This window comes from Millisia brevis NBRC 105863 (genome assembly GCF_001552615.1).
Taxonomy (GTDB): domain Bacteria; phylum Actinomycetota; class Actinomycetes; order Mycobacteriales; family Mycobacteriaceae; genus Millisia; species Millisia brevis.
In genome coordinates, this window is the sequence record NZ_BCRN01000012.1 from 1 (window position 1) to 57,671 (window position 57,671).

48 protein-coding genes (1 of these 48 running past the window's edge) are annotated in these 57,671 nt (G+C 69.5%); 17 read left to right on the top strand and 31 right to left on the bottom strand.

Annotated elements, in window-relative coordinates; all coding sequences use genetic code 11:
• From MB1_RS25685 to mftA, 5 genes are all read right to left on the bottom strand, one after another.
• Window positions 1-1,094 (bottom strand): helix-turn-helix domain-containing protein (locus MB1_RS25685; RefSeq protein ID WP_157084109.1); only part of this gene is annotated, 1,094 nt, incomplete at its 3' end.
• Window positions 1,095-1,238: 144 nt separating this feature from the next.
• On the bottom strand, window positions 1,239-2,405 hold the full coding sequence (mftD, locus tag MB1_RS16390; RefSeq protein WP_066909606.1) for a pre-mycofactocin synthase MftD: 1,167 nt from the start codon (window positions 2,403-2,405) through the stop codon (window positions 1,239-1,241).
• Between the two features lie 24 nt (window positions 2,406-2,429).
• Entirely contained in the window at window positions 2,430-3,683 is a 1,254-nt protein-coding gene (gene mftC / locus MB1_RS16395; protein WP_066909609.1) for a mycofactocin radical SAM maturase, read from the bottom strand.
• Window positions 3,680-4,033 carry a mycofactocin biosynthesis chaperone MftB gene (mftB, locus tag MB1_RS16400; protein ID WP_066909612.1) on the bottom strand — a complete coding sequence of 118 codons (354 nt, stop codon included), beginning with the start codon at window positions 4,031-4,033 and terminating at the stop codon, window positions 3,680-3,682. The genes mftC and mftB overlap by 4 nt, the downstream gene beginning before the upstream one ends.
• A 7-nt stretch (window positions 4,034-4,040) precedes the next feature.
• Window positions 4,041-4,133: a mycofactocin precursor MftA gene (mftA, locus tag MB1_RS25690; RefSeq protein WP_157084110.1), complete on the bottom strand. Its 93-nt coding sequence runs from the start codon at window positions 4,131-4,133 to the stop codon at window positions 4,041-4,043.
• A gap of 106 nt (window positions 4,134-4,239) precedes the next feature.
• On the opposite strand from mftA, the gene mftR reads away from it, so the two are divergent.
• The 3 genes from mftR to MB1_RS16415 all read left to right on the top strand — a co-directional run bounded on the left by mftR (window position 4,240) and on the right by MB1_RS16415 (window position 6,133).
• Window positions 4,240-4,845 carry a mycofactocin system transcriptional regulator MftR gene (gene mftR, locus MB1_RS16405; RefSeq protein ID WP_245650226.1) on the top strand — a complete coding sequence of 202 codons (606 nt, stop codon included), beginning with the start codon at window positions 4,240-4,242 and terminating at the stop codon, window positions 4,843-4,845.
• On the top strand, window positions 4,842-5,666 hold the full coding sequence (gene mftM / locus MB1_RS16410; RefSeq protein ID WP_066909618.1) for a mycofactocin oligosaccharide methyltransferase MftM: 825 nt from the start codon (window positions 4,842-4,844) through the stop codon (window positions 5,664-5,666). Before mftR ends, mftM begins: the two co-directional genes overlap by 4 nt.
• Window positions 5,667-5,896: 230 nt before the next feature.
• A complete protein-coding gene (locus MB1_RS16415) occupies window positions 5,897-6,133 on the top strand; it encodes a hypothetical protein (RefSeq protein ID WP_066909621.1) in 237 nt (78 codons plus the stop codon).
• A gap of 72 nt (window positions 6,134-6,205) precedes the next feature.
• Here the strand turns inward: MB1_RS16415 and MB1_RS16420 are convergent, their stop codons facing one another.
• The 4 genes from MB1_RS16420 to MB1_RS16435 form a co-directional block, all read right to left on the bottom strand.
• Window positions 6,206-7,834 carry a GMC oxidoreductase gene (locus MB1_RS16420; protein ID WP_066909624.1) on the bottom strand — a complete coding sequence of 543 codons (1,629 nt, stop codon included), beginning with the start codon at window positions 7,832-7,834 and terminating at the stop codon, window positions 6,206-6,208.
• Complete coding sequence (locus tag MB1_RS16425; protein ID WP_245650227.1) at window positions 7,827-10,013, bottom strand: S9 family peptidase; 2,187 nt, start codon at window positions 10,011-10,013, stop codon at window positions 7,827-7,829. The genes MB1_RS16420 and MB1_RS16425 overlap by 8 nt, the downstream gene beginning before the upstream one ends.
• Window positions 9,998-10,885, bottom strand: coding sequence for a phosphoribosylaminoimidazolesuccinocarboxamide synthase (locus MB1_RS16430; RefSeq protein ID WP_066909627.1), 888 nt, complete (start codon window positions 10,883-10,885; stop codon window positions 9,998-10,000). The genes MB1_RS16425 and MB1_RS16430 overlap by 16 nt, the downstream gene beginning before the upstream one ends.
• A 72-nt stretch (window positions 10,886-10,957) precedes the next feature.
• The gene (locus tag MB1_RS16435; RefSeq protein WP_066909630.1) at window positions 10,958-12,142 is read right to left on the bottom strand and encodes an oxygenase MpaB family protein; all 1,185 of its coding nucleotides are present in this window, start codon (window positions 12,140-12,142) and stop codon (window positions 10,958-10,960) included.
• A 258-nt stretch (window positions 12,143-12,400) separates the two neighbouring features.
• Here MB1_RS16435 and MB1_RS16440 point away from each other — a divergent pair, with 258 nt between their 5' ends.
• Both MB1_RS16440 and MB1_RS16445 read left to right on the top strand, forming a co-directional pair.
• On the top strand, window positions 12,401-13,087 hold the full coding sequence (locus MB1_RS16440) for a TetR/AcrR family transcriptional regulator (protein ID WP_066909633.1): 687 nt from the start codon (window positions 12,401-12,403) through the stop codon (window positions 13,085-13,087).
• Between the two features lie 78 nt (window positions 13,088-13,165).
• Entirely contained in the window at window positions 13,166-14,335 is a 1,170-nt protein-coding gene (locus tag MB1_RS16445; RefSeq protein ID WP_084351982.1) for an isochorismate synthase, read from the top strand.
• A gap of 7 nt (window positions 14,336-14,342) precedes the next feature.
• On the opposite strand, the gene MB1_RS16450 is transcribed toward MB1_RS16445, so the two are convergent.
• The 3 genes from MB1_RS16450 to MB1_RS16460 all read right to left on the bottom strand — a co-directional run bounded on the left by MB1_RS16450 (window position 14,343) and on the right by MB1_RS16460 (window position 17,634).
• Window positions 14,343-15,218 (bottom strand): hypothetical protein, encoded by an 876-nt coding sequence (locus MB1_RS16450; RefSeq protein ID WP_157084111.1) that lies wholly within the window; start codon window positions 15,216-15,218, stop codon window positions 14,343-14,345.
• A 249-nt stretch (window positions 15,219-15,467) separates the two neighbouring features.
• On the bottom strand, window positions 15,468-16,889 hold the full coding sequence (gene purB, locus MB1_RS16455) for an adenylosuccinate lyase (RefSeq protein WP_066909639.1): 1,422 nt from the start codon (window positions 16,887-16,889) through the stop codon (window positions 15,468-15,470).
• A gap of 40 nt (window positions 16,890-16,929) precedes the next feature.
• Window positions 16,930-17,634, bottom strand: coding sequence for a TetR/AcrR family transcriptional regulator (locus MB1_RS16460; RefSeq protein WP_084351984.1), 705 nt, complete (start codon window positions 17,632-17,634; stop codon window positions 16,930-16,932).
• Between the two features lie 202 nt (window positions 17,635-17,836).
• Between MB1_RS16460 and MB1_RS26090 the strand changes: the two genes are divergently transcribed.
• On the top strand, window positions 17,837-18,103 hold the full coding sequence (locus tag MB1_RS26090; RefSeq protein WP_066909642.1) for an ANTAR domain-containing protein: 267 nt from the start codon (window positions 17,837-17,839) through the stop codon (window positions 18,101-18,103).
• Between the two features lie 30 nt (window positions 18,104-18,133).
• Here the strand turns inward: MB1_RS26090 and purD are convergent, their stop codons facing one another.
• Together purD and MB1_RS16475 are read right to left on the bottom strand one after the other, a co-directional pair.
• Entirely contained in the window at window positions 18,134-19,402 is a 1,269-nt protein-coding gene (gene purD / locus MB1_RS16470) for a phosphoribosylamine--glycine ligase (protein WP_066909645.1), read from the bottom strand.
• Between the two features lie 103 nt (window positions 19,403-19,505).
• The gene (locus MB1_RS16475; protein ID WP_084351988.1) at window positions 19,506-23,279 is read right to left on the bottom strand and encodes an nSTAND1 domain-containing NTPase; all 3,774 of its coding nucleotides are present in this window, start codon (window positions 23,277-23,279) and stop codon (window positions 19,506-19,508) included.
• Window positions 23,280-23,443: 164 nt separating this feature from the next.
• Between MB1_RS16475 and MB1_RS16480 the strand changes: the two genes are divergently transcribed.
• Window positions 23,444-24,865 (top strand): phenylacetate--CoA ligase family protein, encoded by a 1,422-nt coding sequence (locus tag MB1_RS16480; protein ID WP_066909955.1) that lies wholly within the window; start codon window positions 23,444-23,446, stop codon window positions 24,863-24,865.
• Window positions 24,862-25,980, top strand: coding sequence for a ThiF family adenylyltransferase (locus MB1_RS16485; protein WP_066909651.1), 1,119 nt, complete (start codon window positions 24,862-24,864; stop codon window positions 25,978-25,980). The genes MB1_RS16480 and MB1_RS16485 overlap by 4 nt, the downstream gene beginning before the upstream one ends.
• Before the next feature lie 162 nt (window positions 25,981-26,142).
• Here the strand turns inward: MB1_RS16485 and MB1_RS16490 are convergent, their stop codons facing one another.
• The 3 genes from MB1_RS16490 to MB1_RS16500 all read right to left on the bottom strand — a co-directional run bounded on the left by MB1_RS16490 (window position 26,143) and on the right by MB1_RS16500 (window position 30,609).
• On the bottom strand, window positions 26,143-26,769 hold the full coding sequence (locus MB1_RS16490) for a TetR/AcrR family transcriptional regulator (RefSeq protein ID WP_169801681.1): 627 nt from the start codon (window positions 26,767-26,769) through the stop codon (window positions 26,143-26,145).
• A 332-nt stretch (window positions 26,770-27,101) separates the two neighbouring features.
• Window positions 27,102-29,135 carry an ArnT family glycosyltransferase gene (locus MB1_RS16495; RefSeq protein WP_066909657.1) on the bottom strand — a complete coding sequence of 678 codons (2,034 nt, stop codon included), beginning with the start codon at window positions 29,133-29,135 and terminating at the stop codon, window positions 27,102-27,104.
• Between the two features lie 4 nt (window positions 29,136-29,139).
• Entirely contained in the window at window positions 29,140-30,609 is a 1,470-nt protein-coding gene (locus tag MB1_RS16500) for a bifunctional glycosyltransferase family 2/GtrA family protein (RefSeq protein ID WP_084351992.1), read from the bottom strand.
• Between the two features lie 110 nt (window positions 30,610-30,719).
• On the opposite strand from MB1_RS16500, the gene MB1_RS16505 reads away from it, so the two are divergent.
• The gene (locus MB1_RS16505) at window positions 30,720-31,145 is read left to right on the top strand and encodes an HIT family protein (RefSeq protein ID WP_066909660.1); all 426 of its coding nucleotides are present in this window, start codon (window positions 30,720-30,722) and stop codon (window positions 31,143-31,145) included.
• Window positions 31,146-31,233: 88 nt separating this feature from the next.
• Here the strand turns inward: MB1_RS16505 and MB1_RS16510 are convergent, their stop codons facing one another.
• A complete protein-coding gene (locus tag MB1_RS16510) occupies window positions 31,234-32,709 on the bottom strand; it encodes a sensor histidine kinase (RefSeq protein WP_066909958.1) in 1,476 nt (491 codons plus the stop codon).
• A 56-nt stretch (window positions 32,710-32,765) separates the two neighbouring features.
• Window positions 32,766-33,467, bottom strand: coding sequence for a response regulator transcription factor (locus MB1_RS16515; RefSeq protein ID WP_169801688.1), 702 nt, complete (start codon window positions 33,465-33,467; stop codon window positions 32,766-32,768).
• A 191-nt stretch (window positions 33,468-33,658) separates the two neighbouring features.
• Between MB1_RS16515 and MB1_RS16520 the strand changes: the two genes are divergently transcribed.
• Both MB1_RS16520 and MB1_RS16525 read left to right on the top strand, forming a co-directional pair.
• Window positions 33,659-34,699: a patatin-like phospholipase family protein gene (locus MB1_RS16520; RefSeq protein WP_066909663.1), complete on the top strand. Its 1,041-nt coding sequence runs from the start codon at window positions 33,659-33,661 to the stop codon at window positions 34,697-34,699.
• A 73-nt stretch (window positions 34,700-34,772) separates the two neighbouring features.
• The gene (locus MB1_RS16525; protein WP_245650228.1) at window positions 34,773-35,636 is read left to right on the top strand and encodes an ABC transporter; all 864 of its coding nucleotides are present in this window, start codon (window positions 34,773-34,775) and stop codon (window positions 35,634-35,636) included.
• A 71-nt stretch (window positions 35,637-35,707) separates the two neighbouring features.
• Here MB1_RS16525 and eutC read toward each other — a convergent pair whose 3' ends face one another.
• The 12 genes from eutC to MB1_RS16585 all read right to left on the bottom strand — a co-directional run bounded on the left by eutC (window position 35,708) and on the right by MB1_RS16585 (window position 51,507).
• Complete coding sequence (gene eutC / locus MB1_RS16530) at window positions 35,708-36,520, bottom strand: ethanolamine ammonia-lyase subunit EutC (protein WP_066909666.1); 813 nt, start codon at window positions 36,518-36,520, stop codon at window positions 35,708-35,710.
• The gene (locus MB1_RS16535) at window positions 36,517-37,923 is read right to left on the bottom strand and encodes an ethanolamine ammonia-lyase subunit EutB (protein ID WP_066909669.1); all 1,407 of its coding nucleotides are present in this window, start codon (window positions 37,921-37,923) and stop codon (window positions 36,517-36,519) included. Before MB1_RS16535 ends, eutC begins: the two co-directional genes overlap by 4 nt.
• 243 nt (window positions 37,924-38,166) lie before the next feature.
• Entirely contained in the window at window positions 38,167-39,273 is a 1,107-nt protein-coding gene (locus MB1_RS16540; protein ID WP_066909672.1) for a HAMP domain-containing protein, read from the bottom strand.
• The gene (locus tag MB1_RS16545; protein WP_066909675.1) at window positions 39,273-42,128 is read right to left on the bottom strand and encodes an FAD-binding and (Fe-S)-binding domain-containing protein; all 2,856 of its coding nucleotides are present in this window, start codon (window positions 42,126-42,128) and stop codon (window positions 39,273-39,275) included. The genes MB1_RS16540 and MB1_RS16545 overlap by 1 nt, the downstream gene beginning before the upstream one ends.
• The gene (locus tag MB1_RS16550; RefSeq protein WP_066909678.1) at window positions 42,125-42,820 is read right to left on the bottom strand and encodes a hypothetical protein; all 696 of its coding nucleotides are present in this window, start codon (window positions 42,818-42,820) and stop codon (window positions 42,125-42,127) included. Before MB1_RS16550 ends, MB1_RS16545 begins: the two co-directional genes overlap by 4 nt.
• An 82-nt stretch (window positions 42,821-42,902) precedes the next feature.
• The gene (locus MB1_RS16555) at window positions 42,903-43,460 is read right to left on the bottom strand and encodes a DUF1697 domain-containing protein (RefSeq protein WP_066909681.1); all 558 of its coding nucleotides are present in this window, start codon (window positions 43,458-43,460) and stop codon (window positions 42,903-42,905) included.
• 56 nt (window positions 43,461-43,516) lie between these two features.
• Window positions 43,517-44,545 carry a glycoside hydrolase family 26 protein gene (locus tag MB1_RS16560; RefSeq protein WP_157084114.1) on the bottom strand — a complete coding sequence of 343 codons (1,029 nt, stop codon included), beginning with the start codon at window positions 44,543-44,545 and terminating at the stop codon, window positions 43,517-43,519.
• Window positions 44,542-45,771 carry a glycoside hydrolase family 26 protein gene (locus tag MB1_RS16565; protein WP_066909685.1) on the bottom strand — a complete coding sequence of 410 codons (1,230 nt, stop codon included), beginning with the start codon at window positions 45,769-45,771 and terminating at the stop codon, window positions 44,542-44,544. The genes MB1_RS16560 and MB1_RS16565 overlap by 4 nt, the downstream gene beginning before the upstream one ends.
• A complete protein-coding gene (locus MB1_RS16570) occupies window positions 45,768-46,256 on the bottom strand; it encodes a hypothetical protein (RefSeq protein ID WP_066909688.1) in 489 nt (162 codons plus the stop codon). Before MB1_RS16570 ends, MB1_RS16565 begins: the two co-directional genes overlap by 4 nt.
• A gap of 5 nt (window positions 46,257-46,261) precedes the next feature.
• Window positions 46,262-47,689, bottom strand: a complete 1,428-nt coding sequence (locus MB1_RS16575) for a glycosyltransferase family 2 protein (RefSeq protein WP_066909691.1) — start codon at window positions 47,687-47,689, stop codon at window positions 46,262-46,264.
• Between the two features lie 468 nt (window positions 47,690-48,157).
• Window positions 48,158-49,996 carry a Na+/H+ antiporter NhaA gene (nhaA, locus tag MB1_RS16580; RefSeq protein WP_066909694.1) on the bottom strand — a complete coding sequence of 613 codons (1,839 nt, stop codon included), beginning with the start codon at window positions 49,994-49,996 and terminating at the stop codon, window positions 48,158-48,160.
• A 221-nt stretch (window positions 49,997-50,217) separates the two neighbouring features.
• Window positions 50,218-51,507 carry a competence/damage-inducible protein A gene (locus MB1_RS16585; RefSeq protein WP_066909964.1) on the bottom strand — a complete coding sequence of 430 codons (1,290 nt, stop codon included), beginning with the start codon at window positions 51,505-51,507 and terminating at the stop codon, window positions 50,218-50,220.
• A 171-nt stretch (window positions 51,508-51,678) separates the two neighbouring features.
• Here MB1_RS16585 and MB1_RS16590 point away from each other — a divergent pair, with 171 nt between their 5' ends.
• From MB1_RS16590 to MB1_RS16615, 6 genes are all read left to right on the top strand, one after another.
• On the top strand, window positions 51,679-52,383 hold the full coding sequence (locus MB1_RS16590) for a DsbA family oxidoreductase (protein WP_066909697.1): 705 nt from the start codon (window positions 51,679-51,681) through the stop codon (window positions 52,381-52,383).
• Between the two features lie 331 nt (window positions 52,384-52,714).
• A complete protein-coding gene (locus tag MB1_RS16595) occupies window positions 52,715-53,617 on the top strand; it encodes a dihydrodipicolinate synthase family protein (protein WP_066909700.1) in 903 nt (300 codons plus the stop codon).
• Window positions 53,618-53,728: 111 nt separating this feature from the next.
• A complete protein-coding gene (locus MB1_RS16600; RefSeq protein ID WP_066909703.1) occupies window positions 53,729-55,213 on the top strand; it encodes an aldehyde dehydrogenase (NADP(+)) in 1,485 nt (494 codons plus the stop codon).
• Between the two features lie 67 nt (window positions 55,214-55,280).
• Entirely contained in the window at window positions 55,281-56,282 is a 1,002-nt protein-coding gene (locus MB1_RS16605; RefSeq protein ID WP_066909706.1) for a proline racemase family protein, read from the top strand.
• Window positions 56,279-57,454 carry an NAD(P)/FAD-dependent oxidoreductase gene (locus tag MB1_RS16610; RefSeq protein ID WP_066909709.1) on the top strand — a complete coding sequence of 392 codons (1,176 nt, stop codon included), beginning with the start codon at window positions 56,279-56,281 and terminating at the stop codon, window positions 57,452-57,454. The genes MB1_RS16605 and MB1_RS16610 overlap by 4 nt, the downstream gene beginning before the upstream one ends.
• A protein-coding gene (locus tag MB1_RS16615) for a (2Fe-2S)-binding protein (RefSeq protein ID WP_066909711.1) crosses the window boundary here: on the top strand, window positions 57,444-57,671 show its 5' portion. The gene runs 87 nt beyond the window's last position; 228 of the gene's 315 nt are visible here — the first part of the coding sequence; its start codon is at window positions 57,444-57,446; its stop codon lies beyond the right edge, outside the window. The genes MB1_RS16610 and MB1_RS16615 overlap by 11 nt, the downstream gene beginning before the upstream one ends.

Below are 57,671 nucleotides of genomic sequence, written 5' to 3' on the forward strand. Positions count from 1 at the left end.
ACCGGCTCGCCGACGGACGGCCGCCCGCCGTCGTCGGCACCGGCACCGGCACCGGCCGAACCGCTGCCACCCGCTGCCCACCGGCCGATATCGCGCCGACTCGCCCCGCGTCCCGGCCACCCGCGGCGGCCGATCACCGAGGGGACGTGATACCAGTCGAAGGGCCGACCATCGGCGGCATCGAACGCCGCCCACCGTCGCATGCGATCGGCCAAGTCGGCGAGTTCGTCCACCTGGCGCGGGTCGATCGCCGACGCGGCGACCTCGAGCAGGGCCGGCCACCGCTGCGGCTCGACCGTCGCCAGACCGAAGCGCGGGTTTCCGTGCAGCCAGCGGGTATCCGAGCGCTCGGCGACCGTGTCCAGCACTACCGTCGCGCGGCGATCGGACGGGACGAGCGCGTGCAGCCGCCGCAGGTGGATCACCAGATCATCGGCCTCATCCGGCGGGCCCGGGCGCACCTGCCGATCCGGCCCGGTCGGCAGAGCCACCCCCGCCGACAGGACCACCCGCAGATCCTCGCGGATCTCCGACCGCGCCCGCCGCTGCGGGGCCGAGTCCGGCGTGGCCGGTGCGGTCGCCGGCGTCTGGAAACCCAGGCCACGAAATCCCGGCGACAGGTGAACCCACACCAACAACTGCGGTCCGCTCAGAGCGATCGGCGGCCGATCACCGGGCTCGCCGAAGGCCCGACGCCGGATGCGGCTGACCGCGGTCTGACTCAGCCCGAGCTCGCGCGCCACCGCGCGCGTCGACCAGCCGCCCGGCGGCGGGGGATGCAACGGAGCCGCCAGAACCGCGCGCACCTCCTCGCTCCCGACGGTGGTGGGGCGACCACTGCGCTGCCGATCGAGGAGACCCTCGACATCGGACTCCTCGAACCGCCGACACCACTTGACGACCGTGTTGTAGGCGACACCCAACTCGTCGGCCACCGCGATCGGCCCGGAAACCGAGCAACCCAGGACAATTCGCGCACGCAGCGCCGTCGACTGCCGAGAACTCGGCGCCGCGGCCAACCGCTCCAATCGCGCTCGCTGCCCGGGCGTGAGGGCAACGCGTGGGCCGCCCGCAGACCGCTCACCCGTGGGCATGACCCGATGGTAGAGCCGATCGACCCCGGGCGCCCGCGAGCCGAGCCCGACCCGCCTCCACCGCCGCAACCACCGAACCCTCGACACGAGAAACGCCCGCCCCACGGCCGAGAGGGCCGTGAAGCGGGCGCGTCCGCTGCGTCGTCAGATATCCCGGCGGAAGCCCTCCGGGATGATCAGGTCGTCCGGGGACAGCTCCTTGATCGACGAATGACCGAGGCCGAGCAGCGCCGAGTCGAGACCCATGCGCAGGATGTCGAGGACATTCTCGACACCGGCCTGGCCGTTGGCGGCGAGGCCCCAGAGGTACGCCCGACCGATCATGACGGCCTTGGCGCCGAGCGCGAGGGCCTTGGCCACGTCGCTACCGCGGCGGATGCCGCCGTCCATGACGATCTCGATGTCGTTGCCGACCGCTTCGGCGACCGCGGGCAGCATCCGGATCACGCCCGGGGTGCCGTCGAGGTTGTTGCCACCGTGGTTGGACACCGAGATCGCGGTGACCCCGGCGTCGACCGCACGCTTGGCGTCGTCGACCCGCGAGACGCCCTTGATCATGAAGGGGCCGTCCCACTGCGAGCGCAGCCAGGCGATGTCGTCCCAGCTGGGCGGCGGCGTCTGCTGCCACAGGCCGTAGGCCTGGAAGAAGGTCGGAGCCGGCTGGCCGGGCGGGTTGATGTTCGGCGCGGTCAGATCGGGAATCTTGCCGGCCTTGGCGAACTCGATCAGCCACTTCGGCCGCAGGATGCCCTCCGGCGCGAAGGTGGCCATCGCCTTGAGGTCCATCTTCTCCGGAATCGACGGGCTGCCCCAGTCGCGACCGTAGGAGAACGACCAGTCCAGGGTGATGATGACGCCCACCGCACCGGCGGCCTTCGCCCGATTCATCCGGGCGACCATCTCTTCCTTGGTGCCCAGCCAGTACACCTGGAAGAACGTCTGCGGGTTCACCGCGGCGACGTCCTCCACGGCGCGGCTGGCGAACGAGCTCAGTCCCATCGCGGTGCCGCGAGCGGCAGCGGCCCGAGCAACCGCCACCTCTCCCTCGGGGTTGACCGCCTGTACGCCGGTCGGCGAGATGAACACCGGGAACGAAATGTCCTGTCCCATCACATGGGTGGACAGATCGCGGGAAACCGCGTGACCGGCGACCGCCGGTCGCAGGCCGAGTTCGGCGAACGCGGCGAGGTTGTCATCGAGGGTGCTGCCCCGCTCGGATCCGGCCAGCAATGCCGAGTACACCGACTTGGGAAGACGTTTCTTCGCCAATCGTTGAGCCTCGGCTACCGTTTCGATCCACTTCTGCGCCATCGTTTCGCGAGCCCTTTCGTAGCTTTAGACCGGTCTCATCCCGGAGACCGGGTTCTCATCACAGATCTTGGTGGGGGGTTTGATCGACAAGGTCAGGGGAATCGGTCCGGAACGGTTGCGCTCCTTGCGTTTCCCTGTCCGCGAGTGGTCCTGGCTGGCCGCCGGAATCTCCCGGTCACCCGCCAACAACGCCTCGCCGTAGCCCTGCACGCATTCCGGGTCGGGCCCGTCGAGCGGCAGTCCGGTGAAGAACTTCGCCGCCATGCAGCCACCGCGGCAGGAGTCGAAATGCGAGCACTTGGCGCAGGCTCCACCGGTCTGCGGCGACCGCAGATCGAGGAACAGCTCCGAGTGCTGCCATACCTGCTGGAATCCTCCGTCGCGCACGACACTTCCGGCGAGGAACTTGTCGTGGATGGCGAAGGGGCAGGCGTATACGTCGCCGAGCGGGTCGATCAGGCAGACCACCCGACCGGCGCCGCAGAGGTTGAGGCCGGGCAGAGCCTCACCGTAGGCGGACAGATGGAAGAACGAGTCGCCGGTCAGCACGCCTTCGCCGTGCGCGACCAGCCAGTTGTACAGCTCGCGCTGCTGTTCCTTGGTGGGGTGCAGGTCATCCCACACATCGGCGCCACGTCCCGAGGGGCGCAGGCGGGTGATGCGCAGGGTCGCCTTGTACTCGTCGGCGAGCGCCTTGAACTGGTCGAGCTGCGGGATGTTGTGCCGCGTCATCACCACGGAGATCTTCGCGTCCCGGAATCCGGCATCGCGCAGATTGCGCAGGGCGCGGACGGCCATGTCGAACGAACCCTTGCCGCGGACGGCGTCGTTGACCTCGGCGGTGGCACCGTCGATCGAGATCTGCACATCGACGTAGTCACTGGCGGCGAGGCGCGCGGCGACCTTCTCGTTGATCCGAACACCGTTGGTGGAGAACTTGACCCCCACGTGGTGCTCGGTCGCGTAGTCGACCAGCTCCCAGAAGTCCGGGCGGATGGTGGGCTCGCCACCGCCGATGTTGACGTAGAAGACCTGCATGCGCTCGAGCTCGTCGATGATCGACTTGCACTGCTCGGTGCTCAGCTCGCGGGGGTCCCGCTTTCCGGAGGCCGAGAGGCAGTGCGAGCAGGCGAGGTTGCAGGCGTACGTCAATTCCCAGGTCAGGCAGATGGGGGCGTCGAGCCCCAGCTCGAACTGGTCGATCAGGGTGGCCGGTCCCGTACCCCGCACGGGGGCGGGGGCGGTGAGGGCTACGGGTGCACCGAGCGTCGCGGTCATTCCGGGCTCCTAACGATCATGCGCGAGTCCGCGAGGGTGCGCAGAGCGCGCGCATAGGTTCCCATCGACTCCGGGGCGACATCGGCGGCGATCATCGCCGAGCGGGCGGAGGGATGGTCGGGCAACGATCGAAGGATCGTGAGAATCGTGCGGTTCTTGAGAAACGAAAGTTTGCGCGTACCGAAGTGGTAGAGCAACGCACCGAAGGGCTCCGGCCGAATTTCCACCTGCGGGTGGATCGTCCACGCGGCATCGAGGTCGAGGGCTGACCTCGCCGTGGCCGCGGCGGGATCTTCCGCCGCGGCCGTGGCGACCTCACCCGGTACGGCTGCGCCGTCCGGTGTGGTCATGGCGGTGTCAGTAGACGCCGCACATACCGTCGATCGAGACCTCCTCGACCAACGACTCCTCCACCAGATCGACCTGCTCCGGATCGACGTGCTCACTCATGTCGGATTCCTTTCGACGGACCACCCGGTGATGAACACCGAGGAAGGCCACCATGGTGGCTTCGCTCACACTATATTGGCATCGAGTGCAGAAAGAAGGTTTTCCGGTGACGAAGTCCTCGAGACAGTCCGGTCGGGTAGGTAGGCGACCCTCCAGTTCTCGTGACACGATCGCCGCCGTCGCGATCGAACTGTTCGCCGAACGCGGTTTCGATGCCGTCAGCATCGACGATATCGCCGACGCGGCCGGTATCGCCCGTCGAACCTTCTTTCGCTACTTCTCGTCCAAGAACGCGGTGCCGTGGGGCGACTTCGACGATCGGTTGATCGATTTCCGTAACGCGCTGGCGCGCGCCCCGATCTCCGTCCCGACCGGAGAGGCGATCGTCGCGGGCATCGTCGAGTTCAACCGGCTGCCGGCCGACGAGGTCGACATCCATCGCCGCCGTATGGACCTGATCCTGAACACGCCCGCGCTGCAGGCACACTCGGCGCTGATGTATCGGGGCTGGCGCTATGAGGTCGCCAGTTTCGTCGCGTACCGTGGCGACACGAGCCCCACCGGCTTCCACGCCCGCCGCGCGGGCTGGGCCGCGCTCGCCGCCAGCATGACCGCCTACGAGCAGTGGCTCGAGGAGCCGGACAGCGACCTGTCCGAGTTGCTCGAACTGGCCGGCCGGATGGGGATGACCGGACTGGAGGTCTACGTATGACCGCGATCGAACCCTTCGACTCGCTCGCCCGCTGCGCGCCCGGCCGGTGGAGCCACGCCGGTGTCACCGTCGAGCGCGACGGCGGACCGCTGCGCTTCGCGCGCACACCCGACGGAGGGTTGCTGGTGCGCCACGGCCTGCAACCGAAGGAACTCGGCGAGCGTCTGGTCGCCGACATCACCGCGCGGGTGGGGTCCATCGGCGGCCGCCAGGACGAGTTCGAATCGGTGATGGTGGGGCTGGTCCTGTCGACCGTGCCCGACCCGCTCGACGCGTGGGCGACCTACTATCGCAACTCGATGGCCGACCTGCTCTCCGGGACAGCCGATTTCGCCCCAATCCATCAGCGCGCGCAGGAGTTGGTCACCGGTTCGGTGCTCGACATGGGGTCCTGCTTCGGCTTCTTCCCGATCCGCCTGGCGATGGCCGGCGTCCCGGTCACCGCGACCGACATCCATCTCGGCACCACCCGCATGATCGACGCGGTGGTCCCCCGCCTCGGTGTCGACCTGCCGACGATCACCTGCACCGCCGCCGACGTCCCGCTGCCGGACCGCTCGGTCGATACCGTGACCGCTCTGCACCTGCTCGAGCACGTCGACCCGCAGATCGGCCGAGCGGTGGTCGCCGAGGCGATCCGCCTGGCCCGTCGCCGGGTGGTGATCGCCGTTCCCTTCGAGAACGAGGCGACCGCCTGCCACGGCCACGTCCGCATCTTCGACCTCGGCGCCCTCGACGCCCTGGGCCGCGACACCGGGCTGCCATTCCGCACATCGGAGTATCACGGCGGATGGCTGATCCTCGAGACCGCCGACCACTGAGGGCCCGCGCCGCGCCACGAAGGCGAGTGGACGATCCACTCGAATCGGATATTCGACGCAATTTGCCGAGATTTGTAACGTTCCCGCATCGGCCAACGGTGTCTCCGTTGTGAGTGCGGCGTTCGCGCTCACTGACCTTCGGTGCCGCGGCACGGGGGACGAAGCGGGTCCAACTCGTCCCTCGTCGGGTGGCCACGGCTCCGGCAAACGACACACGGAGGGAAACTCACATGGCACAGGCACATACATCGCGGTCGCGTCGCGCCAAGCTCGGAATCGCCGCCGGCGCGGTCACCCTGGCACTCGCCCCGGCGCTCCTCGCGCCCGGAATCGCATCCGCTCAGGACACCGTGGACACCGGTTCGGTGGAGGACGTTCTGGGCCCGCTGCTGGAGAACATCAGCCTGGCGGACGTGCTGGAACTGCTCGCCACCGGCTCCTCGGGCACCGGAGAGACCCCGCAGTAGTCGATCGAATACCCCTCGCATCGCCCATCCGAGCCGCCGCATGGCTCGGATGGGCGATGTCGCGTTCGGCGTTCAGCGACCTGCCGAGATGATCGCGTCCATCGACCGTTCGGCCAGGGCGGTGATCGTCAGCGAGGGGTTGTAGGTCGCGGTGGTACCGGGCACCAGCGCCCCGTCGAGGACGTACAGCCCGTCGTAGCCGATCACCCGGCCGACGTCGTCGGTGGCCCGTCCGAGCACGGCGCCGCCCAGCGGATGCGCGGTGAACGACGAGGAGACGTCGCGCGAGAGCGGCTCGAAGCCGACGCCGACGCCATTGCTCGCGGCGATCCGGTCGTTGACCGCACGCAAAGCGGCGTCGACGTTGTCACGCCCGGCGTTCGGAAACTCCAGCCCGACAGAATTGTCCGCGGAGTTGTGCACGAACCGTCCACGCGTGGAATCCAGTACCAGACCCAGTGAGCCGATGACGGTGGCGTCGAACGGAATTCCGGGAATGAACCAATTCTCCAGAGACAGCGGCAGGCCGGAGTCGTCGAAGATCCGCGACCGACACGGAGCCGCCTGCCCCTCACCCTGTCCGGCGCCGCTGAACGAGCGGACCACCGCGGCGTCGCCATTGCTCCCCCAGCCCTCGCCGATGTGCTCGTTGAGGTTCGGCAGCGTGCCGGTGGCGCGGGCCCGGACCAGCAGTTCGGAGGTGCCCACGGAGCCGGCGGCCAGGAACAGTCGATCGCAGGTGAGCGTGCGGGTGGAGATGCGCTCACCGTTCGGCGCGACCCGGGCGGTTTCGATCACGTAGCGCGAGCCGTCGCGGCCGATGGAGAGCACTTCGTGGCCGGGGTAGATGCCGACCGAGCCGGTCTCCTCGGCGAGCCGCAGGTAACTGGTCGTCAGGTCGGGCTTCGCGCCGGTGGAGGTGCCGAGGTTCGATTCGCCGGCGACCGCGGCGCGGCGCGCACGCCCCCCGAGCTCGTCGCGAACAATATCCCAATCCCACAGGCCTGCCGTCAGTTCCGGGGTGTACCCGGCGGCGCGCACCTGGTCGTCCCAGACCCGGCTGTGGTGGAAGGGCGCGGTGTTGTAGACATCGTCCGGCATGGTCGACGGGCGCAGGATCCCGCGCGCCCGCGGGTAGTAGATGCGGTGCATCTGGTCGTAGTCGACCGCGCCGCCGAAGGCGGCATCGAACATGCGGCGATCCGGCTCGATCATCACGCCGGTGAAGACCACCGATCCACCGCCGACCGCCGAGGCCCGCCAGACGTCGATCGAGTCGTACTCGACCGCGTCGAGCACCCCACCGAAGGAGTCGGTGAACGCCGGCATCCCGGTGATATTGGTGAACCGGGTGCGCCGCCAGTAGGCGCGTCCGTCCGGGATCACCTCGGACGAGAAGATCTCCCGGTGCCGATCGAGTGGCCAGCGCGAGCCGCGTTCGAGGACCGTCGTGGCCACCCCGGCCTGCCCCAGCCGCAGCGCGGCGACCGCACCACCGAAACCGGAGCCGATGACCACCGCCGTCGTGTGGTCCGGCGCGTCCGGGCGATCGGTATACAGCTCCGGAACCAGCGAGCTGTACTTCGCGTCGTCGCCCGGCTGTGCCCGGGCGGCTGCGCTGCCGAGGTAACCGCCCGCGACGGCCAGCCCGGAGGCCGCCGCCGCGAGGGACAGGAACCTGCGTCTATTGAGATCAACCACGTGTATCCGCGCTCCGATTCGGTACCTGAACGCCCGCCGCACGCGAGGCGCCGTCGACGCGCTCGGTGCTGCCCAACCGATCGAGGACCCAGGCGTACTCGAAGGCCACCTCGTGCCACTTGTCGTACCGGCCGCTGACGCCACCGTGGCCGGCGGCCATCTCGGTCTTCAGCAGGATGTCCGCGGAGTCCGGGATCGTCGCGCGCAGCCGCGCCACCCACTTCGCCGGTTCGACGTAGAGCACCCGGGTGTCGTTGATGCCGGTGATGGCCAGGATCGCCGGATACCGCTTCGCCTCGACGTTCTCGTAGGGCGAGTACGACTTCATGTACGCGTAGACCTGCGGGTCGGCCAGCGGGTTGCCCCACTCGTCCCATTCGATGACCGTCAGCGGCAACGACGGATCGAGGATGCTGGTCAGTGGGTCGACGAAGGGGACATCGGCCAGGATGCCGGAGAACAGCTCCGGAGCCAGGTTGGCCACCGCACCCATCAGCAGGCCGCCGGCGCTGCCACCGCTCGCGACCAGCCGGTCCGGGGTCGCACGCCCGGTATCGACCAGATGCTGTGCGGCCGCGACGAAGTCGGTGAAGGTGTTCTTCTTGTACAGCAGCTTGCCCTGCTCGTACCAGCGGCGACCCATCTCGCCGCCGCCGCGTACGTGGGCGATCACGAAGACGACGCCGCGGTCGAGCAGCGACAGCCGCGAGACCGAGAAGCCAGGATCCATGCTCGCCTCGTAGGAGCCGTATCCGTAGAGGAAGGTCGGCGCCGGGCGGTCGGTCGGGGTGTCCCGACGGGCGATGATCGACAGCGGAATCCGCTCGCCGTCGGGAGCGGTCGCCCAGTCGCGGCTCTCGACGTAGTCGGCGGCGTCGTAACCGCCGAGGATCTCCGCCTCCTTGAGCAGCCGGCGCTCACCGGTGGCCAGGTCGAGGTTGTAGATGCGGCTCGGCGTGACGAATCCGGAGGTGCCGAAACGCAGGACCGGGGCGTCCCACTCCCCGTTGGCGCCGAGGCCGGTGGAGGTCAGGCCCTCGCTCGCGACCTCGACGAACTCGCCGAGACCGTCGGCGGTGATCGGCGCGATCGATATGCGCGGCAACGCTTCGCGGCGGTAGGACAGCACCGCGTGCCCGGCGAATGCGTCGACGTCCTCGAGCCGGATATCGGGGCTCGGCGGGATCAGCGTGGTCAGCTCGCCCGAGCCGTCGACCGGTAGCTGCGCGAGGGTGAAGTTCTCGGCGTCGGGCCCGTCGTTGTGCATGACCAGGAAGACGCTGCGGTCGCCGAAACGGGCGTGCTCGACGCTGTACTCGACGCCGTGCCGGCGCGGCAGCACGGTGCGGAACTCGCCGGTGGGGTTCGCCGAGTCGAGGACCAGCATCTCCGAGGTGATCTTCGAGCCGACCCAGATCACCAGGTATTCGCGGCTGCGGGTCGATCCGACCGCCGTCCAGTAGCTCTCGTCCGGCTCGTGGTGGACCAGCACGTCCTGCTCGCGCGGGGTGCCGAGCCGGTGGCGCCAGATCGAGTCGGGCCGCCAGGCGTCGTCGACCGTCGAGTAGAAAACGTGCTCGTTGTCGCTCGCCCAGGTGGCGCCGGAACCGATATCGGCCAATTCGTCGGACAGCCGTTCGCCGGTACGCAGGTCGACGAACCGCATCGTGTACCGCTCGTTGCCCAGGACGTCGGTGGAGAAGGCGAGCAGGTTGCCGTCGTCGCTGACCGACAGCGCTCCGATGGTGAAGAAGTCGTGGCCCGCCGCTTCGGCGTTGGCGTCCAACAGGATCTGCTCCCCCGGGATCGAGACCTCGGGTTCGACGATCGGCGGATTCCAGTCGGTGGGATCGGCGACGGGGCACCGGCAGTGCACGCCGTAGCTGCTGCCCTCGACCATGCGGGTGTAGTACCACCAGTCGCCGTCGCGACTGGGCACCGTCATATCGGTTTCCTTGGTGCGGGCCTTGATCTCGTTGAAGATGCTGCCGCGCAACGTCTCCAGGTGGTCGGTCCGCTCCTTGGTGTAGGCGTTCTCGGCCTCGAGGTAGGCGACGACCTTCGGATCGTCCTTGTCGCGCAACCACTCGTACGGGTCGATGACCGTATCGCCGTGGTGGGTGCGCTCGGTGGGCACCGTGTCGGCGATCGGCGGCTGGGTGCTCACGGCTTCGGCCACGCGTCGAAGTCCTTTCCGGAGATTCGCTCGTAGGCGTCGATATAACGGTCGCGTGTCGCGGCGACCACGTCGTCGGGCAGCGGGGGCGGCGGGGTATCGCCGGCGCGATCCCACCCGGACTCGGGCCCGGTCAACCAATTGCGGACGAACTGCTTGTCGAAGCTCGGCTGGACCCGACCGGGCGCATAGCCGTCGATCGCCCAGTACCGGGAGGAGTCCGGGGTGAGCACCTCGTCGGCCAGAACCAGCGCGCCGGTCTCGTCGATGCCGAACTCGAACTTGGTATCGGCCAGGATCACCCCGCGCGTCGCGGCATGCTCGGCGCCGGCGGAGTAGACCGCCAGCGTCGCCGCCCGCAGATCGTCGGCGAGCGGTTGGCCGACGGCCGCGATCACGGCGTCGAAGTCCATCGCCTCGTCGTGGTCGCCGAGTTCGGCCTTGGTGGTCGGGGTGAAGATCGGCTCCGGCAGGCGGGAGGCCTCCTCGAGACCCGCGGGCAGCGCGATGCCGCAGACCGCGCCGGAGCGCTGGTAGTCCGTCAGACCCGAACCGGTGAGGTAGCCGCGCGCGATGCATTCGACGGGCAGCATCTTCAAGGTGCGTACCACCATCGCCCGGCCGAGTACCTCCTGCGGGATGCGCGGATCGAGCTCGTCCCCGGCGAGGTGATTCGGCACGTCGAGCAGGCCGAACCAGAACAGGCTCATCGCGGTGAGGATGCGCCCCTTGTCGGGGATCTCCGACGACAGAATGTGGTCGTAGGCGGAGATCCGATCGCTGGTGACGATCAGGAGATGATCGTCGTCGACCGCGTACAGGTCGCGCACTTTGCCGGCCGCGATTCGCCGATAGCTCGACAGTGGTGGACGCACCCGAACACCCTATCGGTTACCCGTCCGCGCACGACCGTCCGCTCCGCCGGGCGCGGCGACGCGCCGACCGGCTCATTCCGGTAGGTCGGCGACGGCCCGGTCCTGCGCGCCGAAGAACCGGGCGCGGGTCTGCTCGCGGCTGCGCCGCCCGAATCGCTCCAGCCGTCGCCGTCCCGCCGGGGTCATCGGCAGCAGCCAGTAGCGCACGATGTTCTGTCCCAGCACGATCGGGTACGCCCAGGGGATCGTGACCGGCAGCCGCAGGTCCTCGAGTCCCGGCTTGCCGATCAGCACCCGCAACATGCTCAGGGTGCGCGCCCGACCGTAGCGGCGGCGCAGCGCGACCAGGTTCGGGTAGTCGAGGCTCTCCTCGACGTCGATCACCGCGCGGGCGAGCTTCGGTCCGGCCGCGGAGACGTCGGCGGAGGCGAGCAGGATCGAGTAGTTGAGCTGATGCTGATCGTGTTCGTTGTCGCAGAGCCAGTCCTCGTCGATGCCCATCAACCAGCCGATGTACTTCCACAGATGCATCACCGCACGGGACTGCTCGCCGGTGACGCGAACGCCCAGACTGCGGACCCCGATCAGCACGGCGCCGCTGAAGAGTCCGAGCGTGCCGGCCTGGTCGGTCCGATTGATCGGCAGGCCGAGTGCGGAGCTGTCCCAGCGGCCGTTGGTCTCGAAGGCGTGATTGACCAGCGCGTGCATCAGCCGGACGTGCACGGTGGTGCGGTAACCCTCGGCGCCGGGACGCATCGCGTCCTGTTCGGTCACCACACAGGTCCAGTGCTGCGTCTCGGCGAGCCGTCGGCGGGTCCGATCGCCGGTGAGTCCGCCGGTCTCGACCAGCAGATCGGCCGGTCCCGCGTAGCGATAGCCGCCGATCAGGGCGAGTTGGGTCAGGATGTCGCGGCCGTTGTGACCGAAGGCCAGGAAGGTCCGCGCCCCCTCGTTGCACAGGTCGAAATCGACCCAGTCGGGGACGGTCTCGACCCGCTCGAAGAAAGCGCGCACCGCGGGCGGCGGGTTGTCGAGCGATGCGAGCCCCTCGGCGATCGCCTGCCGCAGCATCGGCATCGTCACCCGTTCGGGCGAACCCTTGGGCAGCCGCATCGCGCGGGCCACCGCGGCGCCGAGTTCGTCGCGTTCGAGCGAACGGCGGCCCACGGTGTCCAACTCGGAAGCGGTCGGTTCGCGCAGCCCCGCCAACAGGCGCAGCAGTCGGCCGGTGCGCCGATTGCGCGCCACCGCGGTCATATGTCTGCGTGGATGCCGCAACTCCCCCGGCGTGGTCGGCGATCCGTCACCGGGAGCCGCCGGGGAGGTGGTGCGGATATCCGGAGCGGACGCTGCCGCCGTTCCCTGAGACATATCTCGAGGATAGTCTCACTGGTGACGCCTGTCACCAGAAACTATTCGGTGACGCACGTCACCAGATGCCTTCGGCGTCGGACCACCCGGTAGGCGGCGGGCTACGGTGGATCTCGCAGCAGATCGCCCGACGGGAGGGGATACATGCCGACCAGCCGGCGCAGATACAACGGCAAGTCGGCCGATCAGCGCAGCCGGGAGCGGCGGGACGCACTGATCTCCGCCGCACGTCTGGAGTGGACCTCGCACGGCGCCGACGGCGTCCGGGTGCGGCGGGTCTGCGCGCGGGCCGGCCTCAACGACCGCTACTTCTATCAGCAGTTTCCGCATACCGACGACCTGCTGGTGGCGGTGGTCGAGCAGGGTCTGGCGGAGCTGCGGGAGGTGATGTTCGACGCAGCGGTCGCCTGCGAGGGTTCGCCGCGCGACCGGATGCGCGCCGGGATTCTGGCCTACTTCGAGCATCTCGGCGACGATCCGGGGTTGATGCGCATCCTGACCACCGACTCCGCCGGCCGGCCGGGGGTCACCGGAGCACGGTTGGAATCCCAGCGATCGATCGCGCGAATCGTGTTGCAGTACCTGAACATCGACGAAGGCGGCGACGGCACCTCCGGTGCGATGGACCCGTTCGCCAAGGCGATGTATTGCGTGGGGGGCGCCGCCGCGCTGGTCGAATCGTGGCTCGCCGACGAATTCCCCCGAATGTCGATCGGCGAGCTCGCCGACGTCGCGACCGACTCGACCCTGCGGATCTTCGGCGAGACGATCCACGCCGGCGCGTCGACGACCGTCGACGTGGCCCCCCATCCGGGGCCGGCGCAGCCATAGACTCCCGCCTCGTCTCCTGGACGGACATCGGGGCCGTCGGAATGCGGAGCGCCGGAGGAGACGAACGAAAGGGACGTGATGCAGGTCGGTGACAGGGTCAATCCATCGGGACGTCGCATCGATTCGTCCGCGGATCGGGTCGGGGCGCCGTTCGTCTTCTCCCGCCCGACCGACAGCGTCGTCGCCCACCGGATCGAGACCACCTTCGACTCCGCCGATGCGGCCGTCGACGCACTGCGCTCGGGTGCACTGGGCACCACCGGCGCGGTGGTCGGCGCTCTGCCCTTCCGCCCCGGCGACCCAACCGCGCTGATGGCGACCACCTCGCTGGTTCGACATCCCGGACCGCTGCCGGTCGACCCTCCGCCGACCCCGGTCGGCGAGCCGGCGGTCGAGGAGCTTCCCAGCCGCGAGGAGCACGGCGACCGCATCGGACGCGCCCTCGCATCGCTGCGCGCCTCGACGCCGGCGGTACAGAAAGTGGTCCTCGCGCGCGCCCTGCGCATCGTCGCCGACGCGCCGATCGACCCGTATCTATTGCTCGATCGGCTGATCGCCCGCGACTCGGCGGGCAACGGATTTGCCGTCGACCTGTCGAACGCCCACGCGGTGGCCCCGTCGACCGGCCCGATGCTGGTCGGCTCGAGCCCGGAGGTGCTGATCCGCAGACGCGGCGCCCACATCTCCGCGCACCCCCTGGCCGGCACGGCGCCGCGCGACCCCGACCCGGCCGTCGACCGCGACAACGCCCGGATGCTCGCCGCCTCGGCGAAAAACCTGGCCGAGCACGCCTACCTGGTCGAGCATCTGCGGACCGTGCTCGCGCCGCTGTGCACGCGGCTCGAGATACCGGACCAACCCGAGGTGACCTCCACCCCGCAGGTCTGGCATCTGGGCACGCCGATCACCGGGGATCTCGCGGACCCGGCGCCGTCGGCGCTGGAGGTCGCGCTGGCATTGCACCCGACGCCGGCGATCTGTGGCACCCCGACCGCCGCTGCGCTGGAGATGATCGCCGACCTCGAGGGCGACCGCGGCTTCTACGCCGGCGCGGTCGGCTGGGTCGACGCCGCCGGCGACGGCGAGTGGCTGGTCGCGATCCGCTGCGCCACCGTCTCCGCCGACCGCCGCGAGGTGCTCGCCCGGGCGGGCGGCGGAATCGTCGCCGCCTCCGCCGTCGACGAGGAAATCGCCGAGACCTCGGCGAAGTTCCGCACCATCCTGGCCGCCTTCGACCGGACGATCTGAGCGGCGGTCACTCCGCGGCGGAGATCCACTCGGCCAGCGCGTCCAGTCGCTCGCCGATCGCGATCGGATCGAGCGCGTAGTCCTCGACCGGTTCGGTCATCGACAGGAACGTCGAGGTGAACAGAATCGCGGGACCGTTCCACGGCCGCACCGACCCGGTATCGAAGGGGTCGACCATTTCCGTCTGTCGAATCAGCGACGGCTGATTGTCCGCGGTCGAGGCGCTGCGCAGCACCATCCCCTCCATCGCCGCGCTGGTGACCGAGGCGAGCATCTCGAAGGCCTGACGGCCGGCCCGCTCACCGCTGAAGGCCTCGCGGATGCGCCGCCCGCCAAGTTCGCTCATCAACGCGTAGAACGCCGCCATACCCGCGGCGTACTTGCGTTCCGAGTCGTCGATGGCCGCTCTGAGTTGGACGCCGATATCGTCCGGGAAGGACAGCGCGGTCGCCGACAGAGCCAGATAGGTCTTCCAGTCCGAGCGCCGCAGGTTGTCCTCGAAATTCTCGATCGAGGCCTGCCGACACACCTCCACGACGGCGATGAAACGTACGCGCGCATCGTGGATGCCGTCCCGATATTCGAGTCCGGTATCGATCGCCTTGCGCAGCGCGCCACTGTCGAACATCGTCGGCTGCGATGCCCGGTGGGTGGCCAAACGAATCAGCAGGTCACCGAAGAATTGTTCCTTACGCGGCCACAATCGATGGACGGCGCTGCGCGGGACCTCCGCGCGCGCGATCACCGCCTCGAGACTGATGTGGTCCATGCTGACCACGAGGCCCTCGTCGAGAACCCATTCCAATGCCGTCCGCAGGGCCTGCTCGCGCACCTCGGCGGCCGCCATCCTCGGGCGACGCCCGAGCGATCCACTACCGGCCATGGCGCAACAGGTTCCTTCCGTTCGGCACGAATCGACCCGCGGCGCGATATGCAGGCGTCGGCTCGTGGCCTTGCATCTCTCGGAATGGCCTGCGTATTGTATCGAGCGTTGGTCAAATGGCGGTCTCCGCGCCGTTGTTCCGGCGGGTTCGGTTGTGCGAAGGCCATGGGGAGGTGGCGCAGAACCGTCGCGCGGGATATCAGCGGCGAGGGGTGCGCGGAGGCCCCTGCCGTGTCATCCCGGCGTCGATTACAGAATCGGCGCCGGGGTGTATGCGGCCGCTTCCGGATATTTCTTGACCAACGATTCCACCGCTTGGATCACCTGGTCGACCTGATCGCCCGCGGCACCGATGAATGCCGCCCGATCGGCGAGTGCGGCGTCGATCTCGCTGCGGTTCAACGGAAAACGCGAGTCCTCGGCCAACCGACCGGGCAGGTCCGGAGCCGCACCGCTCTCCCGCATCGCCAGGGCCACCGCCACCGCGTGCTCCTTGATGATCTCGTGCGCCTCTTCCCGACCGGCACCCGCGCGCACCGCTGCCATCAACAATCGGGTGGTACCGAGGAATGGCAGGTAGCGATTCAATTCGTTCTCGATGACCGCCGGATAGGCGCCGAACTCGGCGAGCACGGTCAGGAACGTCTCGAGGATGCCGTCGATCGCGAAGAACGCGTCCGGAAGCGCGACGCGGCGCACCGCGGAGCAGAACACGTCACCCTCGTTCCACTGCGCTCCGGCCAATTCCTGTGTCATGGAGGCATATCCGCGCAGAACCACCATCAGGCCGTTGACCCGCTCGCAGGAACGGGTGTTCATCTTGTGCGGCATCGCGGAGCTGCCGACCTGTCCCTCGGCGAAGCCCTCGGTGACCAACTCGTGGCCGGCCATCAGTCGGATCGTGGTCGCGAACGACGACGGGCCCGCCGCCAACTGGACCAGAGCGGACACCACGTCGTAGTCGAGCGAGCGCGGGTAGACCTGGCCGACGCTGATCAGACTGTGCTCGAATCCGAGCAACCGGGCGATCGTCGACTCCAGCCCGGCGAGCGCCTCGGCGTTGCCGTCGAAGAGATCGAGCATGTCCTGCGAGGTGCCCATCGGCCCCTTGATCCCGCGCAGTGGATAGCGGTCGAGCAGTTCCCGCAGCCGGGTCAGCGCCACGAGGACCTCGTCGGCGGCGGAGGCGAACCGCTTGCCGAGGGTGGTCGCCTGGGCGGCGACGTTGTGACTGCGCCCGACCATCACCCGATCGCGGTAGCGCGCGGCCCCCTCGGCGAGGCGGGCGGCGGTCGCGACACCGTGCGCGTAGATATGTTCCGCCGACAGTCGGATCTGCAATTGTTCGACGTTCTCGGTGAGATCCCGGCTCGTCATGCCCTTGTGGATCTGCTCGTGTCCGGCCAGCGCGTTGAACTCCTCGATGCGGGCCTTCACGTCGTGCCGGGTGACGCGCTCGCGGCGGGCGATCGACTCGAGGTCGACCTGTTCGAGGACCGCCTCGTAGTCGGCGATCGCCGACGGCGGTACCGCGATGCCGGCTTCCGCCTGGGCCCGCAGGACCGCCACCCACAGGCGCCGCTCGAGCACCACCTTGTACTCCGGGGACCACAGTCGGGTCAGTTCCGCGGTCGCGTACCTGCTTGCCAAAACGTTCGGAATAGCCGCCACTCGTCGAAGTCTAGTGAGGTGGGGATCGGGTATCGACGGGTCACCGCCGGTCGTGCTCGGGGGTGTCCGTGGGGCCGGCTCCGCGCGCCGGCGCGGAGCGTTCGGGCGCGACCAGGTCGATCGTCTCGTTCAGGATCCGTCGGGCGCATTCGCGCGGATCTCCGTCGGTGTCGACGACGGCGGCGAGGATCGCGCCGTCGACCACCGCGAGCACCCGCGCGAGACCGGCCCCGGCGACCGGACGGCCGGCGTATTCGAGCACGCAGGCGATCAATTGTTCGTAGTCGCCGCGCAGCCGCGACTGCACCTCGCGCAGATGCGGATAGCGCACCGGGGCCAGGAAGCGCTCGTAGCGGGCCAGGACGGCGAGCCGATCGACGTCGCCGCCGTCGCCCATCAGCAGGTCGACGAGCAACTCGACGGTCCCCTCACGTCCGATCGTGTGGGCGGCGCGCCGGTCGGGGGCGGGGGTCAGCCGGCCGCGCAGGGCGGCGACATCGAGGGCCCCACCGTGGTCGACGGCCTGCTCCCGCAATTCGTCGAGGGATTCGAAATAGTAGGTGGTCGCCGACAGCGGGGCGTCCGCGCGATGGGCGACCGCCCGATGCCGCACGGCTTCGAAACCGCCTTCGACCAGCAACTCCGCTGCGGCCGCCACCAACTCCCGGCGGCGGCGCCTCCCCTTGGGAGTCGACCGCTGTTCCGGGTCGTCGGACTGCGTCGCATCGAGCGCCACGTCGACCATGCTGACATCCGCGACCCGGTCACCCGACGGTTTTCACCGTTCCCGCCGAATCGCCCCTTTCGAGCGGCGCCGTTCGGGGCGTCGACGGTCGGCAATTGACACGAAACGCACTACCGGACCGGGGCGCCGGCATATTTTGGGGGATCGGCCCATACTGTGGGCATGTGGGGCAACGTGGCCCCTGCGTATGGGAGATCGCTGTATGAACATGTTCACTCGTCCCGCGGAGCACGCCTCCCGTACGGATGTCGACGTCGCTACCGGCATTCTGGTCGGCCTGCGCGGCTGCACGGTCTCGGCCGCGCACGACGAATTGCTCGGTGTCGCCGCGGAGCACCGGCTGAGCCCCTTTTCGGTGGCACGAGCCTTGATCACCCTCGCCTCGGGCGGGGTCACCGCGGGTGAATCGTCCGCGGTCGTGGACATGCGCTGGGGCGGGCTGATCGCCCAGACCCACGAGGCGCACTAGGCGCTTGGTGGATCGTCGCCGGTCGGGCCGCTAGGAACCGGCCCGACTCGGCACGCTGATCCTGCCTTCCGCCGCCGCCAGACCGATGTCGGTGCGAAAATGCCCGCCGGGCAGGTGGACGCGGTCCATCGCCGCGTAGGCGTCGGCGCGGGCCCCGGCGAGGTCGTCGGCGACCCCGACCACCGACAGCACCCGGCCGCCGGCCGAGACGAGTCGCCCGTCGCGCAGCGCCGTGCCGGCGTGCATGTATTCGGGTCCCGTCGCGCCGGTGATCGGATCGCCGGTGCGCGGGGTTCCGGGGTAGTTGTTGGCGGCCAGGACGACGGTGATCGCCGATCCGTCACGCCACTGCAGCGCCGGCAGCCGGTCGAGGGTACCGTCGGCGACCGCCCGCAGCACGCCGCCGAGCGGTGTGGTCAGCAGGGCGAGGACCGCCTGCGTCTCCGGGTCTCCGAAGCGACAGTTGAACTCGACGACCGCCGGTCCCTCGACGCCGATCGCCAGGCCCGCGTACAGCAGTCCGGAGAACGGGACACCGCGCGCGACCATCTCGCGGGCGACCGGTTCGACGACGCCGGTGACGATACTGTCGGCGGTCTGCGCGTCCAGCCAGGGCAACGGGGTATAGGCGCCCATCCCGCCGGTATTGGGTCCCGCGTCGCCGTCGCCGACTCGCTTGTGGTCCTGGGCCGGCAACAGCGGCACCACGTTGAGGCCGTCGACCAGGCAGAACAGCGATACCTCGGGACCGTCGAGGAAGGACTCGAGCAGGACGGGGCGGCCGATCTCGAGCAGTTCGGCGGCGTGGTCGCGGGCGGCGGCCCGATCGGTGGTCACCACCACCCCCTTGCCGGCGGCGAGCCCGTCGTCCTTGACGACCCAGGTGGGACCGAAGCGATCGAGCGCCTCGTCGAGCAGGGCGGGGTTGTCGACGATCTCGCTGTGCGCGGTGCGCACGCCGGCGACGCTCATCACGTCCTTGGCGAAGGCCTTCGATCCCTCGATGCGCGCCGCGGCCGCCGACGGGCCGAAGACGGCGAAGCCGGCCTCGCGCAGCACGTCGGCCACGCCGAGGACCAGCGGCACCTCCGGGCCGATCACCACCAGATCCGCTTCGAAATCGCGGGCGGCGGCCACGACCGCCGCGCCGGAGGCGACGTCGACCGGCCAGACCCGAACGTCGGCCGCGATGCCGGCATTTCCGGGGACGCAGGCGATGTCCGTGACGTCCGGATCGGCCTGCAGGGATCGAACGATGGCATGCTCACGGGCGCCGGAGCCGACGACTAGTACTCGCACGGCGAGTCAGCCTAACGGCGAACCCGCCGCCGGGTGACAACCGCTGCGGTATCGGTGCCGATCGACAGTGCGGTCCGGGTTGTGCGGCGGCGCCCGACCCGGCTCATCCGATTCCCCGGCAGGGGTCGTCGGGCGATCGATCCGACAACAGATAGCGCCGCCACTCCTCCGCGGTCGGGGGCGCCGATCCGCTGGTGCACAGCGCGACGATCGCCCGTTGTGGGTCGGTATCCCAGGTCCGCAGCATGCCGACCGGATCGATCCCGGAGACGGTACCGCCGGCCCCGGATCCCAGCACCGTCGCGAAGCGGCCGTACCGCGCCCCGAGGACGGCGAACCGTTCGAACGTCGGCTCGGTCCAGGCCGGTTGACCGACGGGCAGCTCGTCGGTGCGGCTGTGCACCGTCCACAGCCAGACGCCCGAACCGGTCCCGGCGACGATGCGGCGGCCGCCGGAGGCGAAGGTCAGGGCGGCGGTCTCGTCGACCGGACCGTCGAGCACGTCGATCAGGCCCGGATATCGGGGTTGTTCGATATCGAAGACCCGCAGCATGCGATCGGTGCCGACCGCGACCAACAGATCGTCGATGGGGCTGAAGGCGATCGGACCGATCGCCGCCTCGATCGCGGGGTACTCCCCCACCACACCGGCGTCGCCGACATGCCACAGCCGCACGCGCCCGTCGGTCGAGGACGCGGCCAGGATCTCCCCGCGCCGGTCGAAGGCCATCGCATCGCTCGGTCGACCGGTCCGCCCGGGACCGTCGAGCGCTCGCGGCCGGGCGGGGTTGGTGACATCCCACAGTTCGATTTGGGCCGGATCCCGGCTGGCGACCGCCAGGGTCGTGCCGCCGGCGGTGAAGGTCATCGTGTCGACGACCGCCCCGGACGCCCGGACCGGCGGCCCGACGAGGACCGGTCGGGCGGGATTTCCGAGGTTCCACAGGTAGACGCGGCCGGTACCGGAGGCCACCGCCGCGAGCGAGCCGTCCGCGGACAGTGCCACATCGGCCACCACGGGATCATCGGCGGGCAGCGGCAATTGAGCGATCCGCTCGACCGGACCGAACCCGGAGTCGACGCTCCACAGACCGGGTGGGTCGCGCGGCTCCTCCGAGCGCAGCAGCAGGCGACCGGCATCGTCACCCGCGGCGTGGCCCGGACCGTCGGCCGGATCGGCGAGGTCCGGTACCGCCCGCGCCGGCCACAGCCGCACCATCCCGTCACGATCGGCGACCAGAATGACGCCCGCGACGCCGACGGCCACCGACTGCGCCGCCACCGGATCGGGCAGCACCGCGCTGCGACCGGTGACCGTATCCCAGACCGTCACCCCGTCCGCGCCGGCGGCGACCAATCGCCTTCCGTCTGAGCTGAAGTCGATATCTCCGATATCGCCGCCCGCCACGAATCCGGGTATCGGCTTCAGGCCGGTGCCCACCACCTCCCACCGCCGGATCTCGCGGCTCTGGAGCGCGGCGGCCAGAGTGCGACCGTCCGGGGCGAAGCGCAGCGCCACGATTCGACTGCCGCCGGTCTGCAGGTCGACGTCGGCGGGCCCGGTCGGGTCATCGGCATTCCACACCCGCAGCGAGGTATCCCGGGATCCGGCGACCAGCAGCCGCCCGTCGGGGCTGTAGGCCACCGCGGCGGCGGATTCGACCGATCGGCCCGCACCGAGCCGACGCGGTTCGGAGGGATCGCCGATATCCCATCGCAGCAGTACATTCGATGTCGTGGCGGCCACGAGCTGGCGGCCGTCGGGGGCGAAGGCGAACCCGGTGACCGCCGCGCCGCCACTGGTCAGCCGGCCCCGTTCGGTCGGCGAGACCGGATCGGCGATATCCCACAGCTCGATGCGACTGCCCGCGGCGACCGCCAACAGATCACCGACCGGTGCGAAGGCGAGTCCACTGACCGCGCCGCCGATCCCCAACCCGCCTATCCGCTCGATCGACGGCCGGGAGTCGATGCGGACCAGCGACACCGAGCCGTCCGCGAAGCCGAGCGCGGCGAGCGCGTCGTCGGGGGCGATCGCGACCGGACCGCCGCCCGCGGGCCCGATCCAGCGCAGTGGGGTGCCTGCCGAGGTGGCGTCGAGCAACGCCGACCGCGTATCGACGGTCGGCGCCATCCGGTACGCCGCGAGCGCGAGCTGGGCGCCGAGCGCGGGGTCGGATTCGCGCAGCTCATTGGCCTCGGCGGCGAGACTGCGCGCGTCCGCCTCGTCCCGCGCCTGCTCGGTCAGTCGACGCTCCTGCAGGATGCCCAGCCGCAGGTGCACCACCGTCGCGGTCAGGGAGAGCGCCAGCACCGTCAGGATCGCCAGCGCGATGATCAGCCGTCGGAGATGTCGCCGGCGCCGCCGCTCGTGGTCGGCGCGTTCGTCCCGTTCCGCCCGACCGGCGGCGAGATAGTCGCGTTCGACGGGGTTGAGTTCGTCCTCGCGCGCGCCCCCCGGCTGCCACTCCCGCAGATGTTCCAGTTCGCCCGCCCCGGGCAGCGCCGCAGCATCGCCGCTCTCCCGCCAGCGCAGCGCGGCGACCGCCAGCCGCCGGTGGGCGATGATGCCCTCGCGGTCGGCGTCGACCCAACTGCCCAATCGCGTCCAGGCGCTGATCAGCGTCTCGTGGGTGATCTCGACGTAGTCGCGTTCGACGGTCAGCAGGCGGCTGCGCGCGAACTTCTCGACCACGACCCGCACGTCCTCGGCCTCGTCGGCGAAGATCTCGGAGTGGCCGGCCCGGCGGCGCAGGACGGCCGACTCGTCGATCAGGATCAGCCGCAGGAAGAGGCGCCGGGCGAGCAGCCGCTGCTCGGTGGTCAGCTCGGTGTAGACCGACTCGGCGGTGCGGTGCACCGCACCGGAGATTCCGCCGGTGGCGACGTAGTCCGCGACCGTCATCCGCCGCCGGGTCGAATGCCGCCAGGTCTCGAGCAGGGCGTGTGACAACAACGCCAGGGCGCCGTCGTCGAGGGCCGCTCGCGTTCCGCTGGGCGAAAACTCGATCAGCAGCAGTTGGACGAGATCCGCGTCGACCGTCCAGCCGGCTCGACGCGCCGGTTCGACGATCACCGAGCGCACATCGTCCCCCATCAGGCGCCCGACCGTGATCGGCTTGTCGAGGGCGGCGCGCAGGCGCGGTTCGCGTCGCGCGCGGTCGATGTAGTCGGCGCGCAATCCGATCACCACGACGGGGCCGCCCTCGGCGTCGTCGATGTCGGTCAGCACCCGCCGGCAGTGCGCCGGATCGGCGCAGTCGGTCCACAGTTCCTCGAATTGATCGATCACCAGGACGTCCGCCGCGGGCGGGGCGGCGGGCCGCAACTCGGACATTTCGCGCGGGGTCACCGCCGTCACCGACAGGCCCAATCGGCGCAGCGCAGGCTCGAGACCGGCACTCAGGATCGACGATTTCCCGGATCCGGAGGGCCCTGTGACAACAATCACGCGTGATCGATTCCGGTCGGTTCGGACCGCTCGGACACGTCCCAGGACCTGCTCGACGACCAATCCGCGCCCGAAAAACCACTCCGCATCCTCGGCGCGAAACGACTCGAGCCCGCGATACGGATCGCCCGCCGGACGGTCCGATCGAGGTCTGGCGCGGACCCGCCGAGCGGCCTCCAGCCAGGAGCCGGCATCCGCTCGATCGTCGACTCCACAGATTCTCAGGACGTCGACGAACACGTCCTCGCTCGCTTTTTCGGGCACATGTTGACCGCTGAACCAGCCACTCAAGGTCCCCAAAGAAGCGCCCGTTTGCTCGGAAACAAAACGGACGGTCACTCCCGCTTTCTCTCGCAAAGTAGATAACGCGTCGGCAAATTCGGCACGGGTTCGGATTTCCGTTGGATCAGGAAGTGTGGCGGCCATTTTTCCCGAACCTAACTATTTGGACGTTCGTCCGAGGCAAGTACGGACCTTGTACGGATCGACGTCAACATATCGCCTCTTTGCTGGTCACAACTCCAAGATCGACTTCGGAGTCGAATGCCTCATTCGTCGCCTGAAAGGAGACGCAGGTGTCGTCAATCGCCATGTCCACCGCGGAATCCACAACCGGATTCGGTCGAGCTCTGCACACATTCCAGCGAGCAGCGCAATTCGTCCCGGCGTATCGGGATTTCCTCGCGATCCACGACGTGGATCCGCGTTCGGTTCGGACGCCGGCGGACTTCGACCGGGTCCCGGCGGTCACCAAGGAGAACTACCTGAAGCGGTACCCACTCGACATGCTGACCTGGAACGGGGAGATCGGAAGGGCAACGATGTGGTCGACGAGCTCGGGGTCCTCCGGACGGCCCACCTACTGGCCGCGCGACCTGGTCTCAGCGGAGGAAAGCATCGACCTGCACGGGCGGATCTTCCGCCAGAGCTTCCACAGCCACTACCGATCGACGCTGGTCGTGATCGCTTTCGCGATGGGCAACTGGATCGGAGCCGGGTATACACAGGCGGCGGTCACCGCGTTGGCAACCCGCGGACACCGGGTCTCGGTGATCACCCCGGGCATCGACGTGGCCACGATTCTCGACAACATCGAGCGTCTCGCCCCGCTGTACGACCAGGTGGTATTGGTCGGCTATCCGCCGTTCGTCAAGGACGTTCTCGACCAGGCGCCGAGGGAGGTTCTCGCGGCCGACATCAAAGTCCTGCTGGCCGGAGAAACCATCACCGAAGAATGGCGCGACTACGTTCTCGGGAGGATCCGGAAGCGCGGCAATCCGGAACACAGCTGCCTGATCTACGGGACCGCGGACATGGGGATGGTAGGACACGAGACGCCCACCACGATTGCGATCCGACGGGCGGCCCGCCAGAATTCTGCAATACATGAGCAGATTTTCGGCGACGCTCAGGCACCGCCGACTTTCGTGGAGTACGATCCGAACTATCGCTACACCGAAATCGACGAAAATGGATATCTCCTTTTCTCCGCCGACACCGTCGTCCCGTTGATCAGGTATCGCATCAACGATCAAGGTACCGTATACTCCGCCGCCGAATTGTCCGAACTCCTGCGGCGAACCGGCTACGAGCGGCCAATGTACACCTCCAATGACGCGGTCGGATTCCTGTCGTTGCACCGCCGTACGGACATATCGACAACATTTTACGCGCTCGACATCTATCCGGAGAATATCCGCGGCGCACTCGAGCACACGGCGCTGTCCGGCAAGGTGAGCGGCAAGTTCGTGCTATCTTCTCGCAGCGACGACCGGTTCGAGCAGACCCTCGACCTGCAGGTCGAACTGCAGAACGGTCAGTGCCCGTCCACCGAACTGGCGGAGCAGATCCGCAAGCTGGTGATCGAATCCCTCGACACCACGAACACCGAGTACCACAAGCTTCATCAAACGATCGGCGACCGCGCGGAGCCCGAGGTCACGTTGCACGAATTCCGATCGAAGCGGTTTCAACACAGCATCAAGCACCGGTGGAATGGAGTGGGCGCATGATCGAGATTCTGGAACCCGGCGTCGATGATGCCCGTATCGCCGAGGTGCTCGCACCCGCGTCCGGGCTGCGCTATGTCGACGCGTGGAAGTGCTCCCTGCAGGAGCTGGCCGAGATCGCCCGCCCCGACCGCGATCCCGACAGCGTCGCGACATACCTGGCGACAAACTGGACCGAGGAAGCGATCGAGCGGAGCAGCCGATACATCGTCTACCCCTGGCGCCGCACCGTGGTGCGCCTTCCGGACTCGGAGCGCTTCTGGGACCTGCGTACCGCCCGCAACCGGTACCTGCTCGACCACGACGAGCAGCAGCAGTGGTCGTCGGCTCTGATCGCGATCGCCGGGCTCAGCGTCGGCGGGTCGGTCCTGTCGGCCTGCTCCCTGACGGGCGCGCGCCGATTCCACCTGGCCGATCACGACACCCTCGCGCCGACCAACCTCAACCGGCTGCAGGGCTCGGTCTGCGATCTGGACGAGCCGAAACTGGTCCTCGCCCAGCGACGCACCCTGGAGATGGACCCCTACTCGCAGATCACCCCGTTCCCGGACGGATACACACCGCAGATCTCCGACCGTTTCCTCGGCCTCAGCGGTGAGCGGCCGGCGGTGCTGCTCGAGGAGATGGACAACCTGGCGATGAAGGTGCACATCCGCATCGTCGCGCGGGCGGCCGGGATTCCGGTGGTGATGGCGACCGACAACGGCGACAACGTGATCGTCGACGTCGAGCGCTTCGACCTGGATCCGGACTATCCGCTCTTCCACGGTCGGGCCGGCGAGCTGACCGGGTTGACCGGTGACGAGTTGAGCGATCCGGCGAATCGGGTGCGGATCGCCAATGCGATCGTCGGCAGTGAGGTGACGCCGCGCACCCGGTACTCCCTGACTCAGGTCGGTCGGACGCTTCCGTCGTGGCCGCAGATGGGTACGGCGGCCACCGCGGCCGGCGCCATCGGCGCGCTCGCCGCCCGGTACGTCGTCTGCGACAAGACGCTCGCCTCGGGCCGCTATCGCCTCGATCTGGATCGCGCCCTGGTCGGCGACCACGCCGGCGCGGCGCAGCGCTGGAACGAACTCGACGAGGAGAGCTTCCGGGCGATGTTCAACACGGCCTGAGGTTCACCGGCGCCCGACGTCGCACCCCGGCCGGGTGTTGCTCCGGCCGGGGTGCGACATCCGGTACAACACCGACGACCGGCCCGAGTTCCCCTCGCAGCGGGGATCTCGGGCCGGTCGAATGTTCGTTGCGCGGCCGGTGAACGACCGCGGAAGTCGGCTCTACTTCGGCTGCAGGGCCGGGAGCAGCTGACTCAGGACGATCTCGGTCGCCTTGTTGACCGACTCACCGGGACGCGTCACCGTGCGCAGCAGCAGCGCGTTCGCGTGGTACGTGGCGATATCCGCGGCCGGCGGTGTCGCGGCGAATTCGCCGGATCGCTGACCGTACTCGATCGGCATCTGAAGAATGGCGGGGATGCGGACGATATTGCGCACGTCGGCATCGTCACCGGACCGCGGCGGCCCCTCGGAACTGACCGTCTGTTCGTGTACCGCAGCCACCAACGCGAAAGTCAGCGGCTGATTCTTGCGGCACATCGTCGCGAAGCGACGCACCTGGCGAACCAGAACCTCCTCGGGCGGCTTGCCCGCGACGAGCTCGGATTCGGCTTTGTCGATCAAGCCGTTCACCAGAGGCGCATATACGTGAGCCAGCAGCGTCTGCTTGTTGAAGTGAGTGAACGCCGTCGCGACACCGACGCCGGCATCACGGGCGATGTCCTCGACCCGCGTTGCCTGCCAGCCGTTTGCGGCGAACCGCTCGCGGGCGGCATTGATCAACGCCTCCCGAGTCCGGGTTCGTTTGGTTTCGGCACTGCGTTGCCGGGCGTCGAGATTGGTACTCACAGCGGTGACTGTACACGCGCCACTTCCACGGTCGTGACTGCGCCGCCCCACCGTTTTCCCCGTGTGTCGAGACCTGCCGAAGAGAAATGATCCCATTCCGTAGTTCGACCGAATGACCACCCGGTCGAGGCCGCGACCTCGACCGGAAGTTCTCGATCCCGCTCGGACAACCATTTGGTACGAGAATGGCCCAAACCGGAGTCCATTTCCGCAGCATTTCCGCAGGATATCGAGAAACCGACCGGAGTCCCCCTTTCGAGAGACCCCGGTCGGCGCGGGTTTCCGGCTCGTGCGGGGACGCAACCATTAGCGGGCTACGTCCTCCCCCATTGCTACGTCAGGTCGTACAAAGTGACGCCGTCAATGGTTGTCGCCGTGAAGTTATCTTGCACCCAAGTTGTTATCTGCGATGCCGTGCCGGAGCCGCCGGCGCCACCCATTCCACGCCCACCGGCGATGAAGTAGTGGATCAGGCCCTGCTGCACGTCACTCTGGAACTCCTCGAGTGTCGGCGAGGGATCGCTGCCGTTGAATCCGCCGACCGGCATCACCGAGTGACCGACGGCCAACTGGTACCCGGCCGCCGAATTGGAGCCGACGGTCGCCGCGACCCAGGTGTAGTTGTCCGCATCGGCCGACAGCAGCGAGACGATCTCCGCCGACGGGTTGGACCCCTCGAGCAGGTTGCCCGCGGCGTTGTCGCCACCGGCCATCCCACCGTCGCCGCCGGGAGCGCCCGGGAATCCGCCCGGAACTCCCATCTGGCCGCCCTGACCGGCGCCCTCGCCGGCACCCGGGAATCCGCCGCGGAAGCCCCCGGGACCACCCTGGGCGGTATTCGGACCGGCGGACACGATCGATCCCGAGTGATGGGTGGCCACCGTATCGACCGCATAGGCCGTCGGACCGGCCAGTCCGACAAAAGCCGCGGTCAGCAGGGCCACGATCGCCATCCGACCCCGCGTCGTCGCCGGGATGACCAGCAGCACCGCCGCAACCGCGCCGACGACCACGATCGACCAGCGCAACCACGGGAGGAAGTCGGAGACCCGCGAGAGCAGGATCCACGACATCACCGCGGTCGCCACCACCATCAGACTCATACCGAGTCGGGCGGCCACCGCGGACCGTCGCCGCCACAATTCGACGAACCCGATAGCGACCAGCGCCGCCACCGCGGGAGCCAACGCCACCGTGTAGTAGGCGTGGAAGATGCCCGCCATGAAGCTGAAGGTCAGCCCGGCGACCAGCAGCCACAGGCCGAAGACCAGGTACGCCGCCCGGCTGGGATCGGTGCGAGCGGCCCGCCGGTGGATGACCAGGCCGGCGATCAGCGCGATCAGCGCCGCCGGGATCAGCCACGCGATCTGGCCGCCCTGTGCGGGCTCGAAAAGCCGCAGAATGCCGGTGCCACCCCACATCCCGCCGCCGGCGTCGCCGCCGGGAAAACCGCCGCCGGCATCCGCCATCGAGGACGCGTAGGCCGAGGCGCCGGTGCCGCGGCCGGGCACCACCGATCCGCGCTCATTGCCGCTCAAACGGCCGAAGCCGTTGTAGCCGAAGGTCAACTCGAGGATCGAATTGTCCTGCGATCCGCCGACCCACGGCCGCGACGAGGCGGGCCACAATTCGACGAGTGCGACCCACCAGCCCGCGGCGACGACCATTCCCGCCAGCGCGGCGAAGAGGTGACCGATGCGCTTGACCAGGCCGACCGGACCCGCGATCAGATAGGTGAGCGCCAGGGGCGGAACGAGCAGCATGATCTGCAACTGCTTGGTCAGGAATCCGAACCCGCAGAGCACACCGACGGCGATCATCCAGCGCAGTCGGCCGGTCTCGATCGCTCGCGTCAACGCCCAGACCGCGGCGACCATCAGGAAGACCAGCAGCGCGTCGGGGTTGTTGAAGCGGAACATCAGCGCCGCGACCGGGGTCAGGGCCAACAGCAGTCCGGCCAGCAGGCCCGTGGCCGGTCCGAATGTCCGCCGAACCGTGCGCCACAGCAGGGCGACCGAGGCCACGCCGAGCAGCGCCTGCGGCACCAGGATCGACCACGAGCTGAGCCCGAAGGCGCGCACCGACAGGGCCATGAGCCACAACGACATCGGCGGCTTGTCGACGGTGATCGAGTTCGCCATATCCGACGAGCCGAAGAGGAACGCCTTCCAGTCCAGCGAACCGGCCTGGACGGCGGCCGCGTAGAACGAATTGCCCCATCCGCCGGCCCCGAGGCCCCAGATGTAGAGCACCGCGGTGCCGAGCAGCAGCGCGGCCGCCCCGATCAGTTCCGGGTTGAGCCGGCGCCCGGGTTTCGGCTCGGCCGGGGGTGGGGTGACACCGGTGGTGTCGATGACGGTTGCCATCGGATTATTCGGTCCTTTCCGTACCGGTGGGGGTGGTGGTGATGCGGCGCGGCCCTCGCAGCGGGATGACCGACTGTCGGTCGGCGAGTTCCCGATCGGTGTCGGCAAGCTCGACGGCGGGCAGGGCGGCGGCAGGGCGGCCGGCGCCGGACACGCCGGTGACGGCCATCTCGGCGTCGGGCCGGTCGATCGGAGCCTGGTCGACCCGCCGCGCCGATGCGGCGGCGCGGGTGCGCCAGATGCCCCAGCGCAGCACGGCGAATCGGGTGATGGTGGACACCAGATTCGCGACGATCAGTACCGAAAGCTCCACGCCGTGTGAAACATTCGGCGACCACGCGTGCAGCAGGGCGAGGCTGCCGCTGGTGAGCAGGAGGCCGAAGCCGAAGACGGCCAGACCCTGGAGCTGATGGCCGACCATACCTTCGCCGCCGCGGACTCCGAAGGTGAACCGGCGGTTGATCGCGGTATTGAGCACCGCGGTGATCAGCAGGGAGAGCAGATTGGCGGCCTGGGCACCGAGCTCCGGCCGCATCACCAGGTAGAGCAGCGCGTAGGCGATCGTCGAGGCGATGCCCACGACGCCGAACCGCACCAGCTGTCCGAGCAGCACGGTCGAAACCCCTGCCACCCTTCGGGTCTCGTGTTGTTGTGGTTGCAACGGCGATCGGCCCAAGGCGGTTCGCACCTCCGAGATCGGTAGGGTTCCGGTGGCGAGGGCACGGGCGACACGGCCGCAGCCGCGCACATCGGCCAAGGCGGTGGCGACGATGTCCACCCGCGAGTCGGGGTCGTCGATCCAGTCGACGGGAACCTCGTGGACGCGCAGACCGCTGCGCTCGGCGAGGACGAGCACCTCGGTGTCGAAGAACCATCCGGTGTCCTCGACCAGCGGCAGCAGCCGGCGGGCGACGTCGGTGCGCATCGCCTTGAAGCCGCACTGCGCGTCGGAGAAGTGCGCCCGCATGAAGGTGCGCAACAGCAGGTTGTAGCTGCGCGAGATGAATTCGCGCTTCGACCCGCGCACCACCCGCGCGGAGCGGGCCAGGCGCGAGCCGATCGCGAGATCGGAATGCCCGGAGATCAGCGGCGCGACCAATGGGATCAGACCGTTGAGGTCGGTCGACAGGTCGACGTCCATGTAGGCGACAACCGTCGCATCGGATTCGAGCCAGACCGTCTTGAGCGCCCGACCGCGCCCCTTGGCCTCGAGCCGACGGAACCGGACGTGGTCGAGTTCCTCGGCCAGACGGGCGGCGATCGTCGGGGTGGCATCGGTGCTGGCATTGTCGGCGATCGTGATCGACCACCCGTAGGGGAAGTAATGGCCCAGATAGTCGTACAGCCGGCGCACGGAATGCTCGAGCTCGCGCTCCTCGTTGTAGACCGGGATCACCACCTCGACGGTGGCGATGGCCGGATCGACCGCAGCCGGTCCGACGCGGCCGAGGCCGCGCTGTTCGATCGTCGTCATAGCTCTTACGCTCGACCGCAGCGCCGGCATCACCCCGGGGCGAAGCCGGCAGAAACCCGGGGACGCCGGCCGGCGGATCGCATACCGCCCAACGGCGGCATACTGACCGCATGACCTCGGTTTTCAGTGCCATCATCGCAGGTGATCTACCCGGACGATTCGTATGGGAGGACGACACCGCCGTCGCATTCCTGACGATCGGACCGCTGACCGTCGGCCACACCCTGGTGGTGCCGCGCGAGCAGATCGACAACTGGCAGGACGTCGACCCGAAGGTTTTTGCGCACCTCAACGAGGTAGCCCAGGCCGTCGGACAGGCGATCGTCGCGGCCTACGGCTATCCGCGGGTGGGGCTGTCGATCGCCGGCTTCGAGGTGCCGCACCTGCACCTGCACGTCTTCGGCGCCGCGGACCTGAGCGACTTCGACTTCTCCCGGGTCGACACCAGCCCGTCGCCGGAGTCGCTCGACGACGCGCGGGACCGGATTCGTGCCGCGCTGCGGGACACCGGCCATGGGGAGCACGTCCCCGCCTGACGAACGCGACCGTGGATCGGTGAGAGCGGGCCGGCGAGGAGATAACCTCCTCGCCGGCCCGCTCTCGCAGATGGGTGCACGCCGCCGGTCAGTCCTCGGGGTCCTCGTCGTCGGGATCGTCCCCGCCGGGCAGGGCGATCCCGGGAAGCAGCACCACGAAGCGGCTGCCGTTCTCCGGCGCGGTGTACAGCTCGACGCGGCCGCCGTGGGCGGCGACGATCGCGTGCACGATCGACAACCCCAGCCCGGCGCCGCCGCCGCTGCCGCGCGATCGCGAGCCGTCGGCGCGGTAGAACCGCTCGAAGACCCGCTCGGCCTGCTCCGGCGGCATCCCGGGGCCGGTGTCGACCACCTCGAGGACCGCCGCTCCCCCGGCGACCGAGGATCCCACCGATTCGTCGGTCACCCCGACGCGGACGGTGATCGAGGCGCTCGGCGGAGTATGCCGCAGCGCATTGCTGACCAGGTTGGCCATCACTTGACGCAGCCGCGCGTCGTCGCCGAGGACCACCGCGGGCCGGTTGCCGAAGACCTCCAGCCCGACCGTGCGCTGTGGGGCTCGCGCCCGCGCATCGTGTACCGCATCGCCGGCGATGCGCAGCAGGTCGACCGGGACCCGCTCGATCGGGCGTTGCGCGTCGAGCCGCGCGAGCATCAACAGGTCCTCGACCAGTACGCCCATCCGCCGCGACTCACCCTCGATCCGATCGAGGATGCGGTCGACGTCGTCGTCCGCGCCCTGGCGGTAGAGCTCGGTGAACCCCCGGATCGTCGTGAGCGGGGTGCGCAGTTCGTGGGAGGCGTCGGCGACGAAGCGCCGCATCCGATCCTCGGAACTGCGGGCGGTCGCCTCGGACGCCGCGGTATCGGCGAAGGCCTGCTGGATGCGGGCCAGCATCATGTTCAGCGCGGCCGACAATCGCCCGACCTCGGTGCGTTCGTCCCAGGTCGGGACCCGTCTGCTCATATCGCCGTCCGCGATGGCGGCGGCGATGTGTTCGACTTGGACCAGCCGGCGCAGGCTGCGGTGCACCGCCAGATAGCCCACCCCCGCCAGGAAGGCCAGCACGACCGCGCCGACGACGATCTGCAGCACGATCAGCCGGTCGACCACCGCCTCGGTGTCGTCGAGCGGCAACCCCACGATCGAGTTCGCCAGCTGCCCGTCCAGCACCGTGTCGGTCGACAGGATGCGCCAATGATGTTGGCCGCTCTCGGAATTCACCGTCTGCGGCTGCCCCTCGGCCAGGTCGTCCGGGATGAGCGGCGGGTCGTCGATCAGGGTATTCGGCGTCTGGAAGACCCCATCGGTCGCCTGGATCCGCACGAAGAACTCACTGGGCGGCAAGTCCGGGCCGGGACGGCGGGTGCCGCTACTATCCGACAGGCCCTGCCGTGGCCGAGCCCACCCGACCGCCGCGTCGTGCAACGAATCGTCGATCCGCGAGATCAGCGAGGTCTGCAGTGACGAGGTCACCAGCACGGCCGAGGCGAGCAGACCGGCGGCGCTGAGCACCACCAGGGCGACAACCAGGATCACCCGCAGCGGCAGCCGTCCGGGCAGCGAGCGCAACGCGGCCGATCGGGTTGCGAGGCGCGAGGGCCTCGCCGGGGTATCGCTCACGAGGACGGCAGGCGCATCACGTAGCCGACGCCGCGGATGGTGTGCAGCAGCCGAGGCTCGCTCGTATCGATCTTTCTCCGCAGATAGGACACATAGGATTCGACCACACCGACGTCGCCGCCGAAGTCGTAATGCCAGACGTGATCGAGGATCCGCGGCTTGGACAGCACCACCCCGGCGTTGACCATGAAGTAGCGCAGCAGCGTGAATTCGGTGGGCGAGAGCTGCACCGGAACACCCGCCTTGCGGACCTCGTGACTCTCGTCGTCGAGTTCGATATCGGCGAAGGTGATCCGCGACGACGACTCGGGGGTCGAGTGCACCCGCCGCAGGATCACCCGCAGACGGGCGACGACCTCCTCGAGGCTGAACGGCTTGGTGACGTAGTCGTCGGCACCGATCGACAGGCCGGTCAGCGTATCGTCCAGGCCGTCGCGGGCGGTCAGATACAACACCGGCGACTCGATGCCGTCGGCGCGCAGCCGGCGCAGCACGCCGAAACCGTCCATGCTCGGCAACATCACATCCAGGATGATCGCGTCCGGCCGGAAGGTGCGCGCCTTGTCGAGAGCCGCGGGCCCGTCGGCGGCCGTCGCCACCTCGAAGCCCTGAAAACGCAGGCTCACCGACAGCAACTCGACGATGGTGGGTTCATCGTCGACCACCAGGATCTTCGCTTCCGGCGCGGTTCCCGCCATCCGTCCCACCGCCGTCAGTTGAGTTGATTCGGTCACCGGCTCAGTATGTCCAGCCACCTCTAGGGTGGGCCGGCAGCTTCCCGGGAACAAGCTGTGAGCATTTCGGACAATTCCCGCCGGCCCGCGGCGGTCGACCGAACGTTCGCTCACGGCCGCCGGGCCGTCACCTTCTCCGACTACCATCCGCGTCCATGGGTAAACGGGTCGCGGTGGCGCTCGGCAGTGGCGGTGCCCGAGGGTACGCGCATATCGGAGTGCTGCGGGAGCTCGAGGCCCGCGGCTACCAGGTCGTCGGGGTCTCCGGTTCCTCGATGGGCGCACTGGTGGGCGGGGTCTACTGCGCCGGTCACCTCGACGAGTTCACCGAGTGGGCGGTCGGGCTGAGCCAGCGGGACGTGCTGATGATGCTCGACCCATCGTTGACCGCCGCCGGCGGTGGTCCGATCCGCGCGGAGAAGCTCCTGGGCCGGGTCCGCGAGATCCTGGGCGATGTCAGCATCGAGGATCTGCCGATCCGCTTCACGGCGGTGGCCACCGACCTGGTGATCGGGCGCACCGTCTGGTTTCAGCACGGCCCGATCGACGAGGCGATCCGTTCGTCGATCGCGATTCCCGGGCTGATCTCGCCGCGGCTGCGGGACGGTCGGCTGCTGGCCGACGGCGGCATCCTCGATCCGTTGCCGATCATGCCGATCGCGGCGATGAACGCCGACATGGTGATCGGCGTCAGCCTGGGGGCGGAGGATCCGATGTCGACCGACCTGATCGACGCCGCCACCATCCGACCGATCGGCGACTGGCTCGACCGCGTCCGCCAGAACACCTCGCAATTGCTCGACTCCGAGATGGCGCGCACCGTGCTGCGGCGGCTCGGCGCGGGGACAGCCCGCACGGTCACCGAGGACGGGGACGAGGACCTTATCGCGGACTTCGACACCCTGACCGAGACCGCGCCGCAACCGGTCGATCGGGCGTCGACGGGGATGACCGCGGCGCGGCTGAGCACCTTCGAAGTGCTCAATCGGTCGATCGAGGTCATGCAGGCCTCGCTGGCCCGCCACCACCTCGCCTCGTATCCGCCCGACCTGGTGATCACCGTGCCCAAGAACGCCTGTCGCACCCTCGATTTCCACCTGGCGGACGAGATGATCGGCCTGGGGCGCGACCTCGCGGCGACCGCCCTGTCCGCCTACGAGGAGTCCGCCGGCACCCGGGTCGGCTACCGACTCTGAGCGGTCCGCCCGACCGGATACCGGCTGCGCGACTTTGCCCGAATAGCCGTGTCGGGCCGTCTACAGTTATGGCATGAAGTTGGTGTCGATGATCCTGGCTCCCGCGCAGTTGGCGGTCAACACCGCCTCGTCGGCGCTCGCGGTGGCCGGTGCCACCATCGGCGCCGCCCGGCAGACGATCGGGTCGGCCGCGGACAGCTCGCTCAATGCCGTCGCGCTGGCGAACCCGAACGCCGGCCCGCTGATGATGCTGCAGCAGCTCGCCGAGCTCACCAACGAGGACCGCGCGCTCGGATACGCGATGCGCAGGGGCGGTCCACTCGACCGGTTGCTCGCCCCCGGTGGTGTCGTCGATCGGCTGACCGCACCGGACGGCGCCCTGGAACGGTTGATGGCCGAGGGCGGCGCGGTCGAGCGGTTGCTCGAGCCCGGTGGTGTGGTCGATCGCCTCTTCGCCGAGGGCGGCGCGGTCGACCGGTTGGCCGCCGAGGGTGGCCTGATCGACCGGGCGATGGCCCCGGACGGCCCGCTCGACCGGATCACCTCGCCGAACGGCCCGGTCGACCGGCTGACCGCGCCCGGTGGGGTGCTCGATCAGGCGCTGTCGGAGGGCGGCCTGATCGAGACGCTGCTGTCGAGCGACGGTGCGATCCAGCGGCTGACCGCCCCGGACGGCCCGCTCGACCAGTTGGTGACGCTGGCCGAGGCGTTGACCTCGGTCGCACCGAACCTGCAGCGCATGACGGTGACCGTCGACGTGCTGCAGGAGACCGCGGAGATCCTGGCGGCGGCGGTCGTCCCGCTCGGCGAGTTGGTCGGGCGGCTGCCCACCAAGTGGTTGCGGTCCGCGGTGCCGGCGATCGGCGCCTCGTCCTCGACGTCGCGGCGCCGGCCGGCTCCGGCCGGAACCCGCGGCGCCACACCGGTTATCCCCTGACGCGTCCCGCCCCGGGCCGGTGACCCCGGTGGGCGGCCCGGGGTGTCGGGCCGGCCGCCCGGGATCGGTAGCTATTCGAGGGCCGGGTCGTCGGCCGCGACCACCGCGACCGGGGCACCCGAGGTGTCCTTGAGCGCGACGCCGGACGCTCCGAGCGCCCGCGCCCCCTCGACCAGCGACCGCACGATGCGCCCGGCCTGTTCGTAGCCCAGCCCGCCCGGCGGGTGGATATTCGAAATGCAATTGCGTTCGGAATCGCGGCGTCCGGGGCGTGGGCCGTAGGTCAGGTAGATGCCGAGGCTGTCGGCGACCGACAGGCCCGGCCGTTCCCCGATGATCACGATGACGATGCCGACGTCCAGGGCGGCGCCGATGTGATCGCCGAGAGCGACGCGCGCCTCGGTGGCCAGCACGGGTGGTGCGATCGAGAAGGGCGGTGACAACGCCTCGGCCAGCGCGGCGACCAGGGCGACCGCGTGGGTATCGACCGCGGTGGCCGACAGTCCGTCCGCGACGACGATGCCGATATCCGCACCGGTCTTCGGGACCGCGCCGAGGTCGGCGGGCATGCGCCCGAGATCCGGGCGGCGCAGATACTCGTCGCGGGAGGCGGCGCGGCTGGCGACGACCACCGGTTCGCCGAGTCCGAGGTCGCGCAGCCCGGCGGCGACCGCGTCGATGTCCATCGGCAGGTGCACCGCATCGCGGGCGGCGGCGTGGTCGGACTGGAAGCGCAGCACGTCGGAGGTCGAGACGGTATTGCCGGTGCGGTGTAAACCGATGCGCGCCTGCGTGGTTCGCCGCAGATCCGCCCACGGATCGGCGGGCGCGTCACCCGAATCCGGTTGTACCGCAGCGCCGGAACGGTCGATCGACTCGCTCATGACGCGGCCAGTCCGCGCAGCGGGGAGGCGGCCGGGTCGAGCGGCAGCACCCGGCCGGCGCTGTCGGCCATGCCGACGCGTTGCATCCATTCCTCGAATTCCGGTGCGGCGCGCAGGTTCAGCGCTTCCCGGACGTACAGCACATCGTGGAACGACAGGCTCTGGTAGCCGAGCATGATGTCGTCGGCGCCGGGGACGGTGATCACGAAGGCGACCCCGGCCATGCCCAATAGGCTCAGCAGGGTGTCCATATCGTTCTGATCGGCCTCGGCGTGGTTGGTGTAGCAGACGTCGACCCCCATCGGCAGGCCGAGCAACTTGCCGCAGAAGTGATCCTCGAGGCCGGCGCGGATGATCTGCTTGCCGTCGTAGAGGTACTCGGGACCGATGAAGCCGACCACGGTGTTCACCAGCAGCGGCTGCAGGTCGCGGGCGACCGCGTAGGCGCGGGTCTCGAGGGTCTGCTGGTCGACCGGTCGGCCGTCGGTGCCGAGATGCGCGCCCGCGGACAGCGCGGAACCCTGCCCGGTCTCCAGGTACATCACGTTGTCGCCGACGGTGCCGCGGCCGAGCGAGCGACCCGCCTCGTTGCCCTCCCGCAGCAGCGCGAGGTCGACCCCGAAACCGCGGTTGGCGCCCTCGGTGCCGGCGACCGACTGGAAGACCAGGTCGACCGGAACCCCGCGCTCGATCAGCTCGATCGTGGTGGTGACGTGGGAGAGCACGCAGGATTGCATCGGGATCTCGAAGCGCAGCCGCACGTCCTCGATCAGGTGCAGCAGCGCCGCGGTCGCCTCCGGGGAGTCGGTCGCCGGGTTGATCCCGACCACCGCGTCGCCGCAGCCCAGCAGCAGCCCGTCGAGCAATCCGGCGGCGATACCGCGCGGGTCGTCGGTCGGGTGATTGGGTTGCAGCCGCGTCGACAGCCGCCCCGGCAGACCGATCGTGGTGCGGAACCTGGAGATCACCTCGATATGCCGGGCGACGGCGATCAGGTCCTGGTTGCGCATCAGTTTGCTGACCGCCGCGACCATCTCGGGGGTCAGCCCGGCGGACACCGCGTGCAGGTTGCGCGCGCCGTCCGGCCCGGCGACCTGAGCGAGCAGCCAGTCCCGCAGGCCGCCGACCGTCAGATGGGAGATCGGTGCGAAGGCGGCGCGGTCGTGGCCGTCGATGATCAGCCGGGTGACCTCGTCGTCCTCGTAGGGCACCACCATCTCCTCGAGAAAGGTGGTCAGCGGCAGGTCGGCGAGCACCCAGGCGGCGGCGGCCCGTTCGGCGTCGGATTCGGCGGCGCACCCGGCCAATTCGTCACCGGAGCGGGCCGGGGTCGCCTTGGCGAGCACGTCGACCAGATTGGCGAACCGGTAGGTGTGCCCGCGGATCGACTGGTGGTACGTCACGGGTGCCCCGCGGGGGTGTCGGCCGCGACGCGACCGACCGTCGTTGTGCCCATGGTGGTTGTGCCCATGGTGGAGGCCACCTTCCTCGAGCCGTCCGGAGCAGGCATCTGCCTGATCATTCATACCGCTTCCGGCAGCGGTCGGCTCGGTGAATGGGCGGCCCCGTTCGTCACCGGTCCGCCGGGGGCGGCGGGACGCAACCGTTCTCCCGGCCGCGACCGGTTCGGCGTGCGGAGGACGCGTTCAGCTTCCGGACCCGCGGAGCAGGGACGACCGCTTGCCGGGCGGTCGGCGATGTCGGCCGCCCTTGCGGGTGGTCGGTGGCACCGTGCCGCCGGCCGGCGGCTCGGGTTCCGGGGGCTCGGGAGGGTCGTTCAGGGCGAAGCGATGCTCACCGGTATCCCCCACGGCGGTCATATGTTCCAGGCGGGCGCGGTCGACGACGTCGCCGACGATGCGGGCCAGCTCGTCGAGCTGGGCGATCACGTCCGACTGCACCTCCTGCAATTCCTCGTTCGACATGCTCGGCCCGCCGGCCCGATCGGCGCGGATCAGGGTGTCGATGCGGGTGCGCATCAACTCGAGCGGGGTGCGCAGCTCCTGACCGGCCGCGATGATCAGCCGACGTTGTCGGCGGCGCGCGGCCCGCAGCGAGGCGAGCATCTCGTTGAAACGCCGGGCCAGGTCGGCCAATTCGTCGTCGCCGACCACTTCGATCGGCGTCAGATCACCGTTTTCGGCGACCCGGCGGGTGGCGGCGAGCAGTCGGGCCACCGGGCGCAGACCGGTGCGTGCGACCGCGGTGCCGGCCAGCGCCGCGACGGTCACGCCGAATCCGCCGACCAGGGTGAGGATCAGCGCCAGCCGGCGCAGCAGTCGTTCGGTCGGCAGCAGCGACTGGGCGATGACGATCGTGTCCCCGTCGGCGGTGCGCACCGCGTAGATGCGGTACTCGCCGCGGGTGCGCAGCGAGGAGTCGACCGTCCCGTCGATCACCGCCTGCTCCGGGGCGCCGATCGGTTCCTGTGGTGTCCCGAACGGCTCGGTATCGGCGGTCGGCACCAGGAGCCTGTTGTCCGTACTGCCCGCCAGCTTGATGCCGACCACGACGTCCTTGTTGTTGAGGAACGACAGGGCCAGCAGGAAGTCCATACCGCTGTCCCCGGAGAAGGTCGACTCGGCGATCGCCTCGACGTGGTTGCGCAGCTGATGATCCACCCGATCGCGCAGCCCCTCGGCGGCGACGACGTAGACGGCGACCGCGGTGATCGACACCGCGACCGCCACCACCGCGGAGGTGAGCAATTGGACGCGCGAGCGCAGCGTCCAGTCCCGCCGAAACCAGTCCATCAGCGGGTCCGCTCGCCGTCGACGCCGGCGGACCGCAGCAGCTGCGCCAGGTGCAGACCGCGCCGATCGGTGAGGTCGGCCAACTGGGTGCGGCAGGAATAGCCGTCGGCGAGCACGACGGCGCGGTCGTCGTCGGCGATCGCTGGCAGCAGGTGCTGCTCGGCTACGGCGACCGACACCTCGTAGTGGCCGCGTTCGACGCCGAAGTTGCCGGCCAGCCCGCAGCATCCGCCGACCCGGCGCACCGCGGCCCCGGCCCGCGCGAGCAGGTCGGCGTCGGCATCCCAGCCGAGGACCGCGTGGTGGTGGCAGTGGGGTTGGGCGACGACGTCGACACCGGTGAGATCCGGGGGTTGCCACTCGGCGTCGCGGAGCAGTTCGGCGAGCGTGCGGACCGCGGCGGCGACCGGACGCGCGGACGGACCGACCACCTCCTCGGCGTCGGAGCGCAGCGTCGCGGTGCAGGATGGTTCGATCCCGACGATCGGCAGCCCGGCGTCGACCATCGGCGTCAGCGCCTCGATCGTGCGGGCCAGCCGCCGCCGGGCGGTGTCGAGCTGGCCGGTCGAGATCCAGGTCAACGCGCAGCAGGCGTCCCGCGGCGTGAGCTGCGGTGCGAAGCCGGCCGCCTCCAGGACCTCGACCGTCGCGATGCCGACCTCCGGGGTGAAGTAGTTGGTGAAGGTGTCGACGAACAGCGCCACCGGGCTGCCCGCCGGGGAGGGGCGATCGGCGAACCGGTCGCGGAGGCTGCGTTCGGCCAGCGGGGGGATCGCTCGGCGGCGATCGATCCCGGCGACGGCGCCGAGCGCGCGGGCCGCCGGCCGTCGGCGGGTGAGCGCGTTGATCGGTCGGGCCCAGCGCGACCCGAGCGCCGCCCAGACCGGCAACCTGCCCAGGGAGTAGTGCGTCGGCGGCCGCGGCCGCCGTCGAAACCGGCGGTACAGCGCCTCGGACTTGAGCGTCGCCATGTCGACGCCGGTCGGGCAGTCGGACAGGCAGCCCTTGCAGGACAGGCACAGGTCGAGCGCCTCGGCGACTTCGGGGGAATCCCACCCGCCGCGCACGAGTCGTCCGTCGACCATCTCCTGCAGGACGCGGGAGCGGCCGCGCGTCGAGTCCCGTTCCTCCCGGGTCGCCCGGTAGGACGGGCACATCACCCGGTGGGCGCCGGGTGCGGCGCGGCACGAACCGACGCCGGTGCAGCGGCCGATCGCGAGCGCGAGGTCGCCGCGGTCGCCGCCGAGGCGGAAGGCCGGGGCGGGCAGCGCGATCGGTGGGGCGGTCGCGCGCAGGTCGTCGTCGACCGCGGCCGGGTCGACCAGGACGCCGGGGTTGAGGATGCCGCCGGGATCGAAGGCGGTCTTGACCGCGCGCATCGCGTCGAGGGCCGACGCCGAGTACATCGCCGGGAGCAGGGCGCTGCGGGCGCGGCCGTCGCCGTGTTCCCCGGACAGCGATCCGCCGTGGCGGGCGACCAGGTGTGCGGCCTGCTCGACGAAGGCGCGGTAGCCGGCCCGGCCGCCCGGCCGATCCAGCGGCCAGTCGATGCGGATGTGCAGGCAGCCGTCGCCGAAGTGGCCGTAGGGCACCCCGGTGACGTCGTGCTGCGCCATCAGGGCATCGAAGTCGCGCAGGTAGCCGGCGAGGCGGTCCGGCGGAACGGCGGCGTCCTCCCAGCCGGCGTAGGCGGGTTTGCCGGCGGGGCTGCGTCCGGAGAGGCCGGCGCCGTCGGCCCGGATCTGCCACAGCGCCGCCGCTCGCGCCGGGTCCGGTACCTCGGCGGCGTCGAGCGCGCCGGCGACCGCCCGGACCCGCGTCGCCCGATCGCGCAGTTCGGTCGGGTCGTCGCCGGCCAGTTCGACCAGTAGCCAGGCACGCCCCGCGGGCAGCGGGGGCACGGCGGCGGCCCCGCGGCGGGCGGTGACGACGTCGACGATGCGGGAGTCGAGCGCCTCGCAGGCGACCGGCCGGCAGGTCAGCAGGGCCGGAACCGCCTCGGCGGCGGCCGGCATGTCCGGGTAGCCGAGCGCGACGAGCAGGGTATGGCGCGGCTGCGCGACCAGCCGGACGGTCGCGTCGAGCAGGACCGCCAGGGTGCCCTCGCTGCCGACGAGCAGACCGGCGATATCGCAGTGGTGCTCCGGCAGGAGCCGGTCGAGCGCATAGCCGGATACCTGGCGGCCGAAGCGGCCGAACTCGTCGCGGATGGTGTCGCGGGCCCCGGCGGCGATCGTCGTCAACCGGTCGACCAGCGGATCGGGGGTCGGCGGCCGCCCGGCGGTAAGGACCCGTTCGGTCCCGTCGACCGTCAGTACGCGCAACGCGGCCACATTGTCGACGGTGCGCCCGTAGCCGAGGCTGCGCGAGCCGCAGGAGTTGTTGCCGATCATGCCGCCGATCGTGCAGCGGCTGCTCGTCGACGGGTCGGGACCGAACCGCAGCCCGTGTGGGGCGGTCGCGACCTGCAGGGACTGTTGGACGACGCCGGGTTCGACGGTGGCGGTGCGCGCATCGGGGTCGACGTGCAGGATGCGGTCGAGGCGGCGCGACATGTCGAGCACCACCCCGGTGCCCACCGCATTGCCGGCGATCGAGGTGCCGGCGCCGCGGACGGTCAGCGGGATGCCGTTATCGGCGCAGACCCGCAGCGTGGCGGCGACCTCGTCGACATCGCGGGGCAGGACAACCGCCGCGGGGACGACCCGGTAGAGCGAGGCGTCGGTCGAGTAGGCGGCGCGGGTGGTCGTATCGGTCCGCACATCGCGCACTCCGGCGGCGTGCAGGGGTCGGGCGATATCGGCGGCGAGGCGACCGAGCTCGGGCGACCCGGATCGTCCGGTCCGGAGGGTCATGCGGTGTCGGTCTCGCGGCGCTCGGCGCTCGGCAGGGCGACGGCGATGCGGGACTCCAGGGCGGTGGTCGCCCGGCTGGGAAGCACGACGATGCCCTGCAACTCGTCGATCGCCCGGCGGTAGGCCATCTGTCGTTCCGCCTGCGTGGCACCCGGGTCCTCGGCGAGCGCGATCAACTTGCGCGCGCGGGTCAGGGCGCCGCGCTCGACGTCGGAGTAGCCGGAGATGCGCCGCCGTCGGGCCTCCCGCTCGGCGGCCTCGAAGGCCACCGCGTAGGCGTTGACCGCGGCCCGGTAGTCGGCGAGCCGGCGCGGGTCCTTCAGCAGTTCCGGGTTGCTCGGACGGAGGTCGTCGGCCTCCGCCTTCGCCTCGTGGAAGGCGCGCACGGCCGGCTCGCGCATATCGACCATCACCGGGAAGTCGATGATCGTGGCGATGTCCATCTCGTAGTGGAACCAGCGGCCGTCTATCTCGTCGTGTTTGGCCAGGACCCGGTCGATGTCCTCCTGCTGCGATTGCGCGGCCTGCGTCACGTGATCGCGTTTCTCGCGTTCGAGTTCCAGGATGCGGATGCGGTCCTTGCGCCGACGGTCCGACCAGGCCTCGGCGCCCTTGATCCAGCCGCCGACGATGCCACCGAGCGGGAAGACCAGCCACCAGTAGCTTCCGACGAATTCGAGGACTTCGGACACAATCGCCAGAGTAGCCACCGAAGCGACCCGGGATCGGGGGCAACCACACCCGTCGTGCCGTCGGGTCCGTTTCGCCCCGGCGTCAGGCGGTCGCCTTGTCGATCAGGGCGGCGACCGTCGACAGATTCCGCATGGTGCACGGCACCGCCAGGGAACGCAGCACGCTGTCGGTCTTCATCTCGGGCCGGCCGGCGCCGTCGGTAAATCGGATGTGCAGATCGCGGCCGATCACCTCCCAGCGGTCGTCGCCGGTCGGATAGCCGCGCGCCTTCTCGATCGCGGCCGCACTCGGTGCGGCCGGCATGAAGCCGACATAGGAGAACTTGCGCTCGCGTACCTCGAAGGGGTGGTCGTCGAGGGCCCCTCGCAGTTCGTCGGGATCGCGCACGATCACCTCGCGGAAGAAGCCCCGCCGCTCCTGCACCACCTGCTCGAGCCGGCGCGCGAAGGCCTCCGGGTCCCCCGGCGGCACCGCGATCAGGTTGCCGGAGGCGATGTGGGTGCGCACCGCGGCGGCGCCGAGTTCGCTCGCCCAGGCCCGCAGGTCCGCCATCGGCAGCGTCGCACCTCCGACGTTGACCGCGCGGAAGAGGAAGACGGTCGCGTCCCGGTCGGCGTCCGGACCGCTGCTCGTGGCCATCGCCCCACCCTACGACCGCGCCGGGTGCGGCCGCCCCGCCCTACTACCGCCCCGCCCTACGACCGCCCCGCATCGCGACCCGGCAGGCGAGCGACGAGGTCGACGAACGCCCCGGCAGACTCGACGCTGCTGCCGATGCGCCAGTCGGTCTCCTTGTCGTAGTCGAACCAGACGAAGCCCTCGATGCCCGGGGTGTCCTCGAGGTAGTCCGCGAACCGCTCGATCCACTCCGCCTTGTTGCCGCCGTCCTCGGTGGACCCGACCTCCGAGATCAGAATCGGGCGGGGGGAGAGCTTCGCGACGCGGTTCACGGTCGGCGCGAAGACCTCGTCGGGCCACTGCCAGATCTTGCCCTCGTCGGAGGTGCCCCAGTTGTAGCCGTCGATGCCGATCAGATCGACCCGATCGTCGCCGGGGTAGAGATCCTCGAGCGGCGTCGACCCCGGGTACTCGACGTTCGGGCTCCACATCCACTGGACCCCGGTCGCGCCGGTGTCGCGCAGCACGTCGTGCACGTGGTTCCACGCACGGACGTAGTCCCCGGGGCGGTTGCCGTTGACCTGCTCGGCCCACGGGTACCAGTCCCCGTTCATCTCGTGGGCGAAACGCAGAATGACCAGGCGGCCGACCTGCTGCAGGTCGACCGCCCACTGTCGCAGGTAGCCGTCGAAGGCGCCGTCGGCGATCTCCGAGAGCCGATAGCGCGGCTGGTCGACCGCGCCGGTCACCGCTGCGAAGGGCTCCCAGGTGACGATCGGGGTGACCCCGGCGGGCAGGGCCCGGACCGCCTCGACGTCGAGGCGGGTGGTGAAGTCGTGGTACCAGAGCAGGTAGTCCGGTGCGCGGCCGTAGGTTTCGAAGCCGACCAGCGCCGACTGGTCGGTGGGCGCGTTCGGCGCCGCAAGGCCCATCACGGTGGTGGTTCGCTCCTGTCTCGAGAACATCAGCCCGCCGAGACCCACCGCCGCGACCACGACCAGCACCGCCAGGACGGCGCCGAGGATCATCGCCCACGGCGTGCGGGCCCGAACATCCCGCCAGGCACGCAGCGGCCCGAATGTCGACCGCCCGTGCCTGCGCGTCACGGAGCGAACATCACCCAATCCGGCAACGCCCGTCGGAAGGCCGTGCGGGTATCCAGGTCATCGATGACACTCCACTGAATCGGTTCGGGCGAGAAATCCGCCTCCAGCTTGTTCTGTTCGAACCAGTTGATCAACCGAATGCCCGGATAGTTGGTGCGCACATTGTCCGAGAACACCTGCGACCACCAGGCCTGCTTGACCTCGAACTCGTTGTCGGTGGGCTCGCCGGCCGGGTTGTAGACCGCGGCGGTCTCCGAGATCGTCATCGGTTTGCCGGTCGCCTCGACGTATCGCTGGTAGAAGTCCGGCACGTCGTTCTGGTCGAGATACTCGTTGGAGTAGGTACCGATCATCTTGTCCTCGAACTTGTTCGACTCCGGAACCACATTCGGACCCCACGGGTAGACGTCGCCGAAGTGGTACAGCGACAGGCCGACCCAGTCGACGGCGTCGTCGCCCGGGTAGAACGGCGCGTACATGTCGTCCTTCTCGGTCAGCCGACCGTCGCCGTCGGTGTCGAGGGCGGCGAAGTCGGGCGTGCCGGGCCGCGCTTCGTAGTCACCACCCGAGAAGGGGTATCCCCCACCGTCGTTCGGCGACCAGACGATCGACGAGGCGGGCGCCGCGCGCACCGCGTTCGCGACGTCGCGGAAGGCGCGCACGTATTCGCCGGGCCGCTGCGCCCAGGGATACCAGCTGCCGTTCATCTCGTGGGCGAAGCGCACCATCACCGGCGCACCGATGTCGTTCCACCGGGTGAGGTCCGCGGTAAGCTGCGCCATCGTCTCGGGTGTCACGGTCTCGAGGCCGTCGTAGGGCTGCAGCGTGATGAACAGGATCGCGTTCTTGTCGGCGACCTGGCGAGCCGAGGAGTCGACCGACAGGCGGCGTTCCTCGGTCAGCGGAAAGTCGACGAATTTTCCGTAGACGTAGGGGGATCGGCCGAACGCGTCCGAATAGCTCTGCGGGCTTTCGGTAACCCAGTCGACCTGCGCGCCGAAGAGCACATTGCCCGCGGGTACCGCCCCGAGCGCCAAGTCCTGCGCCGAGCCGGCCCGCATCGAGCTGATCCGGGGGCTGCCCCAGACCACCAGGCCGATCGCCAGAACGCAGCAGATCACGACGGCCAGCGAGATCACCATCGGGCGCCACTGGCGGTGGGGCGGCGGCAACACGTGCGGCGGCGGCCCGGGAGCCGACAGGGGACGTTCGGTGGTGATCGTCACCGCGCGGCCTCCGCCGGCCGGTGCGCGCGCTGCCGGGTGCGCCGGGAAGCGAGCGACCGTCGAGCCGCCTCCACGTCGTGTCGGGGCGCCGATGCGCGTCGCTCGGTCAGGATCGCGCGCAGGATCAGTCGCAGGGCGAGCGAGCCGATCACGATCACCCCGACGGCGACCGCCATCGCCGGCATCGAACTCCCCAGGATGGGGGTCAGGAACATCGTCAACGGCATGCCGATATAGCCGACCGTCACCACCAGGGCGATCGTCCACATGCCGATCAATGCCGCCCGGCTCGCCCGCAACCGGGCGGGCTCCTCACCCGGTAGATCGAGGGCCTGCTCGGCCGGCAGATCGAGGGCCCGCTCGGCCGGCGCCGCGACGACCCGGTCGAGGACCTCGGTCGGCGACTCGTCGGCCGGGGCGGATCGACTCCCCGGCCGACTCGGGTAGTTCGGATTCTGTTGGGTGCGATCGAATGTGACGGACATGGGGATCACCTCGCGGTTGCGATGACGTCGGCGGACACGGTCTTCGGGGTCGGAATCCAGGCGACGCCCCGCTTGCCGCGCGCCCAGTCGACCAGGGCCATCAGGCCCGCACTGCTTTCCAGCACACCCGCGATCGGGGCGATCGCGACGGTGCGCGCGATCTCGAGTTCCCGGCGCGCCGAGGTCATATTCGCGTCGTTGACGTTGAGCCAGGCACCGAGCATCACGGTGCCCAACCACAGCGCACCGACGATCGTCATCCAGAGGGTCAGGATCGGCCCGAACGGGGCCGGCTCGCCGGAGACCAGGCTGTAGATCGCTATACCCAACATGATCGGCAGGACGACCACCGACAGCGAGCCCACCAGCGCGCCCAGAGCAAAGGTCAACGCGCGCAGCCTCGTCCCCCACATGAACCGCTGCCGGGTCAGCCACGGCAGGGTCCGGAAGTCCGCGGAGTTGGCGGCCGCGGACAGTCCCTGCAGGACACCGAAGATCCAGCGGTGCCGCTGCCGGAAGGCGCTCTTGAACGAGAACGGCGGCTGCTCGAGCAGCACACATCCGTGCCAGCCGAAGATCTCCGAGCCGTACCGCAGGTAGTTGTTCATCCCGAAGACGAAGTCCTCGGCGATGAAGTAGTGGCCATCGAGTTGGCCTATATCCCAACCGATCTCGTTCTCCAGCCGCTCCTCGACCACCAGGTTCGAGCCGTGCAGATGCAGCGGAACACCCTTCTCCATCACCACCCGGCATTCGAAGCATCCGGCCGGACGATTGGCCTCCATCGACTTGCAGACCATGCTGGAGTTCTGATACTCGAGCGGGTAATAGATCGGCCCCTCGAGGATGCGCTTGTCGGTATCGGCGAGCACCTTGATCAGCTTGCGCAACTCGCCCGGCATCATCACGCTCTCCTCGTCGAAGTGCACGATGAATACCCGACCGGGAACGAAGTTCCACCCGGCCCGTCGCGATTCGACCGCGTAATGCAGGCCGCGCGCCTTCAATCCGGTACCCGCCGCAGTGCGGTAATCGGCCGGCACCACCAGTCCGGTCACCCGGATCGGGGCACGCGCGAAGCGGGATTCGATCATCTCGACCTGCTCGCTCGACTCGGTGACCACCTCGATCGACAGCAACGGCGCGAAGGCCGGCGACTGTTCGACCAGGCGCAATACGCCGTTGATCCCCCGCAGAATCACCTCGGAGCTGCCCTCGCTCCCGCGAGTGGTGATCTGAATCTTCAGGTGCGGCGGATCCGAGGCCAGGATCTGCGCATCCGAATGCACACTGCGCGTGCGATATCGGTGCCAGCCGAAGACGAAGCTCTTCCAGTAGGACAGCAGTCGAATAGCGATCACGCTGACCAGGACCATCTGGACGAGACCGACAATCGCGATCGTCGTGCCCACCGAGTTCCCGAACGTACCCATACTCCGACAGCACCCCCACCCAGTCGATGCCATATGTGACCGGCGGCAACGCAGCAGCGCTCGGAGCCATCATTCGGCCACGAACACACGCTGCGTCCTACAAACCGGTCCGAATCCCCCAACACCACGGACCGTAGATCATCTCGCCGAGATATGCCCATCCCTATAACAGAGAATAAGGGAAATGTGCTCCAGATCATGTCATGCCGAATTTCGACGGCGAAATCGGCCGACCAGGCGATATTCCCGAGGGCAATAGCAGGCGTACCTGCACATATATCGGGGCGACGCCGCCTCGACACCTTCGGATATCCGCCCGAACAATACGGGACTATTTGTTGATGCACATCTCGAAGGGTCGACAAAGCCCTCCGGTATCAACCCGAATTCCGGAGCGATAGCAGCCACTAATAATTCGATAGATTGTTAGCGGCTATCTGATTCAGGCTTCAATAGCTACGAAATCTCCTAGGAGCGGCGTCGGGAATCCACCGGATCGGAGGCCTCCAGGGCGGCGATCAAGGTGCGGGCATCGTGCGGCCCCTGATGCCGAATCCCGTTGAGGAAGAACGTGGGTGTCCCCAACGCGCCGCTCTCGTGCGCGCTTTCCATGTCCGCCAGAATCCGCTCGCGCACCTCGTCGCTCACGACATCCCGATCGAAACGCTCCATATCGAGGCCGAGCTCCTCGGCGTACTCGCGCAGGTGCTCGGGATCGAGCCGCGCCTGGTTGGCGAACAGGATGTCGTGCATCGGCCAGAACTGCCCCTGCCGCGCCGCCGCCTCGGCCACCAGAGCCGCCTCGAATGCCTTGGGGTGCACATCCTCCAGCGGCAGATTGCGCACGACGTAGCGGATGCGGTCGCCGAAATGATCCTTCAGGTCGTGCCACATTCCGGTCGATCGCGCGCAGAAGGGGCACTCGAAGTCGAGGTACTCGACGACGGTGTAGGGAGCATCGTCCGGACCGTGGGTGTGGTCGTGATCGGGATCGATTGCCGGCGTCAATACCGTCGGCAGGTCGGCGCTCGTCTCACCCCAACGGACCCGGGCTAGTTTGAAGATCAGCGCACCGAGCAAACCGGCGATGATCATCGCGAGCATCACGCCCACGGTCGCCTCCTCGGCCTGTCGGCGGTCGGTGAACGCCAGGCCAATAATCAACAGCGACATGGTGAACCCGATGCCGGACAGGGCAGCACCACCGGCGACGCTGCCGGGTCCGACACCGTCGGGCAGGCGCCCGAGGCCCATCCGAATCGCCGCCCAGGCGCCGAGTGCGATGCCGACGAACTTGCCGATCACCAGGCCCGCGACGACACCCCAGGTGATCGTCGATCCCAAGGACGCGCCCAGGCCGCCGCCGCGCAGATCGACCCCGGCGTTGGCCAAGGCAAAGATCGGCACGATCACCAGGGATACCGGGCCGCGCAGCACATCGTGCAGGCGTTCGTTCACCGAGATCGAGCGCGACAAACCGCGGCGCGCGGTCCGGGCGACCGAGGCCTCCGGCGACTGCCAATAGTCCCGGAACAGATGTTGCGCGCGCACGACATCGGCGCGGTCGGTGGCGCTGGCCGGAACCAGCAGACCCGCCGCCATACCCGCCAGCGAGGGGTGCACCCCGGACAGCAACGTCGCGGCCCACAGCACGATGATCACCAAGACGTAGGGGCTCGAACGCCATTCGCTCGATCGGCCCAACAGCCACAGCGCCGCCAGTGCGCCGAACGCGACCAGCAGCGGGGTGATCTGCAGATCCTCGGTGTAGATGATGCCGATGATCGCCACCGCGAGGAAGTCGTCGACGACGGTGAGCGTCAACAGGAAGATCCGCAGCTGGTTGGACATCGACGGACCGACAAGGGCCAACATGCCGAGCAGGAAGGCGGTATCGGTGCCGACCACCGCACCCCAGCCGTCCGGCGCGGTCGAACCGGCGATCGCCAGGTAGATCAGCGCGGGCAGCAGCACCCCGAACAGGCCCGCGATCAACGGAACCATCGCCCGGCGGCGGTCCCGGAGCGAGCCGATCGCCAACTCCTGGCGCACCTCGAGGCCGATGAGGAAGAAGAACACCACCATCAGGCCGTCGTTGACCCAGTGGTGCAGGTTCATATCGATGGAGAACGAGCCGATCGCGATCGACGCGTCGGTCTCCCACAGGTGGACATAGCTTTCCGACCACGGCGAGTTCGCCCAGATCAGCGCGATCACCGCCACGACCACCAGCAGCAGCGCGCTTCCCGATTCGCTGCGCAGCCGGTCGATCACCCGGTTGAGACTGCTCGACTCCGAGACATGCATACGTGTCCCCTTCGATCACCGACGAACCCGCAACCGCGATCCGGTCGCGCCACGGCAAGAATGCGGCGCCCCACCGATGCGGCGCCGGTCGTGTAACCCGAAACCCGAGTGGAAGTATTTCCGGCGAGAAGATTACGGCAGAACCGGCATCCGGGATCGTCGATCGCGCGACCGGTCGAGCGGGCGTCGAGGAGCGCCCGCTCGCCGGGTTCATCGAAGGGCTATCGCTGTTCGCGCAGGGCGACCCGCAGCTCGTGCAGCGCGATCGCGACCGTGCGCGCCCGGACCGCGGCGCGATCGCCGGACAGGTGCAGTTCGCGGTGCACGACGATCCCCGCCGGCGTGGCGATCGCCAGATGGACCGTGCCGACCGGCTTGTCCGGCGTGCCGCCGCCCGGTCCGGCGATCCCGGTGATCCCGATGCCGACGTCGGTGCCCACCGCCTCCCGCGCGCCCACGGCCAGCGCCTCTCCGACCTCACGGCTGACCGCACCGTGCGCGGCGATCAACCCCGCCGGCACCCCGGCCAACGCCGTCTTGGCCTCGTTCGCATAGACCACCAGCCCGCCCTGCACATAGGCCGACGATCCGGCGCGGTTGGTCAACCGGCCCGCGAGCAGGCCGCCGGTGCACGACTCGGCGGTGGCGACCGTCCAGCCGCGGTCGATCAGCAGCTGCGCCACCACGTCGTCGACCGTCGAGGCGTCGGTGCTGTAGACCAGGGGGCCGAAGTGCTCGAGCATCGTGCGCTCGAGCAGCCCGTACTGTTCGTCGACCTCCGGGTCGTCGGCCGGCATCCGGGTGACGACCTCGAGTTCGCCGTCGCGCAGGCAGGTGCTGACCTCGAGCTGCGGCAGATCCGCCTCGATCGGACGCAGCGCGGCGGCGAGGTCGGCTTCGAGAGCACCCCAGATCCGGATGGTGCGCTCCTCGAGAGTCCCGGCGCGGTCGATGATGCGCCGCACCGCCTCGGCGGACCGCACCTGCGGCCACATCTCGCGCAGCTCGCGCGGTGGGCCGGGCAACACCACCACCGGCGCCCCGACCCGCCCCTCGGCCGGCGGAACGACCAGTCCGGGCGCGGTGCCGACCGGTTCGAGCACGGTGGCACCCTCGGGTACCAGGGCCTGCTTGCGCACGCCCTCCGCGCTCGCGGCCGGATCCGCGGTCAGCCGGTAGCGGCGCATCAGCGCCTCGACCGTGCGGGAGATGCGTTGTTCGAGTGCGGGATCGAGGAGCATCGGCCTGCCCTGCACCTCGGCGACCACCGCGGCGGTCAGGTCGTCGGCGGTCGGGCCCAGGCCGCCGGTGGTGATCACCAGGTCGTGGTCGGCGACCAGCTGGGTCACCACCTCGGCGAGGTCGCCCGGCCGGTCGCCGACCACCACGATGCGCCCGATGTCGACGCCGAGCGCGAACAATTGCTCCGCCACCCAGGGCCCGTTCCGATCGGTTACCCGCCCGGTCAACACTTCGGTTCCGGTCACCACAACGCCCGCACGCACAGCCATGCACTCACCGTAGAACCCGGCCGGCATCCGGTGCACAACACGGGTGAGAGCGCACGTTCGAGGAGCCATTGTCCTCGGCTCCGCTCTGTCGAACGTCTTGTGCAATGACGCGACGACGAGGAGCCGTGCTCGACCGGGAACAACCTCGGGCAGGGGGTGGTTGACGGTTGTATGCGCATCGATATCTGGTCCGACGTGGTCTGCCCCTGGTGCTATATCGGCAAGCGGCGGCTCGAGTCCGCGCTGGCCGACTTCGACCATGCCGACGACGTCGAGGTGGTCTGGCACTCCTTCGAACTCGACCCGACCGCGCCGCACGAGCCGACCGAGTCGGTCGTCGAATCGTTGGGGCGCAAGTACGGCGGCGGTCCCGAGGGCGCGCGGCAGATGATCGCGCGCGTCGAGGCCCTCGCCGCGCAGGACGGCCTGGACTTCGACCAGCAGGACGCCCCGCACGTCAACACCCGTGACGCGCATCGGGTCCTGCACCTGGCGCTCGACGAACTCGGTCCGCAGGCGCAGGGTGCGCTCAAGGAGCGCCTGCTGGCCACCTACTTCTCCGAGCACGGCAACCCGGCCGACCGCGACACCCTGCGCGCGGCGGCCGTCGGCGTCGGACTCGATGCCGCGCGGGTCGACCAGGTGCTCGACGGCGATGCCTATACCGATCAGGTCGACGCCGATATCGCGCAGGCGCGCGCCTTCGGGGCGACCGGCGTGCCGTTCTACGTGATCGACAACAAGTACGGCATCTCCGGCGCGCAGTCGACCGAGGTGTTCTCCGACGTGCTCGGCCGCGCCTGGCAGGAGTCGCACCTGCCGGTCACCCTGGTCGGTCAGGGTCCGGCGGAGGCCTGCGGCCCCGACGGCTGCTGACTCTCCGCAGAGCTCCTACTTCCGGGAGTCGCCGCTGCTCCCGGACGCCGCTGCTACTCCCGGGCGCCGCTGCGACATCTCGGCTCCGCTGATACGTCGTCCGCTGCTGCTACACAGCGGCCCGCTGCGAGGGGTGCGCGACAACTATTGTCGCCGCCTCCTCGAGCGGGCCGTTTTATGGCAGCTCCCCGCATCATTGATCCCGCTGCACCCCTTCTCGCCATCACCATCGCTCCGCGCCGCCACTCTTTCCTCCCCGCATCCGCTCTCCCCCTCGCATCAGTGCAATGTCACATGCTATAAAGGTGCTACCCGGTATCGAGGAGACCCCATGAGCGAGCGCGCGGCCTGGCACGGCGTCTACACCGCGACGACCCTGCCCTTCAACGACGACTACTCCATCAACTACGACGCCTTCGCCGAGCACGTGGCGTGGCTGGCGGCCGCCGGCACCCACGGCGTCGCGGTCAACGGCTCGCTCGGCGAGTACCAGACCCTCAGCGACGAGGAGCGGGCCCGCGTGGTGACCACCGCGATCGAGGCGGCACCCGAGGGCTTCGGCGTGATGGCCGGCGGCGCCGCCTACGGCACGCTGCAGTCGGTCCGCTGGATCGAGCAGGCCGCCGAGGCCGGCGCGGGATCGGTACTGCTGTTGCCGCCCAATGCCTATCGCGCAGACCGGTCCGATGTGCTGGCCCACTACCGCGCGGCCGCGCAGGTCGGGCTGCCGATCGTCGCCTACAACAACCCGTACGACACCCGCGTCGACCTGACCCCGGATCTGCTGGCCGAGCTGCACGCGGCCGGCTCGATCGTCGCGATCAAGGAGTTCTCCGGCGACCCGCGGCGCGCCTACGAGATCGCCGAGCTGGCACCCGATCTCGACCTGCTGATCGGCGCGGATGATGTGCTGCTCGAGCTCGGCATCGCCGGCGCCGTCGGCTGGGTCGCGGGCTACCCCAACGCCTTCCCGACCACCTGCCTCGAGCTGTACAACCTCGTGACCTCGGGCAGCGGCGCCGACCTGGAGAAGGCGCTGCCGCTCTACCGCAGCCTGCACAAGCTGCTGCGGTGGGATTCGAAGACCGAGTTCGTCCACGCGATCAAGCTCTCCCAGGACGTCGTCGGGCGCACCGGCGGCATCTGCCGCCCGCCGCGTCAGCCGTTGCCGTCCCATATCCACGACCGCGTGGTCGCGGACACCAAGGACGCGATCGCGCTCGGCTACTCCTGAGCGCCCGGCCCGTTGTCCGCATTTCCGGCGGGGAACGGGCCGTCGTGGTACCCCGGAACGTGACACCCCAACGGTTGATCCCGCGCGCGATCGCGGGCGGAAGGACCCGACGTGACGTCATCAGCGACCACCACCGCACCCGACGAGTCGACGACCCCGGAACAGGTCGACGTCCTGGTGGCGTCGGCCGCCGCGGCGGCCGATCGCTGGGCGGCGACCCCGCGGCCGGTGCGCGCGACGGCGCTGCGCGCGGTCGCGGAACGTCTCGAGGCGGCGGTGGAGACCCTGGTGCCGATCGGTATCCGCGAGACCCACCTGCCCGAGGCACGGTTGCGCGGTGAACTGCGGCGCACCGCCTTCCAGCTCGAACTCTTCGGCGAGGTCCTCGACGAGGGGACCTATCTCGGGGTGCGCGTCGACCACGCCGACGCCGACTGGCCGATGGGCGCGCCGCGACCGGACCTGCGCCGCATCCTGTATCCGGTCGGCCCGGTGGTGATCTTCGGTGCGAGCAACTTCCCGTTCGCGTTCAGCATCGCCGGCGGCGATACCGCCTCGGCGCTGGCGGCCGGCTGCCCGGTGATCGTCAAGGCCCATCCGGGGCATCCGGAACTGTCGGCGGCCACCGGCGCGATCGTCGCCACCGCCCTGGCGGACGCGGGCGCCCCCGACGGGGTGTTCGCGGTGATCTACGGCAGTGACGCCGGGGTCGCGGCGCTGCGGGCGCCGGCGGTGAAGGCCGGTGCGTTCACCGGATCGATCGCCGGCGGGCGGGCGCTGTTCGACGTCGCCGCCGCCCGACCTGAGCCGATCCCGTTCTACGGCGAATTGGGCAGTACCAACCCGGTCTTCGTCACCGCGGCCGCCGCGGCGGCGCGGGCGGAGGAGATCGTCGCCGGCTTCATCGGCTCGTTCACCCTGGGCGCCGGGCAGTTCTGCACCAAGCCGGGGGTGCTACTGGTGCCCGCCGGATCCGACATCGTCGACAAGCTCGCGGCGGCAACGTATCCGCCGGCCGCTCCGCTGCTCAACGACCGCATCGTCGCGGGCTTCCGCGGCGGCCTCGACGCGTTGGCCGCCCACCCGAACGTCGAGGCCGTGGCCGGTGACGCGGGGGCGACCAGCCCGGCGCCGACCGTCCTGCGCACCACCCTCGAGGCGTTGCTCGACGACCCGGAGGCATTGCTGCAGGAGTGCTTCGGACCGGCCGCGCTGGTGGTCGAGTACACCGACGAGTCGCAGCTGCCGGCGGTCGCCGACGTCCTGCACGGGCAGCTGACCGCGACCCTGGTCGCGCAGGACGACGATGCGATCGCACCGGAGCTGATGGGTCGGCTGGTCACGAAAGTGGGCCGGCTGCTGTGGAATCAGTGGCCGACCGGCGTCTCGGTGACCTATGCGCAGCAGCACGGTGGCCCGTACCCGGCGACCACCGCGCCGTCGACCACCTCGGTCGGCACCGATGCGATCGGCCGCTTCCTGCGACCGGTCGCCTACCAAGGGTTCCCCGAACATCTGCTGCCCGCCGAATTGCGCGATACCCCACCGGCCGACGACGCGGTCCTGCGCCGCGTCGACGGCCACCTGCCCGGCTGATCCTCACCGCGCGTACCCCACCCCGCCCATCGAACCCCATACCGCTCATCGAACAAGGAGTCCGGCGATGCGCATATCCCGCATGGTGCAGGCGGTCGATTCACATACCGAGGGGATGCCGACCCGGGTGATCACCGGCGGTGTCGGAGTCTTCCCCGGCGAGACGATGGCGCAGCGCCGGCAGTGGTTCATCGACCACAACGACGACATGCGCACCTGGCTGATGTACGAGCCGCGCGGACACGCGTCGATGAGCGGGGCGATCCTGCAGCCGCCCACCCGTCCGGACGCCGACTGGGCTGTGTTGTTCATCGAGGTCTCCGGGCTGTTGCCGATGTGTGGGCACGGAACGATGGGCACCGCAACGGTTCTCGTGGAGACCGGGATGGTCCCGGCGGTCGAGCCGATCACCACGATTCGCCTCGACACCCCGGCCGGTCTCGTGATCGCCGAGGTCGCAGTGCGCGACGGCAGCGCGGAATCGGTGACGCTGACGATGGTGCCGTCGTTCTGCCTCGGGCTCGACCGGACCGTCGAGGTCGACGGCTTCGGCACGGTGCGCTACGACATGGCCTTCGGCGGCAACTTCTACGCGATCGTCAACCTCGACGAGGTGAAGGTGCCGTTCGACCGCTCCGAGCGCGACCGGCTGCTCGCGGCGGGCCTGGCGATCATGGACGCGATCAACGAGCAGGACCGCCCGCAGCATCCCGAACGGCCCGACATCTCCGGCTGCCACCACGTCTACCTGGAGGCGCCGGGTTCCACCGCGCAGTATTCGCGGCACGCGATGGCGATCTGGCCGGGCTGGTTCGACCGCTCCCCCTGCGGCACCGGGACCAGCGCACGCATCGCGCAGTTGCATGCGCGCGGCGAACTGGCGGTGGGCGACCGGTTCGTCAACGAGTCGTTCATCGGCTCCCAGTTCGTGGGCACGATCGCCGAGACCACCACGGTCGGAGGACTTCCCGCGGTGATCCCACGCGTCACCGGGCGCGCCTGGATCACCGGCATGGGCCAATACGTCCTCGACCCGACCGACCCCTTCCCCGCCGGCTTCCTGGTATGACCATCGGCGCCGATGTGGTGGTGATCGGCGCCGGGGCGGTCGGCGCGGCCTGCGCCTACTTCGCGTCGGCGGCCGGACTGCGCGTCCACGTGGTCGAGCGCGGCCCGATCGTCGCGGGCACGTCGAGCGCCTGCGAGGGCAATCTGTTGGTGTCGGACAAGGAAGCCGGGCCCGAACTCGATCTGGCGCGGTACTCGCGGGAGGTCTTCACCGGCGAGTTGGCGCCGTTCGCGCGGCTGTGGGAGTTCGAGCACAAGGGTGGGCTGGTGGTCACCCGGACCCCACGCGGCGCCGAAGCCCTCACCGCGCGGGCCCGGGAGCAGCGCGAGACCGGGATCGAGGTGACCGATGTCGTCGGCGCCGACCTGGCCGACTACGAACCACACCTGAGCCCGGCGATGCTGGCCGGCGCCTACTATCCCGAGGACTCCCAGGTACAGCCGATGTTGTTGGCCGCGCACCTGCTTCGACTCGCCCGCGAGCGCGGGGCGATCGTGTCGACCCATACCGAGGTGCACGGCTTTCGCCGGCGCGGCGACGCGGTGAACGGGGTGCGCACCTCGCGCGGCGATATCGATGCCGCCGCGGTGATCAACGCCGCCGGCACCTGGGCGGGACGGGTCGCGGAGCTGGCCGGGGTAGCGGTGCCCGTGCTGCCGCGGAAAGGCTTCGTGCTGGTCACCGAACCGCTGCCGCCGCGCACGATCCGGCACAAGGTCTACGACGGGGAGTACGTCGCCAATGTGCTGTCCTCCGAGGAGGGGCTGCAGACGTCGCCGGTTGTGGAGGGCACCGACGCCGGCACCGTGCTGATCGGATCGTCGCGCGAACGGGTCGGCTTCGACCGCACGGTATCGCTGCCGGTGATGGCCCGGATGGCGACGCAGGCGGCAGCGCTTTTCCCGCGGCTGGCATCGGCCCGGATCATGCGCAGCTACTTCGGCTTTCGTCCCTACTGCCCGGACCACCTGCCGGTGATCGGCGCCGATCCGCGCGCCCCCGGCCTCTGGCACGCGACCGGCCACGAGGGGGCGGGGATCGGCCTGTCCGCCGGCACCGCCAAGGCGCTGGTCGCCGCGCTCACCGGTGCGCCGGCCGCGATCGATCTGACCCCCTTTGCCCCGGAACGATTCGGCGACAACGTGATTCGGGAGGCTGCACATGTCGGTTGAGCAGGTTCCCGGCGATGTCGGAGGCCGCGACGGGGCCGGGGAGATGACCTTCGACGGGGTCCCGGTGCCGGTGCGGGCCGGGCAGAGCGTCGGCGCCGCGTTGACGGCCGCCGGCATCGTGGCCTGGCGGCGCACCCGCCGCGGTGGGCGCCCGCGCGGCCTGTTCTGCGGGATCGGGGTGTGCTTCGACTGTCTGATCACCATCGACGGCGAACCC

Coding starts and splice junctions, on each gene's coding strand:
- eutC (WP_066909666.1), bottom strand. CDS start 36,520: ATGAGCGAGTCGATCGACCGTTCCGGCGCTGCGGTACAACCGGATTCG.
- MB1_RS16605 (WP_066909706.1), top strand. CDS start 55,281: ATGCGCATATCCCGCATGGTGCAGGCGGTCGATTCACATACCGAGGGG.
- MB1_RS16480 (WP_066909955.1), top strand. CDS start 23,444: ATGTCCACCGCGGAATCCACAACCGGATTCGGTCGAGCTCTGCACACA.
- MB1_RS16575 (WP_066909691.1), bottom strand. CDS start 47,689: ATGGGTACGTTCGGGAACTCGGTGGGCACGACGATCGCGATTGTCGGT.
- MB1_RS16515 (WP_169801688.1), bottom strand. CDS start 33,467: ATGGCGGGAACCGCGCCGGAAGCGAAGATCCTGGTGGTCGACGATGAA.
- MB1_RS16440 (WP_066909633.1), top strand. CDS start 12,401: ATGCCGACCAGCCGGCGCAGATACAACGGCAAGTCGGCCGATCAGCGC.
- MB1_RS16585 (WP_066909964.1), bottom strand. CDS start 51,507: ATGGCTGTGCGTGCGGGCGTTGTGGTGACCGGAACCGAAGTGTTGACC.
- MB1_RS16520 (WP_066909663.1), top strand. CDS start 33,659: ATGGGTAAACGGGTCGCGGTGGCGCTCGGCAGTGGCGGTGCCCGAGGG.
- MB1_RS16570 (WP_066909688.1), bottom strand. CDS start 46,256: ATGTCCGTCACATTCGATCGCACCCAACAGAATCCGAACTACCCGAGT.
- mftA (WP_157084110.1), bottom strand. CDS start 4,133: ATGAGTGAGCACGTCGATCCGGAGCAGGTCGATCTGGTGGAGGAGTCG.
- MB1_RS16545 (WP_066909675.1), bottom strand. CDS start 42,128: ATGACCCTCCGGACCGGACGATCCGGGTCGCCCGAGCTCGGTCGCCTC.
- MB1_RS16555 (WP_066909681.1), bottom strand. CDS start 43,460: ATGGCCACGAGCAGCGGTCCGGACGCCGACCGGGACGCGACCGTCTTC.
- MB1_RS16485 (WP_066909651.1), top strand. CDS start 24,862: ATGATCGAGATTCTGGAACCCGGCGTCGATGATGCCCGTATCGCCGAG.
- MB1_RS16610 (WP_066909709.1), top strand. CDS start 56,279: ATGACCATCGGCGCCGATGTGGTGGTGATCGGCGCCGGGGCGGTCGGC.
- MB1_RS16475 (WP_084351988.1), bottom strand. CDS start 23,279: ATGGCCGCCACACTTCCTGATCCAACGGAAATCCGAACCCGTGCCGAA.
- MB1_RS26090 (WP_066909642.1), top strand. CDS start 17,837: ATGAACATGTTCACTCGTCCCGCGGAGCACGCCTCCCGTACGGATGTC.
- MB1_RS16540 (WP_066909672.1), bottom strand. CDS start 39,273: ATGGACTGGTTTCGGCGGGACTGGACGCTGCGCTCGCGCGTCCAATTG.
- MB1_RS16500 (WP_084351992.1), bottom strand. CDS start 30,609: ATGACGACGATCGAACAGCGCGGCCTCGGCCGCGTCGGACCGGCTGCG.
- mftB (WP_066909612.1), bottom strand. CDS start 4,033: ATGACCACACCGGACGGCGCAGCCGTACCGGGTGAGGTCGCCACGGCC.
- MB1_RS16505 (WP_066909660.1), top strand. CDS start 30,720: ATGACCTCGGTTTTCAGTGCCATCATCGCAGGTGATCTACCCGGACGA.
- MB1_RS16445 (WP_084351982.1), top strand. CDS start 13,166: ATGCAGGTCGGTGACAGGGTCAATCCATCGGGACGTCGCATCGATTCG.
- MB1_RS16495 (WP_066909657.1), bottom strand. CDS start 29,135: ATGGCAACCGTCATCGACACCACCGGTGTCACCCCACCCCCGGCCGAG.
- MB1_RS16525 (WP_245650228.1), top strand. CDS start 34,773: ATGAAGTTGGTGTCGATGATCCTGGCTCCCGCGCAGTTGGCGGTCAAC.
- MB1_RS16415 (WP_066909621.1), top strand. CDS start 5,897: ATGGCACAGGCACATACATCGCGGTCGCGTCGCGCCAAGCTCGGAATC.
- mftM (WP_066909618.1), top strand. CDS start 4,842: ATGACCGCGATCGAACCCTTCGACTCGCTCGCCCGCTGCGCGCCCGGC.
- MB1_RS16435 (WP_066909630.1), bottom strand. CDS start 12,142: ATGACCGCGGTGGCGCGCAATCGGCGCACCGGCCGACTGCTGCGCCTG.
- MB1_RS16595 (WP_066909700.1), top strand. CDS start 52,715: ATGAGCGAGCGCGCGGCCTGGCACGGCGTCTACACCGCGACGACCCTG.
- MB1_RS16590 (WP_066909697.1), top strand. CDS start 51,679: ATGCGCATCGATATCTGGTCCGACGTGGTCTGCCCCTGGTGCTATATC.
- MB1_RS16450 (WP_157084111.1), bottom strand. CDS start 15,218: ATGGCCGGTAGTGGATCGCTCGGGCGTCGCCCGAGGATGGCGGCCGCC.
- MB1_RS16460 (WP_084351984.1), bottom strand. CDS start 17,634: ATGGTCGACGTGGCGCTCGATGCGACGCAGTCCGACGACCCGGAACAG.
- mftD (WP_066909606.1), bottom strand. CDS start 2,405: ATGGCGCAGAAGTGGATCGAAACGGTAGCCGAGGCTCAACGATTGGCG.
- mftC (WP_066909609.1), bottom strand. CDS start 3,683: ATGACCGCGACGCTCGGTGCACCCGTAGCCCTCACCGCCCCCGCCCCC.
- nhaA (WP_066909694.1), bottom strand. CDS start 49,996: ATGCATGTCTCGGAGTCGAGCAGTCTCAACCGGGTGATCGACCGGCTG.